The following is a 55852-nucleotide window of genomic DNA, read 5'->3' as shown; positions in this document are numbered from 1 at the left end:
GTAAATTCGCCGAGATCGGTTTCCAGCTTGGTCACATAGCGGGATTCCAGTCGGGGCTTGGTGCCCAGAAAATCAGCCACGATGAATACGAGCTGGTCATAGCTGAGACCCGATAGCTCCAGTTCTATGCCTACGCGGCGTTCCTTCTGATCGCTGGTGTGCATGATGTCCGGCATGAGGCATGCGTTGCGATGGTCCATAGCGCTCCTTGTCCTGGCGGGCAGCCTTTTCTTCACCATACCACATTCGCCGTTACAACCTGCTGGCCTGGTTAGGAAAATTCTCCGCGGGCTTTACACTGGATAAAACACTGTATATATTTCACTTACTGTATATAAAAACAGGGCATGCCCAGAGTGCTGAATCGCCAGGGTGGGCCCGGAAACGCTTGGACGGAGTGACCCCATGAAACTGACAGCAAGGCAATCTCAGGTGCTGGATATCATCCGGCGCTATCTGGATGAGACTGGTTACCCGCCCACCCGTGCGGAAATCGCTGCAGAGCTGGGTTTTCGCTCGGCCAACGCGGCAGAGGAGCACCTTCGAGCCCTCGCCCGTAAAGGGGCCATTGAAATGGTTCCGGGGGCCAGTCGCGGCATTCGACTGCCTGAAGCCGAGGCGGATCTGGGATTGCCCGTCATCGGTCAGGTGGCGGCCGGTAGCCCGATTCTTGCTCAGGAGCACATTGAGGACCACGTTACGCTGCAGCCGAGCTTTTTCTCGCCGTCTGCCGACTATCTCCTGCGGGTGCGTGGGATGAGTATGAAAGATATCGGAATCCTCGACGGCGACTTGCTGGCGGTGCACCGCACCCAGGATGTCCACAACGGGCAGGTGGTGGTAGCGCGGGTTGGCGAAGACGAGGTGACCGTCAAGCGTTACCGCAAGGACGGCACCAAGGTGTACCTGATCGCAGAGAACGAAGAATTCGATCCGATCGAGGTGGATCTTACAGAGGAGCAGTTGTTCATCGAGGGGTTGGGCGTGGGGGTTATCCGTCGCTCGGATCTTCACTAATCAGGTCAGGTTTTTACGGACAGTCTGGGAGCAGCTAGGTTATGGAACAATTGAGCTTCGGTCAGAATACGGCGTTTCACCAGGGCGCGTTGTCCTATCCGGTATCTTCGCCCGTCACACCGAAAAAACGGGCGGTGATTGCGGCGCGGCCACGGGGGGAGACGCGTGCTGCCCCAGGCGCCGGAAACGTAACCGAAATTATTATGCCTCGGGAGCAGGTCGAGAGCTTTCAGCTGTTGCTGCCGATGCTGACCCAGCTGAACCAGGAGAAGCGTTGGCTTGCCTGGATTGATCCGCCCCAGGCGCTGGTGAGCAAGTGGCAGAAGATGCACGGTATCGTGGCAGGTCAGTTGTTGGTTTTGCGCTCTACGCCGGAGTATTCGGCACAGGCCCTCGCCGAGCGAGCGTTGAGTGCCGGTACCTGTCATGCGGTTGTTATGTGGACACAGAAACTCAGCAAGTCGGCATTTCAGGAGTTGCAGCAAGCGTCAGCGATGGGCAATAGCCATGGAGTGGTGTTGCGCCAGCGCTAAGCCGGCAAATCCGCAGGCGGGCCCTGATGGAGAGGGCACCGCAAGCGGTTGATGCCCGGCTCAGTGCAGGGTGTAGGAAGGTGAGATTTCTGTCGCTTCCTGTTCGTCTTCTTCCCAATCGATATCGTGAGCGACACTGCCCACCGCTTCAATGCCGGCAGCAATCATGGCTTTCGCCACGTTCATATCCCGGTCCGCCATCATTTCACGGGCTTCCTCTGAAAACGAGATTTTCACCAGGGGGGCGCTGTCATCATCAATGCGGCGCAACGCGTAATCGCCATTGCTCAATTGGACGATTTCATAAAACGAGGGTGACATACCGTAAACCTTTGTGTTGATGAGATCGGAGTGGGCGCCGCGTTACCATTCGCTGTTGCGCTCTTCCAGATCGTTGGCAAATTGTTTCATTTCGCCCAGAGTTCTGGTCAGGGCGTTCGTGGAGCGGTCCGGTCCGGTCTCTGCAGCTATGGCAATAATGTTGTCCGAGCTGACCGTTTTCCGCTGTGCGGGCGGATTACATTGAGACCGCTCCAGTTGATCCAGGTGGTTCCACCAATTCCCCGGTGACTGTGCCAGCTCGCGCAAATGCACGACATCGCCGGACTCTTCTCCAATCAGGGCTGCCAGCTGCTCAAGGTTGGCAGGCTGACCCTGCCTAACCTGATGAAAACGGGCAATCATGGTCAGCGTCAGTTGCCTGGCCCGAAGCATCAGTTCCACGGCGCCCTGGATCTTGGCTTCCTCGCGCAGTGCCGCCGCCGGTTCTGAGTCTGCGGGCGCTCCGGCACTGTCTTTCAAGCGCAGCAACTGCTCAGCCAGAAACAGCTTTTGAGAGACCAACGAGTACCATTGAGACGCCATGGGGAAGCCCGCACCTGATAAGGGATGTTCAACTTGAAAACGTGACCGCATAGCATAACATTTTCTGGCGTTATTTTGTGCATCGGACTGTCTCGATGGTGTTTCACAAGAATCTACAAACAATCACTTGAAACGGTCGTTTGAATTTGGCACAAAGATGCTGGCCGAATTGTACGGTTGCTAATAGCGCCCGGTGGAAAGCTCAGGCATGAGTCCGGGATGCATGTATTTGCTGGAGGTGTAAGGAATGCGAAATCCTATTGTCGCAGGTATTGCGGTCGCCGTGCTCGGTTTATCCGGCGCAGTGTTTGCCAAGGTGTCGCCGGAAGAAGCTGCCAAACTGGGCGATGAGTTGACACCGGTTGGTGCGGTACGAGCGGCCAACGCCTCTGGAACCATCCCGGAATGGACCGGCGGGCTGAAAGCAGCGCCGGCATCCTGGAAGAAAGGTGACATTGAGACCAACCCATTCCCGGAAGACGAGCCGCTGTTCATCATTACCAAGGCCAATGTCCACCTTTACAAGGACAAGCTGTCTGATGGCCACCTCAAAATGTTGCAAGAGTATGGTCCGGAATTCTTTATTCCCGTTTACGAAACCCGCCGGACCGCAGCTTATCCGGAGCACGTCTACGAGAAGCTGAAAGAGAACGCGCTGACAGCGGAATTGCTCGATAACGGAAACGGTGTGAGTGATGCCATCATGACCAGCCCGTTCCCGATTCCCCAGAACGGGCTGGAAGCGATTTGGAATCATATCCTGCGCTATCGTGGTACCGAGGTTGCTTTCCGCAGCGCTTCAGCCACGCCACAGACCGACGGCTCCTACAACCCGGTTGTGAACGACTACCAGTACTACATCGCGTACAGCAAAAAAGGCGCGAAACTTGAGGAGATCGACAACAAGATCTTCTACCTGAAGACCAATACGGTGGCGCCCGCTGCCCTGGCAGGCACCATTACACTGGTGCACGAGACACTGGATCAGATCCGGTCTCCGCGTCTGGCCTGGCGCTATGACAGCGGTTCCCGCCGTCTGCGTCGCTCACCTAATCTGGCGTATGAGACCGATTTGCCGAACTCGTCTTCCCTTCGCTCGGTAGACCAGAAAGATATGTATAACGGCGCACCCAACCAGTACGACTGGGAATTGAAGGGCAAGCGAGAGCTCTTCGTGCCTTATAACGCCTATCGTCTCCATGATGCGGAAGTGCGCCCGGATGATGTGATTCGCCCCCGCCACATCAATCAGTCGCTGGCTCGCTACGAATTGCACCGGGTTTGGGTGGTTGAGGCCAAGCGCCGTGTCGGTATCAGCCACATCTATGACCGCCGGGTTTTCTACATCGATGAGGACAGCTGGCAGATCCTGGCGTCTGAAGAATACGATGACAAAGGTAACCTGTGGCGGGTGTCCGAAGCTCATAACATCAGCTTCTACAGCGAGCCGGTGTTCTGGACGACGATGGAAATGACCTACGACCTCAAGGCCAAGCGCTACTACATTGATGGCCTGGACAATGGTTACAAGCCTTATGATTTCAGCCCCGGTTTCCGCAGCGCTGAATTCACCGCCTCCGCAGCGCGGCGCGACGCGCGTCGTTGATTCAGGCACAATGAAAAGGCCGGCTTGACCGGCCTTTTTTTATTGGTTGCAATGCCTGTGCTGGCCAGCAAATCGGGAATTACTTCAGGAGTGCGCTTATGTCTTCCCCGAATGACCTGCTCGACACTGTTGATCGCTTGATGTCCGACTTGTCCCGGGCTCTGGGTGAGGAAGACTGGAATCGACTCGGAGAGCTGAACGCCGACATCAAACCGTCAGTGGATCCGATGATGGCGGCAATGGAAAGCGGTGCGCTGGATGTGGCCGCCGTAAAACTTCGCCTTGAGGAGCTCCAGCAGCTGATCGGCGCCATCGATCAGGGCGCGCGGCGGGCGCGTCAGGAGGCGCAGGACGCTCTCAAAGAAGTGAACCGCAATCGCGATGTGGCCAGCGCGTATCAAAATATTTCATCAAGCGGGCCTGAATAGCGTCATAAAATTGACTGTCCATGCGGTTTCCTTCATAAAGACCGCTCACTCACTTCAAGAGATTGGTTGTGGATGTCCGAGAACAATAAAGTGCTGGTGCTGAGTGACGATGAGTCCAGACGCCGGGACATAGTCACGATTCTGGATTTTATCGGAGAAGAACCCGTTGTGCACGGCGACGAAGCCAGTGCCTTGTTGAAATCGGGCAAGTCAGGGGGCCTCTCCGACGTTGGCGTTGCTTTGATTAACGGCGAGGATGCCGATGTCGAAGATGTGATCACATCGCTATGCGCGGGAGCCGACGGGGTTCCGATTCTGTTGATTGGCGACCCGTCACTTAAAGGTCTTCAGGACAGCTACGCAACCCGAATCATCGCACGCATTGAGTGGCCGCTGAATTACACCAAGTTTGTTGATTCGCTGTACAGGGCCCAGATCTATCGTGATCAGTTTCAGGCCCAGTCCCGGGAGCGCGGCCAGCAGCGGAATCTTCAGTTGTTCAGAAGCCTGGTGGGAACCTCGCGGAAGATCCAGCATGTACGCCAGTTGATGCAACAGGTGGCTGACAAAGAGGTGAGTGTGTTGATCACCGGCGAGTCCGGTACCGGTAAGGAAGTGGTTGCCCGCAACCTGCATTACCATTCGGATCGCCGGGACAAGCCCTTTGTACCGGTCAATTGCGGCGCGATTCCGGCTGAGTTGCTGGAAAGCGAGCTGTTCGGCCATGAGAAGGGCGCTTTCACCGGAGCCATTACGGCCCGAGTCGGCCGTTTCGAAATGGCGGAGGGCGGCACCATCTTTCTGGATGAAATTGGCGACATGCCATTGAACATGCAGGTCAAGATCCTGCGGGTGCTGCAGGAGCGGTCCTTTGAGCGGATCGGCAGCAACCGGACACAGGATGCCAATGTCCGGGTCATTGCCGCCACCCACAAGCCGCTTGAAGACATGATCGAAAATGGCGAGTTCCGTGAGGATCTGTACTATCGGCTGAACGTTTTTCCCATTGAAATGCCATCGTTACGCGAGCGGGCAGAGGATATTCCACTGCTGATCAATGAGCTGATCGCGCGCATGGAAAAGGAGAAGCGGGGATCGTTACGGCTGAATTCGGCAGCCATTATGAGTCTGTGTCGTCACAACTGGCCGGGTAATGTTCGTGAGTTGGCCAACCTGGTGGAAAGGTTGGCCATCATGTTCCCGTACGGCGTGATTGGTGTGCAGGAACTGCCGAAGAAGTTCCGCTATGTGGACGACTACGATGAGAACCGTTCCGTGGAGCATGGCAATATGCCGTCGGGCGTGCCTGGCCTCGTGGGGCTGGATGCGCCGGCTTTGTTGCCGGTGAATGGCATTGACCTCAAGGATTATCTGTCCAATCTTGAGAAGCAGCTCATTCAGCAGGCGCTGGATGAAGCCGAAGGTGTGGTCGCCCGCGCTGCGGAAAAGCTGCGTATCCGGCGCACGACGCTGGTCGAGAAGGTTCGCAAGTACGGCTTGCGCGAGGAAGAAAGCGAAGACTCCTGAGTAACGCCCGGTGTTCGCGTGCCGGCGCGGTGGTGTCCGAAAACGGCGTCAAAGGTTTGAAATCTTTGGCGCCGTTTTTCTTATTTACGCGACGTAAAATTGTCATTCGGTTCTGTGCATATTTGCTTATTCATTGAAAAATATAAGAAAAATGTAGTTGGCATGATGCTGGCTTAAGCCTCCGAAAAATAAATTATCCGAATCTTAAGGGCCGGTAATGGTCCGTCGGGGGGCGAGGTTATGAGTCAGGTACATTCTGTTGTCGGGCCGGATCATGGTGACGCCAAGGCCAATGCTGCGGCCGACGCCAACCATAAGGTGACGGCCCTGTTTCCGCAGCAAGGGGGGCAGCAGGGCGACGAGGCGGTGGATTCCGCGCTGGAGCTGTTCAATCGGATGTCCCGTCAGATCACTGACTCCTACCGGACGCTCGAATCCCGGGTTAATCAGCTTTCCGGTGAGCTTACTCAGGAAACCATGCAGCGTCAGCAGGAGCTTGAAGAGAAGGAGCAGCTGGCTGACCGCCTGTCGACCCTGCTTTCGGCACTGCCTGCCGGAGTTGTCGTTCTGGATAGTCAGGGTGTGGTCGCCCAGACCAACCCCGCCGCGATTGCCCTGTTGGGCGAGCCTCTGGACGGTGAGCGCTGGATCGACGTGATTCACCGTTGCTTTGCCCCGCGCAGCGATGATGGCCACGAGGTTTCCCTGAAGGATGGTCGTCGGGTGAGTATCGAAATCCGAACCATGGAAAACCAGCCCGGCCAGTTGATTCTGCTCACCGACATGACCGAAACCCGTCAGCTGCAATCTCAGCTGGCCCATGCCCAGCGGCTCTCAGCCATGGGCAAGATGGTTGCCTCCTTGGCTCATCAGATTCGCACCCCGCTATCCGCGGCCATTCTCTACGGTGGCCACCTGAGTCAGGACGATCTGGATGAAGAGCTGCGTCAGCGATGTGCGTCCCGGCTGATGTCCCGGTTGACCCATCTGGAGCAACAGGTACGGGACATGCTGATTTTTGCCCGTGGTGAAACTCGCCTGGCGGAGGAGCTTTCGGCAGCAACATTGGTGTCCGCGCTGTCGGCGGCACTGGATGGCATGACCCTGAATGCCGGTGTGAAGGTGGCGTTGCAGAACGATGTGGCGGCGAACTGTCGACTGATGTGTAACCGCGATGCGCTGGTGGGTGCGTGCACCAACCTGGTTAATAACAGTCTCGAAGCCGGCGCGACCCTGGTATCGGTACAGGTCGTGGCCGAGCCGGGTGAGCTGGTCATTCGGGTCGCTGATAATGGCCCGGGATTCGACCATTCAGACACGCCTCGTCTCATGGAGGCGTTTTACACCACCAAGTCTCATGGTACCGGTCTTGGTTTGGCCGTGGTGCAGGCGGTGGTAAAGGCGCATCAGGGGCGATTTGCGATTGAATCGCCGGAGCAGGGCGGCGCGGTGGCAACGCTGCGTCTGCCGCAACTCAAGAATAACCATTAATCGGAGGCAATCGTGGCCAAGGCTCAGATTCTTATTGTCGAGGATGACCATGACCTGCGGGAAGCGCTGGTAACCACTCTGGAGCTCGCCAAATACCGGGTTCGCGAAGCTGCCAATGCGCGCGAAGCGCTCGAGCGGCTGGCGGAAGCTCCGGTGGATATGGTAGTCAGTGACGTGAATATGCCGGGTCTGTCTGGCCATGAGTTGTTGGCAGAGGTTCAGCGTCTGTACCCGGGCTTGCCGATGATGCTGATTACGGCGTACGGGCAAATCAGCCATGCGGTGTCGGCCATGCAGGCCGGTGCAATCGACTATCTGGTCAAGCCCTTCGAGCCGCAGGTTCTGGTGGCCGCGGTCAGCAAGGTGGTTGGCGGCAGCCGGCAAAAATCCACCGATGCGCCGGTGGCCGAGGATCCCGTCAGCAAACGGATGTTCCAGCTGGCTGCCAAGGTTGCCGGTAGCGATTCCACGGTCATGATCTCGGGCGAGAGTGGTACGGGTAAGGAAGTGCTGGCCCGCTATATTCATCAGCAGTCGCCGCGGGCGGATCAGCCCTTTGTCGCGATTAACTGCGCGGCGATCCCCGAGAACATGCTGGAAGCCATCCTGTTTGGCCATGAGAAGGGGGCGTTCACCGGCGCCGTGTCTGCATCGCCAGGCAAGTTCGAACAGGCCAATGGCGGCACGATTTTGCTGGATGAAATCTCTGAGATGGAGCTTGGCCTGCAATCCAAGCTCCTCCGGGTGCTTCAGGAGCGTGAGGTCGAACGCGTTGGCGGGCGAAAAACCATCGCACTGGACGTGCGGGTGATCGCAACGACCAACCGGGATCTGGCCGATTACGTGCACGAAGGTAAATTCCGGGAAGACCTGTATTACCGCCTGACCGTGTTCCCCATGCACTGGCAACCGTTGCGGGAGCGACCGCTGGATATCATGGCGCTGGCGACAACCCTTTTGAAGAAGCACTGCCGCAAGATGAAGCTGACGGGTGTCACCTTTGCCGAAGATGCCCGGTTGGCACTGACGCGTCATCGTTGGCCGGGTAATGTTCGTGAGCTGGATAATGCCATCCAGAGGGCGCTGGTGCTGCACCAGGGTAATGTGATTCATGCCAGCGACCTGTGTCTTGAACTGGGCATAAGCGGTCGGGTAGAGGCGGCTGCACCGGTTGCGGCACCGATCCAGCCCGCTCAGCCGGTTGATGCGCACGCCGATTTTTCCATCCGCAACGAGGGCGATATGGCGCCGGCAGAGCAAGTCGATTTAAGTGGACCGGCGTCGCTGGGTGATGATCTGAAGCGTCAGGAGTTCCGTATTATTATTGACACGCTTAGGCAAGAGGGTGGCAGACGTAACCGCGCAGCCGAGCTGCTCGGGATCAGTCCTCGGACGTTGCGCTACAAGTTGGCCCAGATGCGGGATGCCGGCATCGACTTGGACTCGGAACTGGCCACCATCTGAATTTATCAAACGTCTCCTTCGTTATTAGGCACCCTGCGGGTGCCTTTTTTTCGTCTTCTGTTTTATCTCGATGCCGTCAAAACTCCGTCATTCTCCCGCCCCAATTTTTGTTGAAATATCCATAAGACACTGTAAATAAAGACAAAGGTTTATCTGGCCTGTTCTTTGCTAAAAGTTCATGAACAAGTTTCCAGAAAGACACCCGCTCGGTGTTCAGGGCGGGATGGGGAGAGAGTGATGGTTGAGCGTGCCGACATAAACAGTGTTCTTTCAGATATCCGGTCACTGCGTTCGCAAATGATGCAAAACCAGAGGATCGAGCAGGATCAGTCGGTTCGGGGGCGGATTGATGCGCCTCGCCAGGTTGACAAAACGCCGGAAACGCCCAGCTTCAGCGACATGCTGGGCAATGCGGTAAACAACGTCAATGAGCTGCAGCAGACCACCGGCGAGCTCCGTACCGCCTATGAAATGGGTGATCCAAATGTGGATCTGACTCAGGTTATGATAGCGGCCCAGAAATCCTCAGTGTCCTTCGAGGCATTGACGCAGGTTCGGAACCGTGTGGTCCGGGCCTATGAAGACATCATGAACATGCCGATCTGATAACGGAGCCGAAGCATGGCCAGCGTTCCTGCTGAAACAGCAATGACAAATGCGCCCGCAGCTCAGACGGCAGAAACGCCACAGAGCGGCAGCGATCTTTTCCTTGGCTTCAACCGTCTGCATCTGTTTCGCCAGATTGGGCTTATGGTGGGGCTGGCCGCCAGCGTGGCGCTGGGTGTTGCGGTGGTGCTGTGGGCACAAGAGCCCAATTACCAACCTGTGGTCGGTGATCTGTCTGCTTACAATCCCCAGGATGTCACCGCCATTCTTGAAAGTGGTGGCATCGAATACAAGATGGATCCCCGCACCGGCGCGTTGCTGGTGCCCTCCGAGCAGGTCTACAGCGCCCGCCTGAAACTGGCCGCCGAGGGCGTGACCGATCAGCAGACCCTAGGCTATGAATTGCTTGATCAGGAGCGTGGTCTGGGAACATCCCAGTTCATGGAAACGGTGAGCTATCGCCGTGGCCTGGAGGGTGAGCTGGCGCGCACCATAAGCGCCATGCGCGGTGTGCGCAGCGCGCGGGTTCATCTGGCGATTCCGGAGCGATCGGTGTTTGTTCGCGATGCCCGCGAGCCCTCAGCTTCGGTGTTCCTTGATGCGTTTGCCGGACGCCGGCCGGAGCCGGAGCAGATTCAAGCGATCGTCAATCTGGTTGCCGGCAGCATTCCGATGATGAAAAAGGACAGCGTGACCGTCGTTGACCAGAGCGGCAACCTGCTGACAGGCAAGGAGTCCAAGGCTGACACTGATCGGATGAAGGATCAGTACGAGTACACCGAAAAGGTGGAAGACCGGCTGACCCGCCGCGTGGCGTCCATCATTGGTCCGATCATCGGGGAGGGCCGCTACCGGGCCGAAGTGTCCGCCGACCTTGACTTCTCGTCGGTGGAACAGGCTGAAGAACTATTCAACCCTGAACAACAGGCCGTTCGCAGTGAGCGTGAGCTGACCGAACAGCGCGTTTCCGGCGCTGGTCCGACAGGAATCCCGGGCGCGCTGTCGAACCAGCCGCCGGGCAATGCCGCCGTACCGGAGCAGGCCAACGCCGGTGACGATGGCGAGGGTGGGGGCGCCAAACCGGTGGATGTGCGCCGCGAAGCCACTCGCAACTACGAAGTCGACCGAACCGTCAGCTACGTTCGCAAGGAACTGGGCCGCATCAAGCGCGTGACCGTTGCCCTGGCGGTCGACGACATGAAAGTGGTTGATCCGCAAACTGGCGACGTCAGCTACCAACCCTGGCCTGAAGAAGAACTGCAGCGTCTGAATATGCTGGTTCGGGACGCCGTCGGTTTTTCTGCGGCCCGTGGCGACAGTGTTACGGTTATGAACACAGCCTTCGCGCCGGTTGAGGCGATGGAATTCGAAGCGCCGGCGTTCTGGGAGCAGCCCTGGTTCTGGGATCTCATGAAACAGGTATTGGCGGGGCTGGTGATTCTGGTACTGGTTATCGGGTTACTGCGACCCACGCTCAGAAGCCTGTCCGGAAACGGGCAGCGGGAACGCGGTGGTGAGCTGGCCGGTGGCGGCTACGATGGCCTCGACGGGGTGGACGGCACTGATGAGTTGCGGCAAGCCATGAGCCAGGATGAGTTGCTTTTACCCGGTGCCGCAGATGGCTATGACAGGCAACTCAACGCACTCAAAGGCCTGATTGCGGAAGACCCGGCCCGGGTTGCCCAGGTGATGCGGCAGTGGGTGAACGTCGATGACTGATCAAAACCTTCAACAACAAAGTGGGAATATGGCACAGAAACCCCAGCGGAAAATTCCCCGGGTGGAGCAGGCTGCCATATTGCTGATGTCCCTCGGTGAAGCCGACGCGGCCGAAGTGCTCAAGCATATGGGCCCGAAAGAGGTTCAGCGGGTTGGCGTGGCCATGGCGCAAATGCAGGACGTCACAAAAGATGATGTGACTTTCGTGCTCAACCAGTTCGTGGATGCCGTCGGCGGCCAGACCGGATTGGGCGTCGGCAACGACGACTACATCCGGGCCATGCTGACGCAGGCCCTGGGCGAAGACAAGGCCGCCAGCCTGATCGACCGGATTCTGGTGGGCGGCAACACCACGGGTCTCGATACCCTGAAGTGGATGGAACCGCGGGCCGTGGGTGACATCATCCGCTACGAACACCCGCAGATACAGGCCATCGTTATCTCCTACCTCGACCCGGATCAGGCCGCCGAAATTCTGGCGACCCTGGATGAAAAGGTGCGGCTCGATGTCATGATGCGGGTGGCGTCCCTGGAGAGCATCCAGCCCCAGGCTTTGCAGGAGCTCAACAACATCCTGGAGAAACAGTTCTCCGGCGGCTCGGCCACTCAGGTCAGCCGGATTGGTGGTGTGAAGCGCGCCGCCGACATTATGAACTTCATGGACCGCAACATTGAGGGCAGCCTGCTGGATTCCATCAAAGACATGGATCCCGATCTGGCGTCGACCATCGAGGACCTGATGTTCGTGTTCGACAACCTCAAGGACATCGACGATCGCGGCATTCAGGCCCTGCTGCGCGAAGTCTCGTCCGAAGTGCTGGTGGTGGCGCTCAAGGGCGCAGACGACGCCGTTAAGGACAAGATCTTCAGCAATATGTCCAAGCGCGCTGCGGAACTGCTGCAGGATGATCTGGAGTCCAAGGGACCGGTCAAGGTCAGCGAAGTGGAAGGGGCGCAGAAAGAAATCATTACCGTGGCACGACGTATGGCGGAAGCCGGCGAGATCGCGCTCGGTGGTTCCGGTGAAGAAATGCTGTAATGAAAAACTCTGACCTGGACACGCCCATCCCGAAGGAGCAGTTGACGGCCTACGAGCGCTGGGAGCTGCCGCTGCTGGACGAGCGCGGTAATGAAATTGGCCGTGAGGAAGAGCGGCGGGTGAAACCGCTGACGGCGGCGGAAATCAGCGAAATCCGCGAAGCCGCCCGGGAAGACGGCTACAACGAGGGCCGTGACCAGGGTTACCAGGTGGGTCTGGCGGAAGGCCGCGAGCAGGGCCTGGAAGAGGGCAGATCCGCAGGTACCGACGAGGGGCGGGAGCACGGGCTGCAACAGGGACTGGCGGATGCGAAACAGGACGTGGATGCCCGGCTGGAGCGACTGGAGCACCTGATGGGCGAGTTGCTGCTGCCGATTCGTCGCCATGATGACGAGATTGAATCGGCGTTGCTGAACCTCACCGTGACACTGGCGCGTTCGGTTCTGTTGCGGGAACTGAGCCTGGATACCACCCATATTCAGCAGGTGGTGCGCCGGGCCCTCGGGGCACTGCCGCCAACCGCAGATAATGTACGGATCCATATTCATTCCCAGGACGCAGATCTGGTGCGCCAGGTTGCAGCACGCCTGGATACCCCGGCGTCGGTGGTTGCGGATGACCGCCTGACACCGGGTGGCTGTCGGGTCGAAACCCGCCAAAGCCTGGTGGATTTCTCCGTGGAAAAACGCTTCCAGCAAAGCCTGCAGGCCATGCTTGCCGACCAGGCCTCAGGCAATACCGCGTCGGCGGAGCGTCTGGGCGAGTTGGCCGGAGATCTGTCGGATATCCCGAATCCGGCCGCAACACAATCGCCAACGGCTGCCCCGTCCATTGGCACATCTCCCGATGAGGCTGCCGGCAAGGAGAAGGGCGATGACATCCACCCTGATTGAGCGCCTGAATAACCTCCAGCAAACGGCACAAAAAGAGCACGAGCCAGAGCTCTCCGGGCGGTTGACCCGCATGGTGGGGCTGACCCTGGAATGCGTGGGTTGCCCGATGGTGGTCGGTGACCGGTGTGTGATTCAGAGCCAGGGCAGCGGCAACGTGGAAGCCGAGGTGGTTGGTTTCGAGGATGACAAAGTCTATCTCATGCCGATAACGGCTATTGAGGGGCTCAGGCCCGGGGCCAGGGTGGTGCCGTTGTCCGCCGCCAGCCTGGTGCCGGTGGGCCCACAGATGCTTGGCCGGGTGGTGAATGGTGCCGGTGACCCCCTTGACGGCAAGGGCCCCTTGCAGGCCGAGGAACGGGTGTCGCTGAATGGCGAAATCATCAATCCGCTGAACCGCGCCCCTGTGCGGCAGTCCATGGACGTCGGTATCCGGACGATCAACTCCCTGCTGACGGTCGGACAGGGCCAACGGCTGGGCCTGTTTGCCGGCAGCGGTGTCGGCAAGAGCATGCTGCTGGGCATGATGACCCGTTTTACCGACGCCGACATCACCGTGGTGGGCCTGATTGGTGAGCGGGGCCGTGAGGTGAAGGAATTCATTGAGGACATTCTCGGTGACGAAGGGCTGGCGCGGTCTGTTGTGGTGGCGTCGCCAGCGGATGATTCCCCCTTGATGCGCCTGCGCGCAGCCATGCTCACCACCAGGATTGCCGAGTACTACCGGGATCAGGGCAAGCGTGTTTTGCTGCTGATGGATTCGCTGACACGCTACGCCCAGGCACAGCGCGAGATCGCCCTGGCGGTGGGTGAGCCACCGGCCACCAAAGGTTATCCGCCGTCGGTGTTCGCCAAGGTGCCGCAGCTGGTGGAGCGAACCGGAAACGGCCGCCCCGGTGGTGGCTCGATTACCGCGTTCTACACCGTTCTGACCGAGGGCGATGACCAGCAGGACCCGATTGCCGATGCGGCCCGGGCCATTCTTGATGGCCACATTGTGTTGTCGCGCCGGCTCGCGGAAGAGGGGCATTACCCGGCCATTGATGTGGAAGCCTCTATCAGCCGAGTGATGCCTCAGGTAACGGAACTGGAGCATTTCGCCCGAGCCCAGCGTTTCAAGCAGGTTTATTCCAGATACCAGCAAGCCAAGGATCTGATCAGTGTTGGTGCCTACGTCAAGGGCTCTGACCCGGAAACCGATTTCGCCATGGCCCACATCGCCAACATGCGCCAGTTCCTCCAGCAGGGACTGAACGAGAGTGCGCCCCTGCAGGACAGCATCCAGCAGCTGCTGACGGTGGTTCCCGAGCGACGTTCGCCGGATCGCCTGAAAAGTGCTGCGCCCCAGCCCATGGGAAGCCAGCCCGGAAGCTCTGACTGATGGTGGCCCGGTCCCAGCGTTTGAAGGTGGTGCTCACCCTGGAAGAGCGCAAGGAACAGGAAGCGCTCGAGCGCATGACCGAGGCGAAGAAACTGTTGGACCAGCAGCGGGAACAGGTGAATAATCTTAGCCGCTATCAGCAAGAGTATCGGGACCAGATCCGGGGCGGTCAGCAGGGCGTTGTGCCCGTGGCAAGGCTGCAGGCATGGCAGGCATTTATTGCCCAGTTGGATCAGGTCATCGTTCAGCAGCAGGCGCAGCTCGATCAGGCCGAGCGCGGGTTTGACGAGCGCCGGCTAGAGTGGCAGAAGGCCTGGGAGCGACGGCGCGGCATGGAGAAATACATCGAAACCTGTCGTGAGCAAGAACGGCGTGAGCTGGACCTGCGAGAGCAGAAACAGGCAGACGAAGCGGCCGGTCGGGCATATGCCTGGAGAAAGCGCTGAAGGTTTCTGTGATGTAATCCCCTGCGCATGCAATTCAGTTCGCTTGCGCTATTCTTACTCCTGAACAGATTGCACGCAGGTTAGGTGTGTGCGCCAAAAGGAGTTTACGGAGGTTTCGGAATGCCGATTGAGACGCGTCACCTGGAGGATAGCCAGACCTTGGTTATCAGTATTGACGGGCGCTTTGATTTCAGTACCCATCAGGCCTTTCGGGATGCCTACGAGCATTGCGACAACCTGGTCGACCACTATGTCGTCGACCTGTCTGAAACCACCTACCTGGACAGCTCCGCGTTGGGCATGTTGCTGCTGCTGCGAGACTACGCCGGCGGGGACAGCGCCAAGATCTCCATCGAGAACTGCAACAGCGACGTGCGTCGCATCCTCTCCATATCCAATTTCGAGCAGTTGTTCGCCATCCGCTGATGGGTGAACCTCCACGGGGGTAAAGTGGAAGCATCCATCGCCGATCAGCGGCCGCTGAAAATTCTGATCGCAGATGACAGCGATTCCGACCGATTGATTCTGAAAACACTGGTCAAGCGGATCGGTCATCAGGTATTCGAGGCCCGAAACGGCGAGGAAGCCGTCCACCTGTTCGAACAGGCTCATCCCGATATCGTGCTGCTCGATGCCATGATGCCCGTCATGGACGGTATGGAGGCCGCTCGCCGGATCAAGGCGCTGGCGGGCGAGCGAATGGTGCCGCTGATCTTCCTGACCTCGCTTTCCGAGGCGGATGCACTGGCGCGCTGTCTCGATGCCGGCGGGGATGACTTTCTGAGCAAGCCCTACAATCGCGTCATTATTGAGGCCAAGATCAACGCCTTCAACCGCATGCGCCGGATGCACCGCACGCTGTCGGATCAGCGGGATCACATCCGCGACCTGAACGATCAGATGCTCAAGGAACAGAAGATCGCCAAGCGGGTGTTCGACAACGTGGCCCACACCGGTTGTCTGGACGCTGTTAATATCCGCTACCACGTATCGCCACTGAGTATCTTTAATGGCGATGTTCTGTTCGCCTCACCACGCCCGGCCGGCGGCATGCTGATCTTCGTAGGGGATTTCACCGGCCATGGCTTGCCCGCGGCAATTGGTGCCATGCCGCTGGCGGAAATCTTCTACGGCATGGCCGCCAAGGGGTTCAGTGCCAAGGATGTGCTCCGGGAAATCAACCAGAAACTCAAGAATATTCTTCCCGTCGGTATGTTCTGTTGCGGGGCAATGATCGAAGCCGTGTTTCACCAGCACCAGCTGTGGTTCTGGAACGGGGGGCTTCCGGATGCGACGTTGATCAGGGCTAACGGCGACACCGTTGCCATGCCGTCTCGGCACTTGCCGCTCGGGATTCTGCCCCCCGATCAATTCGATGCCGGACTGGAGCAGGTAGCAACCCAGCCTGGCGATACCCTGATGCTGATGACCGATGGCGTGCTGGAATCCAGAAATGCCGCCGGTGAGCTGTTTGGCGATGCCGGAGTTGCTCAGGCACTGGACACCCGTGGCGGCGGAATGCATCCGTTCGATGCGGTGATCGGCAGTTTGCGTGAGTTCATCGGCGCCCATCAGGACGATGATGACATCACGCTTTTCTGTGTGGATATGGTGGATGATGCGGAAATCGCACCCTTGCCGGACCGCACGACCCTGCCCGGGCCCGCCGAGTGGCATTGCGAATATGAAATTCGTGAACGAACACTCGGAGATTTCAATCCGCTTCCGCTCTTGCTGCACATCTGCATGGAAGTACCAGGCCTGCGTTCCCGCAGTGGCGAAATCTACACCGTGCTTGCCGAGCTTTATAACAACGCCCTTGAGCACGGCATACTGGAACTGCCATCGGACTGGAAACACTCACCGGAAGGGTTTGGTAAATACTATCGTGAGCGACAGGTCAGGCTCGGCCGGGTGAAGGGGCACTTCATCCGTTTCAGTCTGTCGCATTCCATGAAACCGTATGGCGGACAACTTCGTGTGGTCTGTGAAGACAGTGGTTCCGGTTTCGACTTTGAGAATCATCCCGTTCTGGCCGCTGGTGATACCCGCTCGGAGCACACCCGGTACGCCGGCCGTGGGCTGTTGTTGATGAGGCAGTTGTCACAATCCCTTCGTTTTCACGGCCGGGGCAATCGGGTAGAGATCGTCTATGATTGGGATTTATCCGATGGCCCTTCGGATCGAATAACAAATGACCGGCACTGACCGGTTCTCCTGCAGAGCATGGCTATGAACGAAACACCACATATCGATCAGGAAGCACTCGCTGAACTTCAGGACGTCATGGACGATGAATTTGGCGTGTTGATTGAAACGTTCCTGAAAGATTCCCGTGAACGCATAGCCGGCTTGCGTCAGGCTCTGAACGGTCAGGATGCCGATGCTCTGGCGCAAATGGCGCACAGCTTCAAAGGCAGTTGCATCAATATCGGCGCCCCCCGGCTCGGAGCGCTGTGCCAGATTGTTGAGAAAGCCGGAAAGGAACAGAGGTTGGATGATGCACCGGCAACGGTGGATGCCATCGAAGCCGAATTCCGCAGTGTATCTGACATTCTGGAAGTTTTTGTCCCCTGACAGCGGAGCGCTGGCACCTCTTTTGCTATTTCCTGGTAAATGCCCGATAACCGGCTGCGATGCGGCAAGGCCTGGGCAATAACCAGTGTAAAACGGCAAGAGGTTGCCATGCCCCAAACGGTTCTTCCTCTGACTCCCTCGCCAGGGGGTCCCAATGACAGCAGTGCTACCAAATCCCGAGCTGGCAAGGCCGCGGACCCGGATGGGCGCTTTGAGTCAGTCTCGCGGGAGGAGCAGAAAAAGCTCGATGCCAGGACGGACAAGCGCCGTGAAGAAACCGAGTCTGCGGAGCGGCCTGCCGAAGAAACATCTCAGTCGGAAACGGCAAGTGCCCCCGGTGCGGACAAGGCGTCCGACTCCGCCGCCGGGAATAAGCCTGAGGCCGACCGCGACGACGCCGGGGTTGCCACTGCAGCGGACCCGGAAACCGCCGAGCCAGTGATGGTGCCGGTAACGTTCGTGGGCCTGCAGTCGCTGGTGGCCTCTGGCAATCAAAAGGGGGTGACTGAGCAAGGGCTGTCTGCTGCGTCAGTTCCCGCGCCGGGAATGTCGGCCGGTCAGGATGTGGCGGCGCGGTCCCTCCGGGCTGCCAGTGCCTCAGGCGCTCAGGGCCTGATTGCCGGGCAGGGCAGTTACGGCCAGGGTGCCCCTGGTGTCACGGCTGGCCTGCAACTCGCGGACGTCGCCACCACGGACGTTGCGCGGCCAACGGATGCTGCCAACCTTGCAGCCAGCCCGCGCTTGAGTGCCACGTTTGAGTTGGCGTCCCAGTTGTCGTCCAATCCTGCCACCAGGCTGACGGCCGAGACGGCGGTTCCCCTGAGGAGCTACGCCACCTCCATCGATCTGCCCGTGGGGCACGCGGAGTGGGGTGACAAGCTGGTCGGCAAGCTGAGCTGGTTGACCGCGCGCAGCATGTCGGTGGCGGAAATCCACCTGACCCCACCGGACATGGGGCCGATGGAGGTCAAAGTCCGGGTCCAGAACGAGCAGGCCAATATCGCCGTTCACGCGGCGAACCCCGTGGTCCGGGATCAGCTCGAACTCCACTCCCATCGCCTGCGGGACATGCTGGCAGAGCAGGGTCTTAATCTGACCAAGTTCGACGTCTCCGATTCGCCGCAGCAGCAGGCCGGGCAACAGGGTGCCGGTACCGATGCGGATGGTGGCGCTGGTGACAGCGGCGGCGAACTGGCCGCGGTTGAAGGTGATGAAGACATGGCGGCCGGTGCGCTCGATCTGAGCTGGAATGGCGAAATCGACGTTTTTGCCTGATCTGAACACCCTGAAAAAATCGTAGCCGGCGGCTTCCGTTAAAGCCGCCGCCGGTTCGCCCAGGCTTCCAGTGATCGATTTTGCCCAACCCTCCTGGCAACGCTAAACTGCGCGTTTTCATTTCGGCATCGGGTGCGGGTTATGTTCTGGCCCAAGCTTTGCATTTAATCTCTGAAAAGCGCGGATACGCGCCTCACACGACGAATTTCTGGCACAACAAACACTATGGCAGATAACAACGCGCCTCCTGTGGCACCGGCGAAACAAGGCAAGCTGAAGCTGATCATCATCCTGGTGGTTGCGCTGCTTCTGGCAATCGGACTCTCGGTAATGGGAACCCTCTGGTTTCTCGGCGCCGGCAACGATGCGCCGGACAGCGAAGAGACGGCTGAGGAGGCGTTTGTTCCCAGCACCTATGTGAAGCTCGACAAGGCGGTGGTGACAACCATACAGGCAGAGGGGCGGCAGCGTTACGCGCAGGCCTACCTTGCGCTTGAGGCACGGGACCAGGAAGCATTGACCGCCGCCCAGCTGCATCTGCCGTTGATTCGCAGTCAGCTGGTGATGGTGCTTGGCAGCAGCCAGTATGAACAGCTGCAAACGCCTGCCGGGCGCTCGGAACTGGCGGACGCGATGTTGGCGACCGTCAATCAGGTGCTGGAGCAGGAAGGCGAGCCCGTGATTGAGCGGGTGCTGTTACAGAATTTTGTTGTGCAATGAGACCCGGCACGGGTAAGGCATTACAGGGGCAGGGCTAACTATGCAGGACTTGTTGTCTCAGGACGAAATCGATGCGCTCCTTCACGGTGTCGACGATGGGGATATTGATACCTATGACGAGGTTGATGATACCGGAGTAAAGTCCTACGACCTCGCCAGCCAGGACCGGATTGTCCGGGGCCGGATGCCGACGCTGGAAATGATCAACGAGCGGTTTGCCCGGTATACCCGGATCAGCCTGTTCAATCTGTTACGCCGAAACGCCGATGTGTCTGCCGGTGGCGTCCAGATCATGAAATTTGGCGAATACATCCATACCCTGTATGTCCCGACCAGCCTGAATCTGTGCAAGGTGCGCCCGCTGCGCGGTACCTCGCTGTTCGTGCTCGATGCCAAGCTGGTGTTCAAGCTGGTGGATAACTTTTTCGGCGGCGAGGGGCGCCACGCCAAGATTGAGGGGCGGGAATTCACCCCCACCGAAACCCGCATTGTCCAGATGGTGCTGAATCAGGTCTTCCACGATATGAAAGAAGCCTGGCATGCCGTGCTGAACGTGGATTTCGAGTACATGAGCTCGGAGGTCAATCCAGCCATGGCGAACATCGTCAGCCCCAGTGAAGTGGTCGTGGTCAGCAGTTTCCACATCGAGCTGGACGGCGGTGGTGGCGAACTCCACTTTGCCTTGCCCTATTCGATGATTGAACCCATCCGGGAAGTGCTGGACGCCGGGGTTCAGAGCGATATTGATGACGCCGACGAGCGTTGGATTCATGCCCTGCGCGAGGATATCAAAGAGGTTGAGGTGCCGGTCAACAGCGCGGTCTGTTCGAAAAAGATGTCTCTGCGGGACGTCGCCAAACTGAAGGAGGGTGACATCATTCCCGTGGAAATTCCCGAGTATTTGACGGTCACCGCCAACGGTATTCCCGTGTACAAGGCGACCATGGGCTCCCGCGACGGAAAGCTGGCGCTGAGAATTCATGACAGGGCACAGCTGCCCAAGGTGAAAAAACAACTGAAGGTGGGACGCAATGGCTGACGACAAGAAAGACGAGCAGCAACTCAGCGAAGATGAAAAGCTGGCCGCCGAGTGGGAGGCGGCCATGGAAGAATCCGGTGATGAGAGCGGTGACAAGGCGTCCACGGAAGATGAGTGGGCGGCGGCCATGGCCGAGGCCGGCGCCGGTGGACAGAAAGGCTCGGTCCAGGCCGCGCCGATCGAAGAGTTTGATCATTCCGGGCAGCCCCCGAAGGGACAGGATATGTCACCGGATCTGGATGTGGTGCTGGATATCCCGGTGACGATTTCGATGGAAGTGGGCAATACCCAGATTCCGATCCGCAATCTGCTTCAGCTGAACCAGGGCTCGGTGATTGAGCTGGATCGTCTGGCCGGCGAGCCGCTGGACGTTCTGGTCAACGGTACGCTGATCGCCCACGGCGAGGTGGTTATGGTCAACGACAAGTTTGGCATTCGTCTGACCGACGTGATCAGCCCGAACGAGCGCATCAAGCGCTTGCAGCGATAAGATGAAACAGTTGCTCGCCGGTTTTGCGGCATCCCTGTTGGCCGCCCCCGTGCTGGCCGAAGAGGCTGGCAAGCCTGTGGTAAAGGCGCCGGTGACCGGCGCTGCTGACACCGTCGGCACACTGGTCAGTCTCGGGCTGGGGTTGCTCGCGGTGGTCGCTATTATCTACGGCTGCGCCTGGATGGTCAGGCGCATGAATGGCATGACCGGGATGAACAATCAGGCCATGAAAGTGGTTTCGGTCATGGCGCTTGGCACGCGCGAGCGAATTGCGCTGGTTGAGGTCGGTGGCCAGCAGATCCTGTTGGGCATCACGCCATCTTCCATCCGGACCCTGCATGTCTTTGACGAACCCGTTGTCGAGGCAGGCAAGCCCGTGCCCGGCGACTTCGCCAGACGGTTGCAGGGCATGATCGGCAAACCCTGGAACACACCGAGTAAGGATTGATTAAGGGCATGACAGCCACGTGGTTTAATCGGCTTGTTCCGGTGTTGGTGGTTCTTCTGGGCATCGTCTGGGCCCCTCTGTCCATGGCGCAGGAGAGCGGCGGTATACCGGGGATTCCCGCCTTCACCGTTGAGCCTGGCGAGGGCGAAGGGGTTCAGGAGTACTCGGTAACCCTGCAGATTCTGGCGCTGATGACGGCGCTGACCTTCCTGCCGGCCATGCTCATGATGATGACCTCGTTCACCCGCATCATCGTGGTGTTCGCCATCCTTCGCCAGGCACTGGGTTTGCAGGCGACGCCGTCGAACCAGATTTTGCTGGGCATGGCGCTGTTTCTGACCATTTTCATTATGAAACCGGTGTTTGAAGAGGCCAACCGGGTGGCGCTCCAGCCTTACCTGCAGGAGGAGGTGACCTCCCTGGAAGCGGTGGAGCGCGCCAGTGAACCCTTCAAGCAGTTCATGTTGGCCCAGACCCGGGAAAGCGACCTGGCGTTGTTTGTGCGTATGGCCGACGAGCAATACGAAACACCGGAGGATGTGTCCTTCTGGGTTCTGATGCCGGCCTTTGTGACCAGTGAGCTGAAGACGGCATTCCAGATCGGGTTTATCCTGTTTATACCCTTTCTGATCATCGATATGGTCGTGGCCAGCGTGCTGATGGCCATGGGTATGATGATGCTGTCACCGATCATCATTTCGCTGCCATTCAAAATCATGCTGTTTGTTCTGGTGGACGGCTGGGCGCTCATTATGGGCACTCTGGCGGCCAGTTACGGAATATAGGGGGCATCGTGACGCCGGAAACCATAATCGACATTCTTCGTGAAGCGCTGTGGATGATTGTCCTGCTGGCGTGCGTGATCATCGGTCCGGGGCTGGTGATCGGGCTGGTGGTCAGTACCTTCCAGGCGGCCACCCAGATCAACGAACAGACCCTCAGTTTTCTGCCCCGTCTGATAGTCACCCTGATCGTGATTATCGCTGCCGGCCCCTGGATGCTGACCAAGCTGCTGGACCATGCCAATTCGCTGATTTCCAGCATTCCCTACCTGATCGGCTGATCGATGATACCGGCTGGCTTCAGCGCAGATCTCATTGGCCAGTGGGTTGGTCAGCATCTGTGGCCGCTGTTCCGGCTGGCCAGCTTCCTGATGGTGATCCCCATCTTCGGCACCCAGCTGGTGCCTGCTCGGGTGCGTCTTGGGCTGGCGTTACTGATGACCATCCTGATCGTTCCGATGATTCCCGACGTGCCCAAGGTAGACGCCCTCAGTGCGGATGCAGTGGTCATTACCCTGCAGCAAATCCTGATTGGTGTGGGCATGGGGTTTGCGCTTACGGCGCTGTGGCAGTTGTTTGTGATTGCCGGTCAGATGATTGCCATGCAGATGGGTCTCGGCTTTGCCTCTATGGTGGACCCGGCCAACGGGGTAAACGTCCCGGTCCTGTCTCAGATCTACACCATCACCATTACGCTGTTGTTTCTCGCCATGAACGGGCACCTGGCGGTGTTTGAGGTGTTCATCGAGAGCTTCCGGACCCTGCCCATCGGTATGGAAGGGTTGGGGCAAACGGGCGTATGGGAACTGGCGCACCGGATCAGCTGGATGTTCGCGGCCGCAATGCTGCTGGCGCTGCCGGCAGTGACGGCGGTGCTGATCGTTAACATCTCCTTTGGCGTGATGACCCGGGCCGCGCCCCAGATGAACATCTTCGCCCTGGGTTTTCCGATCGGCCTGATATTCGGGCTGTTTGCGATCTGGGTGCTGCACGCCAATTTCGTGCCGCATTTCGATCAGTACACCCGGGAGACGTTTGAGTTCATGCGCCAGCTGCAGGGGCGGCCCTGAGCATGCTGGCCTTGTGTGCAATCCACCGGGTAGCTGTGACCGATGGCTGAAGAGAACGACAACAGTCAGGAAAAAACGGAAGAGGCCACACCCCGACGACTCGAGAAGGCCAGAGAGGAGGGGCAGACAGCCCGTTCCCGGGAGCTGGCCACCATGGCGGTACTGATGACCGGAGCCGCCGGATTGCTGGTGTTCGGTACCAGCCTGGGGGCATCCCTGGAGGCCATCATGCGCGACAGCTTTGTGCTGGAGCGTTCCGCCATCTTCGATACCCGTCACATGAGTGTGCAGCTTATCGCGTCTGCGAAAGAGGCGGCGTGGGCCCTGGCTCCGATTCTGATTCTGTTACTGATTGCGGCCATTGCCGGTTCGATCGGCATTGGCGGGTTGCTGTTCAGTGGCAAGGCGATCGCGCCCAAACTGAGCCGGATGAATCCGATCAAGGGGCTCGGGAAGATGTTTTCGGCCCGGTCTCTGGTGGAACTGGTCAAGGCCATCGCCAAGGTGGGGCTGGTATTGACGGTGGCCATCCTGATTCTGGATCTGCGTACCGAGGATTTGCTGAGTATTTCTGAGGAGCCGGCTGTTCCGGCCATGGAGCATGTGCTCTGGACGGTCGGCTGGAGTTTCTTCCTGTTGTCCTGCGCCACAATCATGATTGCGATGATCGATGTGCCATTTCAGATCTACGATCATCAGAAAAAACTGCGGATGACCAAGCAAGAGGTCAAGGACGAGTACAAGGACACCGAGGGCAAGCCGGAAGTTAAAGGCAGGATTCGCCAATTGCAGCGGGAGATGGCCCAGCGCCGCATGATGCAGGATGTGCCCACCGCCGACGTGGTCATCACCAACCCAACGCATTACGCGGTGGCCCTGAAGTACGACGAGGGCAGGATGTCGGCACCGGTGGTTGTCGCCAAGGGCGCGGATCAAGTTGCCTTCAAGATCATGGAGATTGCCCGCGAGCACAAGGTAGAGGTGCTCCGGACACCGCCGCTGACCCGGGCGGTGTATCACAACACGGATCTGGGCGGAGAAATCCCCGATGGCCTGTATATGGCCATTGCCCAGGTGCTTGCCTATGTCTTCCAGTTACGGCAGTTCCGCAAAGGTCGCGGGGACCGGCCCGGTCTGCCGGATTTCCCCATTCCTTCTGATTTGCGCCGGGATTCCTGACCCGTCCGCGTCAGCGGGCTTCCACCACCCGGATCAACGGTTCACCACGACTCCGGGGTATCGGCAGCGTGTCGTACCAGTCGCGCGGGTCGTGGAGGACGGTCTCGGCAAAACCGCAGGACACAAAGTGTTTGCCGGCTTCGATATCGGAATTGAAATGAAAGGACACCTGGCTTCGGGTGATGCCGCCGAGAGCGTGGCCAAGTGCATTCAGTGTGCTTCTGAGCGCCGGGTGGCGCGGTTGGTAATAGCTTTCTGACAGGTACACGGAGCCTGGCCGTTGCGCCAGTGCGGCCGCAAGCCGCCGCCAGAAGCCACTGATGACGTCGAGAGAAAAGTAGCTGGTCAGCCCCTCGGTCACCACGATCACAGGTTTCTGGTTGTCGAACACCCGTGGCAGAACTGCTTCGAGGGTATGCTCGCCGTGCTCGGCGAGAATGTCGATGGGAGTCACCTGGTGATGGTCGCCAAGGCGACCGGCGGTCATCAGGCGCAGAGCCTTCCTGGCGGCCATCTCGGGCAGGTCGGCTTCCACCATGTGCAGGTGGGGGTGGCGCTGCCGCAGCCGGATCCCGCGAGGGGACATGCCACAGGCAATTTCGAGCACCTGGGTAACGCCATGCTGTTCAACGGCCTGGTCGATCAACTGATCGATGATCAGGTGGCGTTGCAGCAGAAAGGTTTGCAGGTTGCCCCCGATAGCCGCCTTACTGACGGCTTCGAAGGGCGCCAAAGCACGGTAGAGCCAGCGACCCTGGCGTGTCGCCAGGGCGTCGTCCGACAGGCCGTACCGGTGCCATACGGCGCCGGTATACAGCGCCGTAAAGCTGATGCCGGAACTGTCAGCTGGGGTTTTGCTCATAGATGGCCTTGCCCCAGGCTTCGCTGCGACCCGGCAGCACCAGGTTCAGGATGATGGCAGCCACGGCGCACAGGGCAATGCCTTCCAGGTGGCCCAGAACCATGCCGCCGATGCCGAACACCAGGGTGACAGCGACAATCACCAGATTGCGTGCCTGTGACAGGTCGACCTGGTGGCGGATCAGGGTATTCAGGCCAACTACGGCGATGGAGCCGAACAGCAGGCACAGGATGCCACCCATGACGGGTGCCGGGATGGTTTGCAGGGCGGCGCCAAACTTGCCGACGAACGCCAGAACAATGGCGGTCACAGCCGCCCACCACATCACCTTGGGGTTGAAGTTCTTGGTGAGCATGACTGCACCGGTCACTTCGGAGTAGGTGGTGTTGGGTGGCCCGCCGAGCATGGACGCGGCACTCGTCGCCAGGCCATCGCCGAGCAGGGTGCGATGCAGGCCGGGCTTTTCCAGGTAGTTCCTGCGGGTAACATTGCCGATCGCCAGGACGTCGCCGATGTGCTCAATGGCCGGTGCTATGGCGACCGGGATCATAAACAGCACCGCGCCCCAGCTGAATTCCGGGGCCACGAAGTTCGGCACTGCCAGCCAGGGGGCCTGCTGCACCGGGGTGGTATCCACAATGCCGGCAAAGGCCGACAGGATATAGCCCACGATGACGCCAAACATAATCGGAATCAGGCGGAAAATGCCCTTTGCCCAGACCGACATGATGACGGTCACGGCCAGGGAGATCATGGCAATCCAGATAGCGGTGTCGTAGGGCACCAGTTCGGCGGAACCGTCACCGGTGCGGCCAGAGGCCATGTGCACGGCGACCGGCGCCAGGCCCAGGCCAATGGTCATGATGACCGGGCCAATAACCACGGGTGGCAACAGGGAGCGTACAAAGCCGGTGCCGCGCAGGCGAACCAGAGCGCTGAGCAGGATGTAAAGAATGCCCGCCGCCATCAGGCCGCCGAGCGTCTCCTCCATGCCGAACTTGCCCTTCGAGGCAATGATCGGTGCGATGAAGGCAAAAGAGGATGCCAGGAAAATCGGAATCTGGCCGCCAGTGACAATATGAAAAATCAGTGTGCCCAGGCCTGCGGTAAACAGGGCGACGTTCGGATCCATACCGGTGATCAGTGGCATGAGCACCAGTGCGCCGAAGGCCACCAGAAGCATCTGGGAGCCGGCAATTGCCTGTTTCCACATCGGGTCGTTACTGTGGTCTTGCATGGGTCAAACGTCCTTTTGCTTGGTTCCGAAGATTTTGTCGCCGGCGTCGCCGAGTCCGGGCAGGATGTAGCCCTTCTCGTTCAGGCGCTCATCCACTGAGGCGGTGTAGATCGAGACGTCCGGGTGTGCTTCCAATACTTTTTGGACGCCTTCGGGGGCGGCCACCAGTACCAGGGCGCGAATTTCCGTGCTTCCGGCTTTTTTGAGCAGGTCGATGGTGGAAATCATCGAGCCGCCCGTGGCCAGCATCGGGTCAACAATCAGGGCCATACGCTGGTCCAGTTCGCCCACCAGTTTTTCCAGGTAGGTACTGGCTTCCAGGGTTTCTTCGTCGCGGATCTGGCCAACCACGCTCACGCGGGCAACCGGGATCAGGCTCAGTACGCCGTCCAGCATGCCCAGACCGGCACGCAGGATCGGAACGATGGTGATCTTCTTGCCCTGAATCTGTTCGACCTTCACCGGTCCGGCCCAGCCATCAATGGTCTGTTCCTGCAGGCCGAAGTCCTTGGTGGCTTCGTAGGTGAGCAGGGCACCAACTTCCTGTGCCAGTTCACGAAAGTTCTTGGTGCTGATGTCCGCCCGGCGCATCAGGCCCAGCTTGTGTTGGATCAGGGGGTGTTTCACCTCGTGGATTGGCATGGGATCACCTATCTGTGGGTTTTCTTTGATGGTTAAGCAGCGCTATGGAACCGCGCAAGGATACCGTATCTGGCGGTTTGAGTCAGGCGGCCGCAGGGCGAAGCCGGAGGAATTGGGGTAAGGATTGGTACGGATCTTGCGAATTACCGTCCAAATGACGAATTAGCGTCAGATTTCCGCCCCTTGTTTACCCCGGGGCCTGTTACCGGAGTCGCTTCAAGCATGGACAGAGTATTAGTCCTGAATAACGTCAAATCCCTGACGCGGGCCAATCTCGGTGTTCCCGTGATGCTCATGGGGTTGCTGGGCATGATGATCCTGCCCATGCCGGCTTTCCTGCTCGACGTTTTCTTCACCTTCAATATCACGCTGTCCATCGTGATTTTGCTGGTGTGCGTGTATGCCATGCGACCGATGGATTTTGCGTCCTTCCCGACCGTGCTGCTGGTGGCAACGCTGCTGCGTCTGGCGCTGAACGTGGCCTCTACCCGGATCGTCCTGCTTGAAGGCCACGATGGCGGTGATGCCGCGGGCAAGGTGATTGAGTCCTTTGGCGAAGTGCTCATCGGCGGCAACTACGCCGTCGGTCTGGTGGTGTTCGCCATTCTGATGATCATCAACTTCCTGGTGGTGACCAAGGGTGCCGGCCGGGTTTCCGAGGTAAGCGCGCGCTTCACTCTGGATGCGATGCCCGGCAAGCAGATGGCCATTGATGCCGACCTGAACGCCGGATTGATTAACCAGGAAGACGCCAAGCTGCGTCGGTCCGAGATTGCCCAGGAAGCGGATTTTTACGGTTCCATGGATGGTGCGTCGAAATTTGTTAAGGGTGATGCCATTGCCGGCCTTTTGATTCTGGCCATCAATATTATCGGTGGTGTTGCCATCGGCATGATGCAGCATGGCCTGACCTTCGGACTTGCCATGGAGCGCTACGCGCTGCTGACCATTGGTGATGGTCTGGTTGCGCAGATTCCGTCGCTGCTGCTGTCTACGTCCGCGGCGATCATGGTGACGCGGGTCACTTCGAGTCAGGACATGGGCGGGCAAATCATCAGCCAGATGTTCAGTGCGCCCAAGGCGCTTGGTATTGCGGCCGCCATCCTGATCATTCTCGGGTTGATTCCGGGCATGCCTCACGTTGCCTTTCTGGGGCTCGGCAGTCTGGCCGCCGGTGCAGCCTGGTTTATCTGGAAGCGGGATCAGCAAACCGTGGAAGAGGGCGCGGTGTTTCCGGCCCAGGGCGGTGCCGGGGTGCATCGTGCCGGCGGACAGGAACTGCAAGCCGATGGCGCTGCCGATCAGGGGCATCAGTTACCGGCGCCCGGTGAGACCCGCGAGCTTGGGTGGGACGACGTCGCCACCGTGGATATCGTCGGGCTGGAAGTCGGCTATCGCCTGATTCCGCTGGTGGATAAGTCCCAGGGTGGGCAGTTGCTCAGCCGGATCAAAGGGGTCCGCAAGAAGTTGTCACAGGATCTTGGCTTCCTGATGCCGTCTGTCCACATCCGGGACAACCTGGACCTGATGCCCAACGTGTACCGCATCACCCTGATGGGGGTCACCATCGCCGAGGCAGAGATTCACCCCGAGCGGGAACTGGCCATCGACCCGGGGCAGGTGTTCGGCAAAATTGAAGGTATCGAAGGCAAGGACCCGGCTTTCGGTCTGGATGCCTGCTGGATCGAAACCGACAAAAAAGATCAGGCCCAGACCCTGGGGTACACCGTCGTGGATGCCAGCACGGTGGTCGCAACCCATCTGAACCAGGTGCTTCAGAAGCACGCTCATGAGCTGCTTGGGCATGAGGAAACCCAGAAATGGCTGGATCAGCTGGAGAAGATGTCACCCCGGCTGGCCGAAGAGCTGGTGCCCACGACGATTTCCATCAGCCTGTTGCTCAGGGTCTTGCAGAGCCTGCTGAAGGAAGAAGTGCCGATTCGGGATATGCGATCCATCGCCGAGGCAATTGTGAACATCCATCCCCGTAGCCAGGATCCCAAGCTGCTGACCATGGTGGCGCGCCAGGCGCTGCGTCGGATGATCGTCCAGAGTATCTGCGGTAACGAGTCGGAGATTCCGGTTATTACCCTCGACCCAGAGTTGGAACAGATGTTGCTGAAGTCGGTTCAGCAGAGTCAACAATCCGGCGGTCAGGACGACATCGGGATGGTGCTGGAGCCGAACATGGTGGAAAAACTGCAGCGCTCGTTGCAGGACAGTGTTCAGCGGCAGGAAATGTTGGGTAAGCCCGCCATCCTGCTGGTTTCAGGGCCGCTCCGGCCGGTGCTGGCGAAATTCGCCAGCTACGGGGTAGAGCGGTTGCACGTGCTCTCGTATCAGGAAGTACCCGAAAACAAACAGATCACCATCGTGGCGTCCGTTGGTCAGTGACGACGGAAAGACAAGCGGCTAGCGCAGATGCAGCGTGGCCGGTGGAGGAAGAGGTAGAATGAAGGTAAAGCGGTTTTTCGCTCAAAGTATGGCTGAGGCGCTCCGGCAAGTCAGTGAACAAATGGGGCCGGATGCTGTCATTCTTTCCAATCGTCGAGTGGATGGAGGTGTCGAAATTGTGACGGCACTGGATTACGACGAAAACATGGCGCGCCAGCGATTGGGCGAAGAGGCCGGGTCTGCCACCTCCGGTGCCCGCCTGGCAGAACTGCAGGCCGACCAGCATCGCCGGCTTGAAGACGAGCTGAATCGTTCCCGAGAGCGAATCCGGGGGGTGCGGGAAAAACGCGCCGCTGCTGGCAGTAGTCAGTGGGATGCCGCGTTTGACGAGAGTGCCCCGTCACCTCAGCCTGAGTCCGGTGGCGAGCGCAGCGCGGCTGTGACATCAGACTACTCCAGCGAGTTGGCGCAAATGAGGGCGGAAATCAGCTCTCTGCGCGACATGATGAGTGGCAATCAGGCGCAGCAAATGGCCAGGCCCGGCGTCAATCCCGTTCAGCAGCGCCTTGCCGAGCGCCTGCAGGAATTCGGGCTCAGCAATGATTTGTCCGCGTCCCTTGCGCGTCGCCACACGGGTGGACGTCTGGATGAGGGGTGGAAGCAGTCACTCAAAATGCTGGCCACCGGGGTACGTACCTCGCGCAAGGAATGGCTGGATGAGGGGGGCGTGTACGCCCTGGTGGGGCCAACCGGATCCGGCAAAACCACTACCATCGGAAAGCTCGCTGCGCGCTATGTACTCAAACACGGCGCCGACTCCCTGGCCTTGGTCACGACCGACCGTTACCGTGTTGCCGCGCACGAGCAGCTGTTTGTGTTCGGCCGCATCCTGAATGTGCCGGTTCGGGTGGTGGATGAGACCCATTCACTGGACGATATCCTGGATGAGCTGTCAGACAAGCATCTTGTACTGATCGACACTGCCGGCCTGACCAGCGCTGACAAAGGCTACCAGGAGCAGTTGGCCGAGCTGGCTCGCAGCCATCATAATATCCGCACCCATCTGGTGGTTTCCGCAACCAGTCAGCCGCGTATCATGAAATCCGTCTGGCATTGCTATAAGATGGCAAATCTGGCGGGCTGCGTGATGACCAAGATCGATGAAGCCCTGACGCTCGGTGAGTCTCTCGGTTTTGCCATGGAAACCAGTCTTCCGGTGGCCTATTACACCGACGGCCAGAAGATACCCGAGCACTTGCATCACGCCGAGGCGATTCCACTGGTTCGCCTGGCCGTGGAGCGTTTGAAAAATATGCAGCAACAACAGGCCGTTGCTGAGGGTGCCTGAAGAACAGGGACCCGCTGACGTGGCCGACACTGGCGGGCAGTCGTCTGAACGATAAGAACAGCCTTGGATTAACTGGCGAGAGAATATAACGAGCATGAGCAGAGCGAAACCGGTTCAGGTAATTGCAGTGTCCGGCGGAAAAGGCGGGGTTGGCAAGAGCAATGTGTCCGTCAACCTGGGTATTGCTCTCGCGCAGAAAGGGCGCCGGGTAGTCATCCTCGATGCCGATCTGGGGCTGGCCAATATTGACGTTCTGTTGGGCATCACCGCCAACCGGAACCTCGCCGATGTGCTCTCGGGTGAGTGTGACCTCAGAGACGTGCTGGTCGAAGGTCCGGGCGGTATCAAGGTGGTGCCGGCCTCGTCCGGAACCCAGCGCATGACACAGCTCAGCGCCATGGAACATGCCGGTCTGATCAATGCCTTCAGTGAACTGGGCGACGAAATTGATGTGCTGATTGTGGATACCGCCGCCGGTATATCCGAATCGGTTGTCAGCTTCCTGCGCGCCTCGCAGGAATTGCTCTTCGTGGTTTGCGACGAGCCCACCTCCATTACCGATGCCTACGCGCTGATCAAACTGATGAACCGTGATTACGGTACCAACCGGTTCCGTATTCTTGCCAATCAGGTCCGGAATGAAGAAGAAGGCCGCCACCTGTACGAGAAACTCAGCCGTGTGACCGAGCGCTTCCTTGATGTGGCGCTGGAATACGTGGGCATGGTGCCGTTCGACGAGGCCGTGAAAAAGGCCGTTCAGCGCCAGCGTGCGGTTCTGGATGCCTACCCCAAATCCAAGGCCGCCCTGGCGATCAAGGCGCTGGCCGACAAAGTGGACAACTGGCCACTGCCGTCCTCGCCCCGGGGACACCTCGAATTCTTCGTGGAACGGCTCGTCCAAGTCTGATTTGATCCAATCGAAACAACAGCGGATACATGACATTGGCGAAGAACCTGGGAATCTACCAGCAGGCCGGCACGGCGCCGGGAGCAGCGCAACTGGTTGAAGATCATGCGCCGCTGGTCAAGAAAATCGCTCTTCACCTGATGGCGCGGCTACCCGCCTCTGTGCAACTGGAAGACCTCATACAGGCCGGCATGATCGGCCTGCTGGAGGCCGCCCAGCGCTATACCTCTGCCAAGGGTGCAACCTTTGAAACCTTCGCCGGTATCCGAATTCGCGGCGCCATGGTGGATGAAATCCGCAAGGGCGACTGGGTGCCGCGCTCCGTTCATCGCAATGCCCGTCGAATTTCCGAGGCCATCAAAGCAGTCGAAGGCCGGCTTGGCCGGGAAGCCCAGGACACGGAAGTGGCCGAGGAGCTGGGCATGGATCTTGACGAATACCATTCCGCGCTGGCCGACAGCAACAGCGGCCGGCTTTTTAGCCTGGATGAGCTAAATGAATCCGGCGAGCTGCCGATAGAAGAAACAGAGCACAGTGACAACCCGCTGGAAGGGATCTCCTCCGATGCCTTCCGTCAGGGTCTCGCGCAGGCCATTGCGGAGTTGCCCGAGCGGGAGAAGCTGGTACTGAGTCTTTACTATCAGGAAGAGTTGAACCTGAAGGAAATCGGAGCGGTTCTGGGGGTTAGCGAAAGCCGGGTCAGCCAGATTCACAGTCAGGCGGCGCTCAGGTTGCGAAGCCGTCTGTCGGATTGGCGTGTCTAATCACTTCCTGTCGTCATTCTTCCTTGTGTATCAGCGCCATCCGGCTCTGTAGCGTTTTGGTAACCGGCGCTTTACACGCATCGTAAAGCACACACAATAGACCGATGTCTTAGTCATCCGCCCGATTGTTGACGGGCAGTAAACCGAGTTCCGGGTTTAGTAACTGGAGGTCCCATTGGACAAGAACATGAAGATTCTCATCGTGGATGACTTTTCCACCATGAGGCGGATTATCAAGAACCTGTTGCGTGATCTGGGTTTTACCAACACGGATGAGGCCGATGATGGTAATACCGCGCTGCCGATGCTGAAAAGCGGTAAATACGATTTCCTGGTGACCGACTGGAACATGCCGGGCATGACTGGCATTGATCTGCTCAAGGAGGTCCGTGCCGACGAAAACCTCAAGGCCCTGCCGGTCCTGATGGTTACCGCCGAAGCCAAGCGGGACCAGATTGTGGCCGCGGCTCAGGCGGGTGTGAACGGCTACGTTGTTAAGCCCTTTACCGCTGCCGTGCTGAAAGAAAAAATCGAAAAGATATTCGAACGCATCCAGTAAAACAGAGGTCGGATGGCTCTCATGAGCGATACCAACAAGAACCATCGGAGCCTCGAGCCGGACGCTGCTGAACAGCTCAAGTGGCAAGCATCGGAGCTGTCCCGACACCTCGAGGCCGGGGATTACGCCCAGGCGATGTCGGTGATCAACGAACTGAGCGAGGTCAGGGATCAGAGCCTCTACCGCGAAGTGGGCCGGCTGACCCGGTCGCTCCACGAGGCCATTCGCAATTTCCAGATCGATCCCCGCAGTCCCCAGCAGCGCGAAGCCCTATCCAAGATGAGCGATGCGTCCGACCGCCTGGCTTACGTGGTGCAGATGACCAGCGAAGCGGCCAACCGGACCATGGACCTGGTGGAAGAATCCATGCCCCTGGCCGGCGCTGCCAGTGAAGAGGCATCGGCGCTGCGCCAGGAGTGGCAGCGGCTGGGCCGCCGGGAAATGAAACCGGATGAGTTCAGAGCGCTGTACGGCCGGATGGATCGCTTCCTGGATGGCCTCACCAGGGATGCGGGTGCGGTATACAGCAACCTGTCGGACATCCTTCTGGCGCAGGGCTTCCAGGATCTTACCGGGCAGGTGATCGAGAAAGTAACTGCGTTGGTGAAAGAAGTTGAAGATCAGATGCTCAGTCTGGTTGTCATGGCAAGCCACGTTGATCAGTTGACCGGAACGGTGCATCAGATCGATGCGGTGGAGGTGTCTCCGGAGGAAGGCGTTGGCCCCCAGATCAGGGCCAATGAGCGGGCAGATGTGGTTTCGGGGCAGGACGACGTTGATGACTTGTTGTCCAGTCTTGGTTTCTGAACAGGTGGGGTAATCCATGGCATTCGATGCTGACGAAGAGATTCTGCAGGATTTTCTGATCGAGGCAGGGGAAATTCTCGAGAAGTTGTCCGAACAGTTGGTGGATCTCGAGCAAAATCCAGACGACAGTGATCTGCTCAACGCAATTTTCAGGGGCTTCCACACCGTTAAAGGTGGGGCCGGGTTCCTTCAGCTTGACGCTCTGGTTAACTGCTGCCACTCGGCAGAGAACGTGTTCGATATCCTCAGGAATCACAAGCGTCGGGTCGATTCGGACCTGATGGACGTGGTGCTTGAGGCGCTGGACAACGTCAACGCGATGTTTGAGCAGGTGCGTAACCACGAGGAGCCGACGCCGGCCCCGGACGCCCTGATTGCCGCCCTGGACGCCTTTGCCGAGCCCGCCAATCACACCGCCGTGACCCCGCCGACCAGTGACGCGCCTGCCGATGGTGGCGACATCACCGATGATGAGTTCGAGCAACTGCTGGATGCGTTGCAAGGGCATGACGCGCCGCAGGGCGCGGCCGCGCCGGCGCCAGAAGCTGCCGGTGCTGCTGACAGCTCCGGTGACGAAGAGATTACGGATGACGAATTCGAGGCGCTGCTGGATCAGCTGCACGGGAAAGGGCAGTTCAGCGGCGCGCCGGAGGCGGGCTCTGAAGCAGCCAATGGCGGAGGGGCCGATTTGGTTGATGCCGGCTCGACTGGCGGTGATGACCTGATTACCGACGATGAGTTCGAAAAGCTCCTCGACGAGCTGCACGGTAAGGGTGGCAGCCCCACAAGCGCGGCCGAAGCCCCCGACACCGGAAGCCGCGACCCGGCACCGCCCCCCCGCGCCGAGACCAAAGCGGCCACGCCCGACGCCACACCGGCAGCCAAGACTGCCCCGGCGAAGGACACACCCCCGGCGGGAGAAACCACGGTTCGCGTCGACACCAAGCGCCTCGATGACATCATGAACATGGTGGGCGAGCTGGTGCTGGTGCGCAATCGCCTGGATCGTCTCGGCAGTGCCAGTGAAGACGAACAGCTCCAAAAAGCCGTGTCGAATCTCGACGTGGTAACGACCGACCTTCAGTCTGCGGTCATGCAGACACGGATGCAGCCCATCAAGAAAGTCTTTGGTCGTTTCCCTCGGGTTGTACGGGATCTTGCCCGCAACCTGAACAAGGAAGTGAATCTGGTGATGCACGGTGAGGAAACGGATCTCGACAAGAACCTGGTCGAGGCGCTTTCCGATCCACTGGTGCACCTGGTCCGGAACTCGGTCGATCACGGGATCGAGGCGCCGGATGTGCGGGAAAGAGCCGGCAAACCACCGATGGGAACGGTGACTCTGTCTGCCGAGCAGGAAGGTGATCATATCCTGCTGGCGATTGAAGACGATGGCGCCGGCATGGACCCGGAAAAGCTTCGGCAAAAGGCCGTGGAGAAGGGCGTTTATGACCAGGATGCGGCCGATCGCCTGACCGAGGCCGAGTGTTTCAACCTGATTTTCTCCGCCGGCTTCTCCACCAAGGAACAGATTTCCGATGTGTCGGGCCGCGGCGTTGGCATGGACGTTGTAAAGACCAAGATTGGCCAGCTGAATGGCCAGATCAACGTCAAATCCGAGCTGGGCAAGGGCTCGCGCATCACCATCAAGGTGCCGCTGACCCTCGCTATCATGCCGACACTGATGATTATGCTGGGCGAGCAGTCATTTGCCCTGCCGCTGGTGAACGTGGTGGAGATCTTCCATCTGGATCTGACCAAAACCAACATCGTCGATGGCCGCGAGTGTATCGTGGTCCGCGATCGGGTATTCCCGCTGTTCCACATCAAGCGGTGGCTGGTACGTAACGGCGACGGTGACACAACGACCGGAACCGCCCATGTCGTGATCGTGGCCATGGGAACCAGGCAGGTCGGGTTTGTGGTGGATCAGCTTGTTGGTCAGGAAGAGGTGGTCATCAAGCCTCTGGGCCGGGCCCTGCAGGGCACACCGGGTATGGCGGGCGCCACCATTACCGGTGATGGTCGTATCGCTCTGATTATCGACGTGCCCAGTCTGCTGCAACATTACAGTTAAGTGCTGCCTTGCTGGGGCGTATTTTTGTGTAGGAGAAGTAGATGGCAGTCTCTGTCCTGGTTGTGGACGATTCGCATTTTTTCCGAAAGCGTCTGACCGAAATTCTGTCCGGCTCCGGCCAGATTGAGGTGGTTGGCGTGGCTTCGAACGGCCGCGAGGGCGTCGAGATGGCGGAAAAACTGCGGCCGGATGTCATCACCATGGACTATGAGATGCCGGTGATGGATGGCATTTCGGCAGTGCGTGAAATCATGCGCAAGCAGCCCACGCCGGTGCTGATGTTTTCTTCTCTGACCTATGAAGGCGCGCGGGTGACACTGGATGCGCTGGAAGCCGGCGCGGTGGATTTTCTGCCCAAGAACTTCGAGGACATTGCCCGGGACACCAGTCAGCTCCAGAAAATCCTGCTTGACCGCATCCTCGATATTGCCCGCAGTCGCCCCTCTGCGCGTCCCGCGGTTGCGCCAGCTCCTGCGCCCCAGCCAGCGCCCAAAGCGCCACCGGCTGCGAAGCCGGAACTTCGGCCGGTCGAGTCAGGCCGGCCGGCTCCCGCCGCACCGGCGGCGTCGGCGCGGCGTTCCTCCCGGGTGGCGGCCAAAGCGTACAGCGTGGTGGCGATTGGTACGTCAACCGGTGGCCCGGTGGCTCTGCAGCGGGTGCTGACCTCGCTGCCTGCCAGTTTCCCGGCACCGATCGTGCTGGTGCAGCACATGCCCGCCAGTTTTACCCCGGCCTTTGCCGAGCGGCTGAACAAGCTTTGCCGGATTGAGGTGCGCCAGGCCGAGGATGGCGACTTGTTGCGCCCCGGCCTTGCGCTGCTGGCCCCCGGCGGTAAACAGATGATGATTGAAAGCCGGGGCAGCCAGGCTCGTGTGCGCATTCTGCCCGGCGACGCACGGCTGAATTACAAGCCGTCCGTGGATGTCACCTTCGGTTCTCTGGCCCGCAGTTTTCCGGGCAAAACCCTGGGCATCATCCTCACCGGTATGGGCGCAGACGGCAAAGAGGGTGCCCGGATGATGAAGCAGTCGGGCTCGGACATCTGGTCGCAGGACGAGAAAACCTCGGTGATTTACGGCATGCCGATGGCTGTTGCGAAGGCGGGCCTGACCGATCAGGTGCTGGGGCTGAATGACATCGGTCCGCGCCTGGTCGAGGGTGTTGGCTGATGGATATCCTGAGCCTGCTCGGCATTATTCTGGCTTTCGCCGCCATTCTTGGGGGCAATCTGCTGGAAGGCGGCACCCTTGCCACGCTGTTCAATGGGCCAGCGGGCCTGATTGTGGTGGGTGGCACTCTGGCCGCGACTATCCTGCAAACCTCCTGGCCGATACTGAAACGAGCGCTCAGGCAAGTCAGCTGGGTGTTTGTGCCACCGTTTATCAGCATGGAAGACGGGATTGGCAAGGTGATCGACTGGAGCGTGAAATCGCGCAAACAGGGCCTGCTGGGCCTCGAGGGGCTGGCGGAGCGTGAGCCCGAGCCTTTTGCCCGAAAAGGCCTGCAGCTGCTGGTGGACGGAACCGAAGCGGAATCCATTCGCAGCATCATGGAAGTGGAACTGGAGTCCCGGGAGCAGCGTGACCTGGAGTCCGCAAAGGTGTACGAGGCCATGGGTGGCTATTCACCTACCATTGGCATCATCGGAGCCGTCATGGGGCTGATTCAGGTGATGACCAATCTGGAAGACCCTCAGAGTCTGGGGAGCGGAATCGCCACCGCGTTCGTGGCCACCATCTACGGCGTGGCGCTTGCCAACCTGCTGTTTTTCCCGATTGCCAACAAGCTTCGGGCCATTGTCCGCGAACGGAGCCGCTACGAGGACATGATGATTGATGGCGTGATTGCCATTGCCGAGGGGGAAAACCCGAAATCCATCGAAATGCGATTGCGCGGCTTTATGCCGTCGTCCTGACAGGCCTGGCCATGCGTCGTCGTCGACCCACTCCGGAAGAACCCCACAACAAGGAACGCTGGCTGATCTCCTACGCGGATTTCATCACCCTGTTGTTCGCTTTTTTTGTCGTGATGTATTCGGTGTCCTCGGTGAATGAGGGCAAATACAAAGTGTTGTCCGAAACTCTCACCGGCGTCTTCAATGCCCCTCAGCGCTCGATCGAGCCAGTGCCGGTTGGGGAGCAGCCGCGAAATACCGGCGACTCGGTCTCTGACCAGGCTGTCCGCCCGGTCGTGGCTGAGCCGTCTGCCCAGCCCGCCACCGATGCCGAGGCCAGGACGCGTGCGCTTCGCGCCGTGGCGGATGAGCTGGCTGGCGCGTTTGATGAGCTGATTCAGCAGGGCGTGGTTACGCTGGAAACCAGTGAGCGCTGGCTGGCACTGAACTTGCCCAACAGCCTGCTGTTCGGCAGTGGTGATGCCGAACCGCATTACGATGCGTTCGACGTGATTGCCAGGGTGGCTGGCGTGTTGCGGGATCGGGACAATGCCATCAAGGTGGAAGGCTTTACCGACAACCAGCCGATCAAGACCGCGCGCTTCCCGTCCAACTGGGAGTTGTCGACCGCACGGGCTGCGGCGGTCGCGCGCATGCTGGTGAAGGAGGGTGTCGAACCGTCACGCCTGGTGGCAGCCGGCTATGGTCAGCACCAGCCGGTGGCACGCAACGACACCGACAAAGGCCGTCGCAAGAATCGCCGGGTGGTCTTGCTGATCTCGCGCGATGCCAGCGTGCGCGGCGCCATGCGCTGATTGTGCCTGGGCGGTTTACGAATTAGCTGTTTGGCACACTTCCTGTATTTAACTCCCCCCAGACTGAACGAACGGCAAGGCTTTGCCGTTTCATCGCCTGATTGCCGGGAATGCGTCCTCAAGTCGGGCGACCATTGGCCGATAACCGCCTTGCAGCATGGATGAATGCCGCTGCATTGAGCTTAATTCTGGAGAGTCGGACGTGCGAATTTGGGCTGTAGCCAATCAGAAGGGAGGCGTGGGGAAGACCACGTCCGTGGTGTCACTGGGTGGTTTGCTGGCCCAGCGAGGCAAGCGTGTCCTGGTGGTGGACCTTGATCCACACGGATCGCTCACCAGCTGGTTTGGCCACGACCCGGACACCATCCCCCAGAGCGTGTTTAACCTGTTTCAGCATCAGGGCAAGGTTCCCGATGGCCTGCCGGCGCAACTGATCACCGAGACTTCCTGCCCCGGACTGGCTCTGATGCCGGCCAGTACCGCACTGGCAACACTTGAGCGTCGGATGGTCGGGGTCGAAGGCATGGGGCTGATCATGTCCCGGGCACTGACCCAGCTGTGGGACGACTTCGACTATGTGATTCTCGACAACACGCCGTCCCTTGGCGTGTTGATGGTGAATGCCCTGGCCGCCGCCCAGCACCTGATCATTCCCGTGCAAACCGAGTTTCTGGCGATCAAGGGGCTCGAGCGTATGCTGCACACGCTGCAGATGATCATGCGGTCGCAGAAGAACGAGCTTCCCTACACCGTGGTGCCTACGCTGTTTGACCGGCGAACCCAGGCGTCGATGAAAAGCCTGAACCTGCTTCGCAAAGCCTACGGAGAACATCTGTGGCGGTTTGCCGTGCCGGTAGACACCAAGTTCCGGGATGCCAGCCAGGCCGGTATGGTGCCTTCGCTGTTGGACGGGGCAACCCATGGTGTTCGGGCCTACACCCGCCTGCTGGAGGATCTGCTGGAGCAAACCGAGCTGGTGAGGGAGCGTCAGCATGGCTGACGAAAAGTTGACGCAACTTGCGGATCCGGCCAGTGCGCTGGCCAGTTATCTGGACGACTTGCTTCACACCGCAACCGACACGGCGTTGCGTGAGGAAACCTCGCAAACGGCAGTGCAGCCGGTTCGGGAAGCGCCGAAACTCCGCGTTGTCGAAACTCCGCCGCCTGAACCAGAGTCCAGGGTTGCTGAGAGTCTCGACGAGCCAGTTGCCGAGGTGGCCGAACCTGTCATCACCGAGGCGCCGGTGCCGTCTGCGCGTCGCCGTCAGGTCGATGATCACGACAGCGCCAGCCAGCCCCCGGCGGCGCCGCCGTCGCGCCCGGACTGGTCCGAAGCTCCGTTTGAGTGTCTGATCTTTACCGTCGCTGGCCTGCAGCTGGCGGTGCCGCTGGTACTGTTGGGCGCGATACACCGCATTGAAAGCGAAATTCGCCCGATCCCGGGCAGTCCTCGCTGGTACATGGGTATCCGGCCGGATCGTGATCACAACCTGAGGGTGGTGGACAGTGCGGAATGGATTATGGCCGGGCGGGTGCCCGAAAACGCCCGTGACAACTACCGCTTTGTTATCCGTCTGGATAACAGTGAATGGGGGCTGGCGTGCGATGACGTTGCCCAATCGTTCACCCTCAGTCCCGACGAAGTGCGCTGGCGCAGCGCCCGCAGCAAGCGCCCGTGGCTGGCCGGCACTGTGATCAACCACATGTGTGCATTGATTGACGTACGGGCGATGGCGGACCTCCTGGTGCGGGCAGAACGCGAGCGTCACCTCGATTTGAGTTGAACAAACGATGTTTACCGAATGAAACCGTGTCCTGCTGGCACGATTTGTGCCCCTACTTATAGTATTGGGCACTGATGATGACTTTTTGACGATCAGGTTGCCCGCGGGGGCAGCCCAAGAGGAGAAGTAGCGCTATGGCAGCCCCAAGCGGACAGCAAAACCAGGCTCAAGATGATCAGGTACTGCAGTATGTGACCTTCCGGCTGGACGACGAGACCTATGGCCTGAACGTCATGCAGATTCAGGAGGTACTAAGGTACTCGGAAATTGCGCCGGTGCCCGGAGCCCCCGATTACGTGCTGGGCATCATCAACCTGCGGGGCAATGTGGTCACCGTTATTGATACCCGTCGGCGCTTTGGCCTGGCGGATGCCGAAGTGACGGATGCCACGCGCATCGTGGTGATGGAGTCTGATAACCAGGTGATGGGTATTCTGGTGGATTCCGTGGCTGAGGTGGTTTACCTGAAGTCGAGCGAGATTGAAACCGCACCCAACGTGGGTAATGAGGAGAGTGCCCGATTTATCCAGGGGGTGTGCAACAAGGATGGCGAACTGATCATCCTCGTTGATTTTGACAAGATGCTGTCTGAAAACGAATGGGCTGAAGTCGCAGCGCTCTGAGTCGGGTTCTCTCAGAACAAGACGATGGACGCCTTTCGTGCATAACCATGGGAGACGTCCACAATGTTTGCAGAAATTCCTTCTTACCTGCCCTGGGCTTTGACTGCCGGCGCCATGCTGTTTGTCCTGATCCAGGGTATGGTAACCCGCCGTCAGATCCGCAAGCTGCAGGCGGCTGTCAAAGACCGCTGCGATACCCTGGGGCGTGAATTGCACGCAACCACCAGTGGCAGCCTGGGGGTAGGGCAGCGGCTGGTGGTCTGCGAGCGCCAGATTCACGAAATGCGGACCACACTGGAAGAGATGCGTCAGAACGACCCGTTGCGGATTTCCTACGACGAGGCGTCACGGCTGGTGGATCTGGGTGCTGATATCGAAGACCTGATGAACACCTGTGGCATCTCCCGTCCGGAAGCGGAGCTGGTGTCCGCACTCAGGAAACGGCAGGCCGCGTAATCCGGTTTCCGGGGCTGACTGCTAGCCCCGGAAGGATGGCGCTCCCGATGCGGGCTGCACGTCATCGGGCGTGCGCCCTCGAATGTGAAACGCAAACGCCAGTATCTCGGCAATCACCCGGTACAGGTTTTCCGGGATCTCCTCGTTCAGTGACAGCTGGGCCAGTATGCCGGCCAGCTCCGCATTCTCATACAGTGGTACGTCGTGGTCCCTCGCGATCCGCACGATTTCCTCTGCCAGTTCGTTCCTGCCTGTTGCGGTGATGACCGGGGCACTGTCGCCATCGTACTTGAGTGCCACGGCAGCGGGTGCGGCGTTGGTCGAAGAGTCGTTCATGCGCGTGTGTCCACCAGTCGATGCTCCAGTCGGGTTGTTGATGCCTGCGGCCTACCCTGGCGACAGTCCAGGTCGGTTACCTCAAGGCCGAGGCCGGACAGGCTTTTCCTGAGCAAGGGCAATTGTTCGTTAACCTGTTTCAGGGTGTCCTGCTGGTTGGCCCAGACCGTGGCACTGACCGACTGCTCGCGCAGGGCAACGTCAAAATGCAGCGGTCCCGCTTCATCCAGATCAATGGCCAGAGACAGCCGCCATTCGCCCGCTGCGGCTTTGGTCTCTTTGGCGTTATGCCGCTCTTGTTTGGAATAATGCTCAAGGCGCAACTGGGCGATCCTGGGTTCGTTCTGGGGGGTGAGCCAGGGCAGGTCCAGCAGCAGGACGGACGCCGGCGAACCGGCATCTCCCCCGGCGCGGGCACTCAGGGTTTGACTGTGCAGCTGATTTACGGTGATCCGGTTCAGCATGCCGGCAAGTAGCCGAAGCATCTGGCCGGCCGTTACCGGTTCAGAAGTGCCTGCGTTGCCGGCAGAACTGTAGGCGCTGCCGGCGATCGGAAACTGCAGCGGCGCCTGAATCAGGTCCTGGCTGGTCGCTGGTGTCAGTCGGTTGAACTGGCTCAATGCCTCGGGTGTTTTCGCCGGCTGTGCAAGCAGTGCCGTGATGACCCGGCCGATGGCCAGCTTCAGGTCTGGCAGCGCCGCCTGCTCTGTCCGGGACGACTGGCTCAGCCTGGCTTCGGTGAACAGACCGCTCTCGCTGATCCATTGTCTGATGGATTGCGGTGTCCGGGGCTCGTTACCCTGGCCGGGGGGCAGCGATGCACTGTTGGGCAGGCGGGCGATAAGCTCCGATAACGCCTGGCGCGCGGGCTCGGGCAAAGGCGTGGGGAGCCCGGCCGATGGTGGTTGGCCGGGAACCGGATCGGGTTTGAGTCCCTGTGTCAGGCTGCCCAGAAGCCGCGCCAGGCCGGTGTCCAGGCTGTGCTGCCAGGGCAGCCGCTGCACCAGGGCCCGCGCGACTTCCGCCTCCTGGCTCTTGAATAGCTCGGATGTCGCCAGTTTGCCGATCAGTTGCAGTTCGTTGCCGGCCCTCATCACCTTGACCCATTCGCCGGCCTCGACGGGCGTCTTGCCGATGGCAGCCTCGACCAATAGCGGTTTGCCTTTCACATCCAGCAATAGTTGCGTGGCGCTGCTGCCTTCGCGGTTCAGTACCTTGGCCACTTTCGCCAGTGTGGCTTCGCGGTTGGCCAGTTGCAGGGCGTCCAGCATCTGGCGAGCCGACACTGTCTCGGTCGGTTTGGCGGCCGCTGGTGGGGGCGTCGCCGGTTGCGCACCAGTGGTCTGCCCTGATGGCGTGTTCGGATGTTGGCCGGAGGGTACTTTCATTGTTGTCGAATTGTATTGGGCATGGGTAATACGCATGCGGTTTCGTTATAATACGCGGCGCTGGCAGATCTTGCCGTGAATAAGGGCTGCACCCCGTGGTGTCAGTCCAGGATGAATCCGATGCCACCTGTCCGCGCATCGTCTAGGTTACGGGGCCCTGATGTCTGAGCCGTTACTACAGGCTGTCAATCTGCAGTGTGAGAGAGATGAGCGGACGCTGTTCCGTGATCTGTCCTTTTCCATACTGCCCGGGAGCGTGACCCGTGTCGAGGGTGACAACGGCGCCGGCAAAACCACGTTACTGAGAATCCTCGCCGGACTGAACGATGCCTGGTCGGGCGACCTGCTCTGGCGGGGGCAGCCGCGCAACCACTGTCGTGAAGATTACCACCGCAATATGCTGTATCTCGGGCACCGGCCCGGTATCAAAGGCCTGCTGTCGCCGCTTGAGAACCTCAGGGCGTTGACGGCAGGGCGTCGCCCGCTGGCCGACACTGTTCTACGCGAAGCCCTCGCGGGTACCGGGCTGCATGGTTTCGAGGACGTTCCCTGTCGCAAGCTGTCTGCCGGGCAGCAGCGGCGCGTGGCCCTGGCCAGACTGCTGATTGCCGATGAACCTCTGTGGTTATTGGATGAGGTATTTACCGCGATCGACGCCGATGGTGTCAAAGCGGTTGAAGCGCTTTTGCTTCAGCGGGCGCAGGAAGGCGGCGCGGTTGTGGTTACCACCCACCATAATCTGGCGTTGCCGGGTCTGCAGTCGATTCGTCTGGGAGGAGCCGCCTGATGAACGCCGAGGCTCGCCCTGCCGTGCGGCCCCACCGCAATCTGGTTGGCGGCCTGTCTGCGATGAAAGCGGTATTCGCCCGGGATCTGCGTGTGGCGTTCCGGCAGCGCCAGGATCTCCTCAATCCACTGCTATTCTTTGTGATGGTGGTCACTCTGTTTCCGTTGGGGGTCAGCCCGGAAGTGTCCTTCCTTCGGGAGGCGGGCGCCGGTATTCTCTGGGTGGCCGCGCTGTTGTCGGTACTGCTGTCGCTCGATCACCTGTTCCGGCACGATTTCGACGACGGCACCCTGGAGCAACTGGTGTTGCAGCCCCAGCCCCTGTTTCTGCTGGTACTGGCCAAAACACTGGCGCACTGGGTGCTTACCGGATTGCCGCTGGTGCTGCTGGCTCCGGTGCTGGGCGTGATGGTGCACCTGGAAGGGAACTCCATTTGGGTTTTGTGTCTAACGCTGCTGGTTGGCACCCCGGTACTGAGCCTGATTGGTTCGATCGGAGCGGCGTTGACGCTTGGCTTGCGGTCGGCCGGGGTGCTCTTGTCCTTGCTGATTATTCCGCTGTACATTCCAGTACTTATATTTGGCACGGGCACAGTGGCGGCGGCAGCCGAGGGCGCTGCCGTGGGTGGCTATCTTGCGCTGCTGGGCGCGTTTTTGATGCTCGCGCTCACATTGGCGCCATTTGCCGCATCAGCGGCACTGAAAATCAGCCTGTCGAACGCATAGGTAACGTTTAATGAGCAACAGGGTATCCAACTGATGTGGCAGTTTTTCCATAAGCTGGGCTCGCCCAAATGGTTCTTTGGCATCGCTAATCGCCTGATGCCGTGGCTGTTGGCGGGCGCTCTGATCCTCCTTCTGGCTGGACTGGTGTGGGGGCTGCTGTTTGCGCCCAAAGACTACCTGCAGGGCAACAGTTACCGGATCATCTTCATCCATGTGCCGTCGGCGTTTCTGGCCCAGTCCGTGTACATCATGATGGCAGTTGCCGCCGTGGTAACGCTGGTCTGGCGTATGAAACTGGCCGATGTGTTCGTCAAGGCCGTCGCCCCGGTGGGCCTCCTGCTCACGTTTCTTGCCCTGTTCACCGGCGCGGTGTGGGGCAAACCTACCTGGGGAACCTGGTGGATCTGGGACGCACGGCTGACCTCCATGCTGATCTTGCTATTCCTCTACGGGGGGGTGATTGCGCTGGGCCGGGCGATCAGCGACGAAAAATCGGCGGCACGTTCGGTGGCCGTGCTGGTTCTGGTTGGGGTGGTAAATATCCCTATCATCAAGTACTCCGTGGAATGGTGGAATACGCTTCACCAGCCGGCCACGTTCAAGCTCACTGAGAAACCGTCAATGCCGGCGGAGATGTGGGTGCCACTGCTGCTGTCGGTGCTGGGGCTGTACCTGCTGTTTGGCTGGTTGGCCTGCCTGCGCATGAAAACCGAGATTCTGGCCCGGGAGCAGCGAACGCGCTGGGTGAAAGATTACATTCAGGCGGGGAGGGCATGACGATGGCGTTTGATTCACTGACTGCCCTGATTCAGATGGAAGGCCATGGCCCCTACGTGTGGACCTGCTACGGTGTGTTTCTGCTGGTGATGGTGGCCCTCGTGGGCCTGTCGTTGCGTCGACACAAGACCGTGATCCAATCCTGTCGCCGGGCCTATGAATCCGAAAGCAATGAAGATACGTCCGGCCAGCGGCCTGCTGCGACCTTCTCGCGCGTCAATATTTCCCAAGAGTGATAAACAGGTAATCAATGCATCCGATCCGTAAAAAAAGGCTGACCATCGTACTGTTCCTGCTGGCGGGTCTTTCCGTCGCAGTTGGTCTCACCACTTACGCCCTGCGTCAGAACATCAACCTGTTCTACGATCCGTCCCAGATTGCTGCCGGTGAGGCTCCAACCGACGTCCGGATACGGGCCGGTGGCATGGTTGAAGAAGGGTCTGTCGAGCGCGATACCGAGAGTCTCAAGGTGTCCTTCCGGGTGACCGATTTCAACGCTTCGGTGCCGGTTGAATACGATGGCATCCTGCCGGATCTGTTTGCCGAAGGGCAGGGTGTGGTTGCCATGGGCCGTCTGAATCCAAATGGCCGGTTTGTGGCTGACCAGGTGCTGGCGAAGCACGACGAAAACTACATGCCACCGGAAGTGGCCGAGGCACTCAAGAAAGCTGGCAAGTCCGCGACCAACACCGGGCCGGCCACCAGCGGCGAAACCTATTGATCTGACTGACCCTGACACAGGGTAAAGGACGCAAAAGAATGTATCCGGAATTCGGACAGCTCGCGTTAATTCTGTCACTGCTGCTGGCAGTCCTCCTGTCGGTTGTTCCACTGGTCGGTGCTGTTACCGGCCGGGATAACCTGCAGGCTTTTGCCCGTCCGCTGGCGACAGGGATGTTTGTTTTCGTGGCGGTGGCCTTTGCGGTGCTCACCTATGCCTTCCTGATCGACGATTTTTCTGTGGCCTATGTGGCCAACAACAGCAACAGCCTGTTGCCCTGGTATTTCAAGTTCAGCGCCGTCTGGGGCGGCCACGAGGGGTCATTGCTGCTGTGGATTCTGATGCTGGCGGGCTGGACGCTGGCGGTGGCGGTGTTCAGCCGACGTTTGCCTGCGGTCATGATCTCCCAGGTGTTGTCCGTGCTCGGCATGATTACGGTGGGGTTCCTGCTGTTTATCATCATCACCTCCAATCCGTTTGATCGCATCCTGCCCAATGTTCCCGCCGATGGTTCTGACCTGAACCCGCTGCTGCAGGACATTGGCCTGATCATTCATCCACCCATGCTTTACATGGGGTACGTCGGTTTCTCGGTGGCTTTTGCCTTCGCCATCGCGGCGCTGATCAACGGCAGGCTGGACGCCGCCTGGGCGCGCTGGTCACGCCCGTGGACAACCGTGGCCTGGGCTTTTCTGTCGATTGGCATTGCCCTGGGCAGCTGGTGGGCATACTACGAGCTTGGCTGGGGCGGCTGGTGGTTCTGGGACCCGGTTGAGAACGCCTCGCTGTTGCCCTGGCTTTCTGGCACCGCGCTTATGCATTCGCTGGCGGTCACCGAAAAGCGGGGCGTATTCAAGAGCTGGACCGTTTTGCTGGCCATTGTCACCTTCTCACTGAGCCTGCTGGGAACCTTCCTGGTGCGCTCGGGGGTTCTCACCTCCGTGCACGCTTTTGCCTCCGATCCTGAGCGAGGCGTGTTCCTGCTGGGATTGCTGGCCATCACCGTGATTGCCAGCCTTACGTTGTATGCCTTCAGGGCGCCGGTGGTTCATGTCCGGGCCCGCTACGGCACGCTGTCGCGGGAAGTTTTCCTGCTGCTCAACAACGTGTTGCTGGTATCGGCGACCCTTCTGGTGGCGGTGGGCACCCTGTATCCGCTGGTGCTGGATTATCTGGAACTGGGCAAGCTGTCCATCGGCGAGCCGTTCTTCAATCTGACCTTCAGTCCGATGGCGGTGGCAGCCGGCCTGCTGCTGGGTGCGGGCATTTTCTCTCGCTGGAAGCGCACCGATGGCGGCTGGCTGGGGCGCAAACTGCTCTGGCCCCTGAGCATCAGTCTGCTGGTGACCGCAGCTACCTTGATGTTGTACGGAAGCTTCAAGCCCTGGGCGTTTGCCGGCGTGTTCGCCTCAGCCTGGGTAGCGGTAGCCACGTTCTGGGACCTGTGGGAGAAATCCTCATCCCGCAAGGGCCGGATTCATGGTCTGAAACGTCAGTCTCGCAGCTACTACGGCATGATTCTCGGGCACCTCGGTCTGGCCATCACCATGGCCGGCGCCTCGATCGTATCGAACTACGGGATTGCGCGGGATGTCCGCATGGTGCCGGGCGACGTGGCCACGGTCGGCGACTACCAGTTTGTGTTCCGGGACGTGGGCGAGCGCCGTGGCGCTAATTTCACGGCCCAGTATGTCAAGTTCGATGTCATGCTCGATGGCCGGCAGGTATCGACCCTGTACCCTGAGAAGCGCCAGTATTCGGTCGGCATGAGCGTGATGACCGAAGCGGACATTGATGCGGGCCTGTTCCGGGATATCTTCGTGGCCATCGGTGAACGCATTTCCGATCAGGCCTGGGCCATCCGGCTCCAGTACAAGCCGCTGGTGCGCTGGTTGTGGCTTGGTTCCCTGTTCATGGCTGCGGGCGGTTTCCTGGCCATTTCGGACCGCAGATACCGGCTGCGTCAGCAGGTGGCCGAGCCTTCGAAGCCGGGCACGCCGTCATCCGATTCTGAGAAGCCTGCAGGAGTGTATTCATGAGGCGGTTTTTGCTGTTTCTGCCCTTGCTGATCGCCCTGGTGCTGGGTGTGGTCCTGTTCGCCGGTATCGGCAAAGACCCCACCAAGCTCGAATCGGCATTGATTGGCAAACCGGTGCCCGAGTTTGCCCTGCAGGACCTGCACGATGCCAATCGGCAGGTCGATCAGTCGCTTTTTCGCGGCAAGGTTCAGCTGCTGAACGTGTGGGGCACCTGGTGTCCGGCTTGTCGGGATGAGCACGACGACCTGATCTGGCTGGCGCGCGAGAAGGGTGTTTCCATCGTTGGCCTGAACTACAAAGACAGCCGCGACGACGCGCTGACCTGGCTCAATCGCCTCGGCGACCCCTACAGCGCCAGTATCTACGACCCCAAGGGCACCCTGGGGTTTGACCTGGGCGTGTATGGCGCGCCAGAAACGTTCGTGATTGATGCGTCCGGGGTGGTTCGTTACCGGCATGTGGGCGTGGTCGACAAGACGGTCTGGAACGACGTGTTGCTTCCGGTGATTAACGAGGCGAGGGGGAACGGTTGATGCGAGGGATTCTGCTGTCGTTTGTCGTGATGCTGCTATCCAGCATTACAGTAGCGAACGCGTCTGAGGTCTACCAGTTCGAGTCCCACCAGGAGGAGCAGCGGTTTCAGGATCTGACGTCCGAGCTGCGCTGCCCCAAGTGTCAGAATCAGAACATTGCGGATTCCAATTCGCCGATCTCGAAGGACATGCGCGCTGAGGTCTACCGGATGATGGAAGCCGGCGCGTCCGACGCGGAAATTGTCGATGCCCTGGTGGCCAGGTTCGGCGAATTCGTTCGTTACAAGCCGCAGGTCGAGCAGCGCACGATCCTGCTCTGGGCAACACCGGCCATTGCCGTTCTGGGCGGGCTTCTGGTGGTTGCTGGCGTGGTGATTCGTTCCCGTCGGCGTGGAACAGAAGCGCCCGCACTGACGGCGGAAGAAAAAGCCCGGGCCGATAAGATTCTGGCGGAGCTGGACCGGAACAGGAACGCCTGAGCCTGGTCTTGTTTGTTGTACCCACTACTGACTCTGTGACGATATCTCCATGACTCAAACCTTTTGGATTGCTGCATCGATCCTTATCATTCTCGCGCTCGCCTTCATTCTGTATCCGGTGTTTTTTCACCGTCCCCAGGCCAAGCAGACCGGAGATCTCAAGCGCGAGAACCTGATGGCCTATCAGGGCCGGTTGCAGGAACTGGACGCGGAATACGAGGCCGGTAACCTCGATGATGACGGCTACCGTCAACTGCGGGAAGAGTTGGCGGGCACCATGCTTGAAGACATCCCCGAGGAGGCGCCAGCGCGCCCCGTTGTGACCGGTCGCAAAAGCGCGCTGGCTATTGGCTTGCTGGCGATTGCGTTGGTGCCAGCCGCGTCGGTCCTGCTGTACCAGAAGTGGGGCGCGATGGACAAAGTGGAACAGTTCCATGCCATGCAGCAGCTCGGCAACGATGAAGGTAACCGGCAGGAACAGATGGCAGGGTTGATTGAACAATTGCGTGCCAAGCTGGAAGCCAATCCGGACAACCCGGATGGCTGGGCCATGCTGGGGCAGAGCTACATGAGGCTTGAGCGCTACGAAGAGGCTGCCTGGGCGTTCCAGAATCTGGCCGTCAACGTCGGCGACGACGGGTCTCGGGCGGTTGCCCTCGGGCTGGCGGCGCAGGCGCTGTTTTTTGACAGTCAGGGTGTGATGACAGAGTCGGTTACGGATGCCATCGACGCGGCACGTGCGTTGAATCCCGATGAGGTGAACGCGCTCGGGTTGCTCGGCATTCATGCCTTCAGCCAGCAGGAATACCGCCAGGCCATCCGCCACTGGGAGCGCATTGTCACGGTTGCACCGGACCATCCGCAGCTGCCCTCCATCCAGGGTGGTATTCGCGAAGCCTACAACCGTCTCGGAGAGGAACCCCCGAAAGCCCCGGTGGCTCAGGCGGTCGAGGGGCCGGCAGTGACGGTGCGGGTGTCCCTTGCCGATGCCTTAGCGCGGGAAGTGCCTGAAGATACCACGCTGTTTGTCTTTGCCCGGCGCGTTGACGGTGCCGGTGGTCCACCACTGGCAATTAAGCGGTTAACCGCTGGCGCGTTGCCGGCTGAAATCCGTCTGGATGATAGCAGCGCCATGTCACCGGAAGCGACGATATCGAGTGCCGAACGGGTCATGGTCGTTGCTCGCCTCAGCCGTTCAGGCAGCGCAATGCCTCAGGCCGGAGACTGGCAAGGTCGGCTGGATGCGCCAGTTGAGGTGGTGGATGGAGACAGCCAGCCGGTCGAGCTGGTTATCGATCAGCAGCTGACCAACTGAGTCGTTGCTGCAGAAACTGGGCCGGCATGAGTGGCCGGCCCGTATCAACCGACTAGAAGGACAGGTTGGTGGGGTACAGTGGTGGCAATTCGCCCGCCTCAGCGCCTTGCTTTGTTTTGCGCTGGCGAAGTTGTTTCAGTGCCGCAACCAGCGTAGTGCCGTCCCAATTCTCGGCGGATGGCTCCGGGCCAAAAAGGCGCTTCTGCAAGCGCCCTATTTCGGCTTTCAGGCTCGCATCTTCACTCCAAATCACAGCCTCACTCACCGATCTGAAGGTATGACCGGGAAACCGCTGGTTCATCCATCGGGTGAGCAGGGCCGGGGTCTGCGGCGACCCTTCGTGTGCGGCTTCGGTCAACTCGTCGAAGGCTGCTTTTTCCGAGAGGTCGGCGTTGGCGTGGTCCGTGGACACCGGCTGCCCGGGTTGGCTCCTCGAGCGCCACCAGAGGGCCAGTGTTGCGAGCCAGAGCAAGGTGAGCAACAAGCTGAGCCACGGCCAGAAGCCAGCGGAGCCGGATGATGGGCCGGGATTTGCTGTTTGCTCGTTGGGTTCCGGCGTTACCGTTTCCGAGGCCATTCCACTGTTTTGCATCTGATCGGAAGTGCTGCTCGAACCCGACACTTGCAAAGTTCTGGCGGGAATTACGGCCACACGTTGGGTGTCGGAGGTGGTGTCCCACCACGGAATCCGGATTTCTGGCAGGGTCAGCGCGCCGGCTTTTACGGGAACCAGCGCAGCGCTCTGTTTTAACGACGAAACCAGACCCTCGGGCGTAACGTCGGTGCTGCGCTCGGGCTGCTCGGGGTAGCGTCTGAGGCCCTCGGGCGTGGTGCCCGGTAGTGGTGGCAGGGCCTCGGAGGGCAGTCCCGTTGCCTTGAGCGTCAGTTCATGGGTCAGGTTGTCGCCGATATTTATGGTTCCGGCCTGAGACAGGCCGGTTTCGTTCAGAGCCAGGGCGCTGGCGGGCAGCCAGACGTCCCCGGTGAATTCTGGCGGTACGTCCTTCACCGGGATGCCGTACAGCTCCTCGCTGTCGCGCAGGAACAGAAGCTTGCCGGCGGCGTCCCGCGCCTGGCCCTCAAACTCGATAGGTGCAAGGGTAAATTCTCCCGGGCGCTGCGGGAAAATGGCATAGCGGCGCTCGACCACCCGATACTGAAGGCCATCCCGGTAACGCGCGTATTCCCGCTGCTTGCCCAGGGGTTCTATGATCGCATTGGGGTGATTTGGCTCGGACAGGTCCCCACGGATCAGTCGACCACTGAAAAACAGGCGCACGGTGAGCGTGAGTTGCTCCTGCACATACAGGTCGGCCTTATCCGCAGACAACTCGATGAAGCTGACTCGTCCGGAGGTGTCCTGATCGGGCGGACTGCCGCTCACGACCTCGACCGTCACGGGCTGTGATGTGGAATCCCTGAACGTGAGGGGAGGGATGGTCAGTGAGCCAGTGCGCTTGGGGGCGACCTGAAAAGTCCAGGTAATTTCGCCCACCATGTCTCCGTTAATGGTCTGGATGTTATAGCGTTGATTACGCCCCAGGATGTCAAAATCCGGCTCGAGTTTGTCAATATCCGGAGCCGGCAGGTTCGATAGATCAAAGTCGAACAGATTGCTCAGGTTGATGTCCAGCTTCATGGAGCCGGTAACGGTCAGTGTCAGCACCTCGCCTTCGTACAGCCGGGTTCGGTCGGGTTCTACCCGCAGTTCGTTGGCTTGCGCGGGGAGGCTCAGGCAGAGCCCGGCAAAAAACAGAAGCAAGGGTAAACAAAGCTTCTTTACCATGGTGTATCGCCCTCGTCTGATGGGGTCTGACGTTCCTGATACTGCTGCAGAAATTTGCGTTTCAGAAGTCCGCCCGGGTCATCGGGAATTCGCCGCAGCCACTGTTCCTGGCCTTGCGAAAGCGGGGTTTCTGATATCGGGGCTGGTGCCTCGACCCGTTTATCGGGCTGGTTTTGCCCGTCACCCGAATCCGCCCCGGCTGTCGCCGGCTGGGGCTGCTCCTGTTCGGCCTCGCTGCCCGGCTGCTGGCCCTGATTCTGTGCGCTTTCAGGCGCGCCGGATTCCTGCGGCTGATCGCCGGAGCCTTCGCCCTGTGATGGCTCCTGTGACGATTCCGAGTCCGAGGGTGGTTGCTGGTCGCCACCCTGTGACGATCCGCCAGCGCGATTATCCTGGTTCTGTTCGCCATCTTGCTGCCCGGAGCCGCTCTGTTGCTGCTGTTGCTGGTCAAGCAGCTGTTGCACCAGGTCCCGGTTGAACTGAGCGTCCTGCAGGTCGGGGGATTTGGCCAGGGCTTGGTCGTAAGCCTGGATGGCTTGCTCCAGCTTGCCGGCGCGGGCCAGGGCATTACCCCGGTTGTAGTCTGCCCGGGCGCTGTCTGACTGGGCAAAAGCACGCGCGGCCTGATCGTAGTTTTCGGCCCGGTACAGCGCCGATCCTCGCCATTCCGGCGATGTCAGCTGGTCTGCCGCAGTTTTTGGATTGTCCCTGATCAGTTCTGGTGCCCGCTGGTCTTCCCGTTGCCAGAGGGCGTCCCAGTCCATGGCCTGGGCCGGCTGCGGGGTCAACGGTAGGGTCGTCAGCAACAGGGCGGCGAACGCGCCCCGACGCCAGCCGATCAAAAACAGCGGCAGGACCAGCCACATCAGCCAATAGCCATCGTCCTGCCACTGCTGGATAGACTGTCCGCTGTCCTTATCCTGCCATTCATCCTGGTCAGAAGCCGCCAGCGCCAGGGCATCAATGTCGGTGTTATCGAGGGTTAGGGTATGGCTGAGTCCACCGGTTTGTCGGGCCAGTTCGCCCAGGCCTTCCCGGTTGGCCCGAGTCACTACAATGTTGCCGTTATCCCGGATGAACCCGCGCTTGGCGAGGGGGATGGGGCCGCCCTCGACGGTGCCGACAACCAGTGTGCTGAGGGGAATGTCGCCAGAGTCCAGCGTTTCCTCAATGATGGGGTAGTAGCGCTCATGGACATCGTCGGAAATTAACAGGATGCGTCCCTCGCCGGGGGCCCCGTTATCCAGCAGCTGGCGCGCCTGAGTGATGGCAAGATCGGTCCGGTTGCCGGGAGCCGGCATGATTACCGGGTCCAGTACATCGAGCATGGACTCGATGGTTTTCCCGTCGTCGGTCAGGGGCGCCACCACGTGGGTGTCGGCTGCGTAGACGATCAGGCCGTTCAGGCTACCCTGACGGGCCGCAAGAATGTCGCGGATCTTGCGCTTAGCCAGAGTCAGGCGGTTGGGCTCAACGTCGGTGGCCAGCATGGACAGGGACAGGTCCAGAACAATCACCAGGCTGTCACCTTGCTGTTTGAGTGGGGTCGGGGCCTGGCGCCAGGCCGGACCTGCCAGCGCAATGGCCAGAACCACGACTGCGGCCATCACCGGCAGCAGGGGGGAGCGAGACGTTTTCCCGGACGAGCCCCGGTGTCGTATCACCGGCGCCAGCAAACGTTCAGGAATGACCCGGCCCCAGCCGCTGTCGCCCAGGCTCAGACGGCGAAAAACCAGCGCCATCACCGGCAGCAAAAGAAGCAGCAGTAACCAGGCTGGGCGCAGAAAATGGAACTCAGTCATGTGCCCCTCCCTCGGTTGCCGGTTGCCGGGCCAGGCGCCGGGACCTTAGTAGTCTGGCAATAAAGATACCCAGCCCCAGCAGTGCTGAAACACCCGCGGGCCAGAAGTACAGATCGGTGATGGGGCGGTAGAACTTACCTTCCAGTTCGATGGGTTCGAGCTGGTTTATGCTCTCGTAAATCAGTTCCAGTTCCGGCAGGCTGCGGGCCCTGAAATACTGCCCGCCGGTTTGCTCCGCCATGCGGGTCAGCAGCGCTTCGTCGAGGTCCCGGGATGGGTTGACCCGGCGGGAACCGAGCAGCCCCCGCTGGATCATGGATTCGGCTCCGATGCCAATGGTGTACAACCGAACGCTGGCCGCCTCGGCGATTTCGGTGGCTTTGTCCGGCGTGATTTCGCCGGCGGTGTTGGCGCCGTCGGTCAGCAAAATTACCACTCGCTGGTCCTGCGGTCGATCGCGCAACCGCTTTACCGCAAGGCCGACGGCATCACCAATGGCGGTGGCCCGCCCGGCCATGCCCAGGCCGGCCTCACTCATCAGGGTGCGCAGGGTTTGCAGGTCAAAGGTCAGCGGTGCCTGTACGTAAGGCTGGGTGCCGAACAGGATCAGCCCCAACCGGTCACCCTGTCGGTTGGCAACAAAATCGTTCAATACCAGTTTGACCGCCTGCAGGCGATTGATGCTGCGCCCCTGCAGGATCATGTCCTGTTCGTCCATGCTGGGGGAAATGTCCACCACCAGCATAAGATCACGGCCGGAAACCGGTTGCTGTATCTGCTCGCCGACATGCTGGGGCCGGGCCAGTGCCGTCACCAGCAGGAGCCACGCCAACAGCAACAGTGCCCTCTGCCAAAGTGGGGTTGCGGTACCGCTCTGGCTTACTCCCGGCAGGTCAGACAGCCAGTGGCCGACAGGCAGCACCGGAGCGTCCACCGATTGTGCCGAGGGCCTGCGCCATTGCAGTAGTAATGGCACCAAAGCCAGAACCAGCAGCCAGGGATAGGCAAAGCCGATCATGACTGCCTCCTGAGCCAGCGTCGGGCGAACTCAAGTGCCTGGTGAGGGTCGGCCGTGACGTCGGGCTGCCAGGCGCTGTGAACCAGGGCTTCAACCACGGGGCGGGCGGCGATGCGCTCACCCGGGGCTTTTTCCAGCAGAAACGCGATCCATGCCTCTCCCGACAGGGCCTCCGGGTGCCGTTCGGGGTATCGCTGTCGGGCGGCCCGCTTCAGAAGGCTGTTAAGTTGGGCGAACCAGGCTGCGTCCGGCGCCTGGCGCTGTTCCAGATCGGCCAGCTCGGACTTGGCCTGCCGGTGCCAGCGCGTCTTCTGGCGGCGGGTATGGGTGAGCCAGACCAGAGTAATGACCGCCACCAGCAGAATCATGGCGAGCGCCCACCAGCC

The 55852-nt window shown here is 59.8% G+C and carries 60 protein-coding genes (2 of these 60 only partly in view); 48 read left to right on the top strand and 12 right to left on the bottom strand.

The genetic code is table 11. The features are described 5' to 3' along the window. A protein-coding gene (locus LPB19_RS14725) for an amidoligase family protein (protein ID WP_206643641.1) crosses the window boundary here: on the bottom strand, window positions 1-200 show its 5' portion. 802 nt of this gene lie to the left of the window's left edge; 200 of the gene's 1002 nt are visible here — the first part of the coding sequence; its start codon is at window positions 198-200; its stop codon lies off the left edge, out of view. Between the two features lie 205 nt (window positions 201-405). Here LPB19_RS14725 and lexA point away from each other — a divergent pair, with 205 nt between their 5' ends. Both lexA and LPB19_RS14715 read left to right on the top strand, forming a co-directional pair. Then, window positions 406-1017: a transcriptional repressor LexA gene (lexA, locus tag LPB19_RS14720; RefSeq protein WP_206643640.1), complete on the top strand. Its 612-nt coding sequence runs from the start codon at window positions 406-408 to the stop codon at window positions 1015-1017. Window positions 1018-1058: 41 nt separating this feature from the next. Next, window positions 1059-1550 carry a cell division inhibitor SulA gene (locus LPB19_RS14715; protein WP_206643639.1) on the top strand — a complete coding sequence of 164 codons (492 nt, stop codon included), beginning with the start codon at window positions 1059-1061 and terminating at the stop codon, window positions 1548-1550. 60 nt (window positions 1551-1610) lie between these two features. Here LPB19_RS14715 and LPB19_RS14710 read toward each other — a convergent pair whose 3' ends face one another. Both LPB19_RS14710 and LPB19_RS14705 read right to left on the bottom strand, forming a co-directional pair. Then, a complete protein-coding gene (locus tag LPB19_RS14710) occupies window positions 1611-1871 on the bottom strand; it encodes a hypothetical protein (protein WP_206643638.1) in 261 nt (86 codons plus the stop codon). 42 nt (window positions 1872-1913) lie between these two features. After that, window positions 1914-2414: a DUF6586 family protein gene (locus LPB19_RS14705; RefSeq protein ID WP_206643637.1), complete on the bottom strand. Its 501-nt coding sequence runs from the start codon at window positions 2412-2414 to the stop codon at window positions 1914-1916. A 247-nt stretch (window positions 2415-2661) separates the two neighbouring features. Here LPB19_RS14705 and LPB19_RS14700 point away from each other — a divergent pair, with 247 nt between their 5' ends. From LPB19_RS14700 to flhB, 23 genes are all read left to right on the top strand, one after another. After that, entirely contained in the window at window positions 2662-4020 is a 1359-nt protein-coding gene (locus LPB19_RS14700; RefSeq protein WP_206643636.1) for a DUF1329 domain-containing protein, read from the top strand. Window positions 4021-4118: 98 nt separating this feature from the next. Beyond that, a complete protein-coding gene (locus LPB19_RS14695) occupies window positions 4119-4448 on the top strand; it encodes an SOS cell division inhibitor (RefSeq protein ID WP_206643635.1) in 330 nt (109 codons plus the stop codon). Between the two features lie 72 nt (window positions 4449-4520). Beyond that, a complete protein-coding gene (locus LPB19_RS14690; RefSeq protein ID WP_206643634.1) occupies window positions 4521-5975 on the top strand; it encodes a sigma-54 dependent transcriptional regulator in 1455 nt (484 codons plus the stop codon). A gap of 240 nt (window positions 5976-6215) precedes the next feature. Next, complete coding sequence (locus LPB19_RS14685; protein WP_206643633.1) at window positions 6216-7466, top strand: sensor histidine kinase; 1251 nt, start codon at window positions 6216-6218, stop codon at window positions 7464-7466. 12 nt (window positions 7467-7478) lie between these two features. Next, complete coding sequence (locus LPB19_RS14680; RefSeq protein ID WP_206643632.1) at window positions 7479-8930, top strand: sigma-54-dependent transcriptional regulator; 1452 nt, start codon at window positions 7479-7481, stop codon at window positions 8928-8930. A gap of 237 nt (window positions 8931-9167) precedes the next feature. After that, complete coding sequence (fliE, locus tag LPB19_RS14675; protein ID WP_206643631.1) at window positions 9168-9536, top strand: flagellar hook-basal body complex protein FliE; 369 nt, start codon at window positions 9168-9170, stop codon at window positions 9534-9536. A gap of 15 nt (window positions 9537-9551) precedes the next feature. Next, window positions 9552-11255, top strand: a complete 1704-nt coding sequence (gene fliF / locus LPB19_RS14670; protein ID WP_206643630.1) for a flagellar basal-body MS-ring/collar protein FliF — start codon at window positions 9552-9554, stop codon at window positions 11253-11255. Between the two features lie 28 nt (window positions 11256-11283). Next, window positions 11284-12294, top strand: a complete 1011-nt coding sequence (fliG, locus tag LPB19_RS14665; protein WP_228289129.1) for a flagellar motor switch protein FliG — start codon at window positions 11284-11286, stop codon at window positions 12292-12294. After that, on the top strand, window positions 12294-13187 hold the full coding sequence (locus LPB19_RS14660) for a flagellar assembly protein FliH (RefSeq protein WP_206643628.1): 894 nt from the start codon (window positions 12294-12296) through the stop codon (window positions 13185-13187). Before fliG ends, LPB19_RS14660 begins: the two co-directional genes overlap by 1 nt. Next, window positions 13168-14565: a flagellar protein export ATPase FliI gene (gene fliI, locus LPB19_RS14655; RefSeq protein WP_206643627.1), complete on the top strand. Its 1398-nt coding sequence runs from the start codon at window positions 13168-13170 to the stop codon at window positions 14563-14565. Before LPB19_RS14660 ends, fliI begins: the two co-directional genes overlap by 20 nt. A 2-nt stretch (window positions 14566-14567) precedes the next feature. Next, a complete protein-coding gene (gene fliJ, locus LPB19_RS14650) occupies window positions 14568-15011 on the top strand; it encodes a flagellar export protein FliJ (protein WP_206645808.1) in 444 nt (147 codons plus the stop codon). Window positions 15012-15131: 120 nt separating this feature from the next. Beyond that, on the top strand, window positions 15132-15437 hold the full coding sequence (locus LPB19_RS14645; protein WP_206643626.1) for an STAS domain-containing protein: 306 nt from the start codon (window positions 15132-15134) through the stop codon (window positions 15435-15437). Between the two features lie 24 nt (window positions 15438-15461). Continuing rightward, the gene (locus tag LPB19_RS14640; RefSeq protein WP_206643625.1) at window positions 15462-17219 is read left to right on the top strand and encodes an ATP-binding SpoIIE family protein phosphatase; all 1758 of its coding nucleotides are present in this window, start codon (window positions 15462-15464) and stop codon (window positions 17217-17219) included. A gap of 24 nt (window positions 17220-17243) precedes the next feature. Then, window positions 17244-17588, top strand: a complete 345-nt coding sequence (locus LPB19_RS14635; protein ID WP_206643624.1) for an Hpt domain-containing protein — start codon at window positions 17244-17246, stop codon at window positions 17586-17588. Window positions 17589-17696: 108 nt separating this feature from the next. Further along, window positions 17697-18863, top strand: coding sequence for a flagellar hook-length control protein FliK (locus LPB19_RS14630; protein WP_206643623.1), 1167 nt, complete (start codon window positions 17697-17699; stop codon window positions 18861-18863). Between the two features lie 225 nt (window positions 18864-19088). Next, entirely contained in the window at window positions 19089-19583 is a 495-nt protein-coding gene (locus LPB19_RS14625) for a flagellar basal body-associated FliL family protein (RefSeq protein WP_206643622.1), read from the top strand. A gap of 40 nt (window positions 19584-19623) precedes the next feature. Further along, complete coding sequence (gene fliM, locus LPB19_RS14620) at window positions 19624-20622, top strand: flagellar motor switch protein FliM (RefSeq protein WP_206643621.1); 999 nt, start codon at window positions 19624-19626, stop codon at window positions 20620-20622. Then, window positions 20615-21112, top strand: coding sequence for a flagellar motor switch protein FliN (gene fliN, locus LPB19_RS14615; RefSeq protein WP_206643620.1), 498 nt, complete (start codon window positions 20615-20617; stop codon window positions 21110-21112). Before fliM ends, fliN begins: the two co-directional genes overlap by 8 nt. Before the next feature lies 1 nt (window position 21113). Further along, the gene (gene fliO / locus LPB19_RS14610) at window positions 21114-21560 is read left to right on the top strand and encodes a flagellar biosynthetic protein FliO (RefSeq protein ID WP_206643619.1); all 447 of its coding nucleotides are present in this window, start codon (window positions 21114-21116) and stop codon (window positions 21558-21560) included. A gap of 8 nt (window positions 21561-21568) precedes the next feature. After that, window positions 21569-22345 carry a flagellar type III secretion system pore protein FliP gene (gene fliP, locus LPB19_RS14605; RefSeq protein ID WP_206643618.1) on the top strand — a complete coding sequence of 259 codons (777 nt, stop codon included), beginning with the start codon at window positions 21569-21571 and terminating at the stop codon, window positions 22343-22345. Between the two features lie 8 nt (window positions 22346-22353). After that, entirely contained in the window at window positions 22354-22623 is a 270-nt protein-coding gene (fliQ, locus tag LPB19_RS14600) for a flagellar biosynthesis protein FliQ (RefSeq protein ID WP_206643617.1), read from the top strand. Between the two features lie 3 nt (window positions 22624-22626). After that, window positions 22627-23412 carry a flagellar biosynthetic protein FliR gene (gene fliR / locus LPB19_RS14595; RefSeq protein ID WP_206643616.1) on the top strand — a complete coding sequence of 262 codons (786 nt, stop codon included), beginning with the start codon at window positions 22627-22629 and terminating at the stop codon, window positions 23410-23412. A 42-nt stretch (window positions 23413-23454) separates the two neighbouring features. Next, the gene (flhB, locus tag LPB19_RS14590) at window positions 23455-24591 is read left to right on the top strand and encodes a flagellar biosynthesis protein FlhB (RefSeq protein ID WP_206643615.1); all 1137 of its coding nucleotides are present in this window, start codon (window positions 23455-23457) and stop codon (window positions 24589-24591) included. 10 nt (window positions 24592-24601) lie between these two features. Here the strand turns inward: flhB and LPB19_RS14585 are convergent, their stop codons facing one another. The 3 genes from LPB19_RS14585 to upp are packed head-to-tail and all read right to left on the bottom strand — an operon-like array spanning window position 24602 to window position 27332. Further along, window positions 24602-25453 (bottom strand): class I SAM-dependent methyltransferase, encoded by an 852-nt coding sequence (locus tag LPB19_RS14585; protein WP_206643614.1) that lies wholly within the window; start codon window positions 25451-25453, stop codon window positions 24602-24604. Then, a complete protein-coding gene (locus tag LPB19_RS14580; RefSeq protein WP_206643613.1) occupies window positions 25434-26690 on the bottom strand; it encodes a uracil-xanthine permease family protein in 1257 nt (418 codons plus the stop codon). Before LPB19_RS14580 ends, LPB19_RS14585 begins: the two co-directional genes overlap by 20 nt. Window positions 26691-26693: 3 nt before the next feature. Next, a complete protein-coding gene (gene upp, locus LPB19_RS14575; protein ID WP_206643612.1) occupies window positions 26694-27332 on the bottom strand; it encodes a uracil phosphoribosyltransferase in 639 nt (212 codons plus the stop codon). A 222-nt stretch (window positions 27333-27554) separates the two neighbouring features. On the opposite strand from upp, the gene flhA reads away from it, so the two are divergent. From flhA to LPB19_RS14505, 14 genes are all read left to right on the top strand, one after another. Then, complete coding sequence (gene flhA, locus LPB19_RS14570; RefSeq protein ID WP_206643611.1) at window positions 27555-29726, top strand: flagellar biosynthesis protein FlhA; 2172 nt, start codon at window positions 27555-27557, stop codon at window positions 29724-29726. A 58-nt stretch (window positions 29727-29784) separates the two neighbouring features. Beyond that, window positions 29785-31074 (top strand): flagellar biosynthesis protein FlhF, encoded by a 1290-nt coding sequence (gene flhF / locus LPB19_RS14565; RefSeq protein ID WP_206643610.1) that lies wholly within the window; start codon window positions 29785-29787, stop codon window positions 31072-31074. A gap of 94 nt (window positions 31075-31168) precedes the next feature. After that, window positions 31169-31981, top strand: coding sequence for a MinD/ParA family protein (locus tag LPB19_RS14560; protein WP_206643609.1), 813 nt, complete (start codon window positions 31169-31171; stop codon window positions 31979-31981). A 29-nt stretch (window positions 31982-32010) separates the two neighbouring features. Next, window positions 32011-32745 carry an RNA polymerase sigma factor FliA gene (locus tag LPB19_RS14555; protein ID WP_206643608.1) on the top strand — a complete coding sequence of 245 codons (735 nt, stop codon included), beginning with the start codon at window positions 32011-32013 and terminating at the stop codon, window positions 32743-32745. A 175-nt stretch (window positions 32746-32920) separates the two neighbouring features. Continuing rightward, entirely contained in the window at window positions 32921-33304 is a 384-nt protein-coding gene (gene cheY / locus LPB19_RS14550; protein WP_206643607.1) for a chemotaxis response regulator CheY, read from the top strand. Window positions 33305-33325: 21 nt separating this feature from the next. Next, on the top strand, window positions 33326-34111 hold the full coding sequence (locus LPB19_RS14545) for a protein phosphatase CheZ (protein ID WP_206643606.1): 786 nt from the start codon (window positions 33326-33328) through the stop codon (window positions 34109-34111). 16 nt (window positions 34112-34127) lie between these two features. After that, window positions 34128-36188: a chemotaxis protein CheA gene (locus tag LPB19_RS14540; RefSeq protein WP_206643605.1), complete on the top strand. Its 2061-nt coding sequence runs from the start codon at window positions 34128-34130 to the stop codon at window positions 36186-36188. 41 nt (window positions 36189-36229) lie between these two features. Beyond that, a complete protein-coding gene (locus LPB19_RS14535; RefSeq protein ID WP_206643604.1) occupies window positions 36230-37357 on the top strand; it encodes a protein-glutamate methylesterase/protein-glutamine glutaminase in 1128 nt (375 codons plus the stop codon). Then, on the top strand, window positions 37357-38103 hold the full coding sequence (locus LPB19_RS14530) for a flagellar motor protein (protein ID WP_206643603.1): 747 nt from the start codon (window positions 37357-37359) through the stop codon (window positions 38101-38103). The genes LPB19_RS14535 and LPB19_RS14530 overlap by 1 nt, the downstream gene beginning before the upstream one ends. Before the next feature lie 11 nt (window positions 38104-38114). Further along, window positions 38115-38897 carry a flagellar motor protein MotD gene (motD, locus tag LPB19_RS14525; protein WP_206643602.1) on the top strand — a complete coding sequence of 261 codons (783 nt, stop codon included), beginning with the start codon at window positions 38115-38117 and terminating at the stop codon, window positions 38895-38897. A gap of 202 nt (window positions 38898-39099) precedes the next feature. Continuing rightward, window positions 39100-39897, top strand: coding sequence for a ParA family protein (locus LPB19_RS14520; protein WP_206643601.1), 798 nt, complete (start codon window positions 39100-39102; stop codon window positions 39895-39897). After that, window positions 39890-40681 (top strand): chemotaxis protein CheW, encoded by a 792-nt coding sequence (locus LPB19_RS14515; RefSeq protein WP_206643600.1) that lies wholly within the window; start codon window positions 39890-39892, stop codon window positions 40679-40681. Before LPB19_RS14520 ends, LPB19_RS14515 begins: the two co-directional genes overlap by 8 nt. A 134-nt stretch (window positions 40682-40815) precedes the next feature. Continuing rightward, window positions 40816-41304 (top strand): chemotaxis protein CheW, encoded by a 489-nt coding sequence (locus tag LPB19_RS14510; RefSeq protein WP_206643599.1) that lies wholly within the window; start codon window positions 40816-40818, stop codon window positions 41302-41304. 63 nt (window positions 41305-41367) lie between these two features. Then, window positions 41368-41760 carry a DUF2802 domain-containing protein gene (locus LPB19_RS14505; protein WP_206643598.1) on the top strand — a complete coding sequence of 131 codons (393 nt, stop codon included), beginning with the start codon at window positions 41368-41370 and terminating at the stop codon, window positions 41758-41760. A 21-nt stretch (window positions 41761-41781) separates the two neighbouring features. Here LPB19_RS14505 and LPB19_RS14500 read toward each other — a convergent pair whose 3' ends face one another. After that, window positions 41782-42096, bottom strand: a complete 315-nt coding sequence (locus LPB19_RS14500; protein WP_206643597.1) for an EscU/YscU/HrcU family type III secretion system export apparatus switch protein — start codon at window positions 42094-42096, stop codon at window positions 41782-41784. Then, the gene (gene fliK, locus LPB19_RS14495) at window positions 42093-43520 is read right to left on the bottom strand and encodes a flagellar hook-length control protein FliK (protein ID WP_206643596.1); all 1428 of its coding nucleotides are present in this window, start codon (window positions 43518-43520) and stop codon (window positions 42093-42095) included. Before fliK ends, LPB19_RS14500 begins: the two co-directional genes overlap by 4 nt. A 124-nt stretch (window positions 43521-43644) precedes the next feature. Here fliK and ccmA point away from each other — a divergent pair, with 124 nt between their 5' ends. The 9 genes from ccmA to ccmI are packed head-to-tail and all read left to right on the top strand — an operon-like array spanning window position 43645 to window position 50860. Further along, window positions 43645-44271 (top strand): cytochrome c biogenesis heme-transporting ATPase CcmA, encoded by a 627-nt coding sequence (gene ccmA, locus LPB19_RS14490; RefSeq protein ID WP_206643595.1) that lies wholly within the window; start codon window positions 43645-43647, stop codon window positions 44269-44271. After that, window positions 44271-44996 (top strand): heme exporter protein CcmB, encoded by a 726-nt coding sequence (gene ccmB / locus LPB19_RS14485; protein WP_206643594.1) that lies wholly within the window; start codon window positions 44271-44273, stop codon window positions 44994-44996. The genes ccmA and ccmB overlap by 1 nt, the downstream gene beginning before the upstream one ends. Before the next feature lie 33 nt (window positions 44997-45029). Next, window positions 45030-45773 carry a heme ABC transporter permease CcmC gene (ccmC, locus tag LPB19_RS14480; RefSeq protein WP_206643593.1) on the top strand — a complete coding sequence of 248 codons (744 nt, stop codon included), beginning with the start codon at window positions 45030-45032 and terminating at the stop codon, window positions 45771-45773. Continuing rightward, window positions 45770-46009 carry a heme exporter protein CcmD gene (gene ccmD, locus LPB19_RS14475; protein ID WP_228289128.1) on the top strand — a complete coding sequence of 80 codons (240 nt, stop codon included), beginning with the start codon at window positions 45770-45772 and terminating at the stop codon, window positions 46007-46009. Before ccmC ends, ccmD begins: the two co-directional genes overlap by 4 nt. A gap of 14 nt (window positions 46010-46023) precedes the next feature. Next, window positions 46024-46494, top strand: a complete 471-nt coding sequence (gene ccmE / locus LPB19_RS14470; protein WP_206643592.1) for a cytochrome c maturation protein CcmE — start codon at window positions 46024-46026, stop codon at window positions 46492-46494. A gap of 38 nt (window positions 46495-46532) precedes the next feature. After that, entirely contained in the window at window positions 46533-48533 is a 2001-nt protein-coding gene (locus LPB19_RS14465; RefSeq protein ID WP_206643591.1) for a heme lyase CcmF/NrfE family subunit, read from the top strand. Next, on the top strand, window positions 48530-49066 hold the full coding sequence (locus LPB19_RS14460; RefSeq protein ID WP_206643590.1) for a DsbE family thiol:disulfide interchange protein: 537 nt from the start codon (window positions 48530-48532) through the stop codon (window positions 49064-49066). The genes LPB19_RS14465 and LPB19_RS14460 overlap by 4 nt, the downstream gene beginning before the upstream one ends. Beyond that, entirely contained in the window at window positions 49066-49545 is a 480-nt protein-coding gene (locus LPB19_RS14455; RefSeq protein WP_206643589.1) for a cytochrome c-type biogenesis protein, read from the top strand. The genes LPB19_RS14460 and LPB19_RS14455 overlap by 1 nt, the downstream gene beginning before the upstream one ends. Window positions 49546-49594: 49 nt before the next feature. Next, window positions 49595-50860, top strand: coding sequence for a c-type cytochrome biogenesis protein CcmI (ccmI, locus tag LPB19_RS14450; protein ID WP_206643588.1), 1266 nt, complete (start codon window positions 49595-49597; stop codon window positions 50858-50860). Window positions 50861-50912: 52 nt separating this feature from the next. On the opposite strand, the gene LPB19_RS14445 is transcribed toward ccmI, so the two are convergent. The 4 genes in view from LPB19_RS14445 to LPB19_RS14430 are tightly spaced (each overlapping or abutting the next) and all read right to left on the bottom strand, a layout consistent with a single transcriptional unit that may run on beyond the window. Further along, a complete protein-coding gene (locus LPB19_RS14445) occupies window positions 50913-52646 on the bottom strand; it encodes a BatD family protein (protein ID WP_206643587.1) in 1734 nt (577 codons plus the stop codon). Beyond that, window positions 52640-54448: a VWA domain-containing protein gene (locus LPB19_RS14440; RefSeq protein WP_206643586.1), complete on the bottom strand. Its 1809-nt coding sequence runs from the start codon at window positions 54446-54448 to the stop codon at window positions 52640-52642. Before LPB19_RS14440 ends, LPB19_RS14445 begins: the two co-directional genes overlap by 7 nt. Further along, the gene (locus tag LPB19_RS14435) at window positions 54441-55466 is read right to left on the bottom strand and encodes a VWA domain-containing protein (RefSeq protein ID WP_206643585.1); all 1026 of its coding nucleotides are present in this window, start codon (window positions 55464-55466) and stop codon (window positions 54441-54443) included. Before LPB19_RS14435 ends, LPB19_RS14440 begins: the two co-directional genes overlap by 8 nt. Beyond that, a protein-coding gene (locus tag LPB19_RS14430) for a DUF4381 domain-containing protein (protein WP_206643584.1) crosses the window boundary here: on the bottom strand, window positions 55463-55852 show its 3' portion. 78 nt of this gene lie beyond the right edge of the window; the window shows 390 of its 468 coding nt (coding positions 79-468); its start codon lies off the right edge, out of view; its stop codon occupies window positions 55463-55465. The genes LPB19_RS14435 and LPB19_RS14430 overlap by 4 nt, the downstream gene beginning before the upstream one ends.

It is taken from the genome of Marinobacter salinisoli, assembly GCF_017301335.1.
Classification (GTDB): Bacteria; Pseudomonadota; Gammaproteobacteria; order Pseudomonadales; family Oleiphilaceae; genus Marinobacter; species Marinobacter salinisoli.
Note: the sequence above shows the minus strand (reverse complement) of the source record. Positions and strands in the feature narration are given on the sequence as shown.

Coding starts and splice junctions, on each gene's coding strand:
- lexA (WP_206643640.1), top strand. CDS start 406: ATGAAACTGACAGCAAGGCAATCTCAGGTGCTGGATATCATCCGGCGC.
- LPB19_RS14715 (WP_206643639.1), top strand. CDS start 1,059: ATGGAACAATTGAGCTTCGGTCAGAATACGGCGTTTCACCAGGGCGCG.
- LPB19_RS14710 (WP_206643638.1), bottom strand. CDS start 1,871: ATGTCACCCTCGTTTTATGAAATCGTCCAATTGAGCAATGGCGATTAC.
- LPB19_RS14705 (WP_206643637.1), bottom strand. CDS start 2,414: ATGGCGTCTCAATGGTACTCGTTGGTCTCTCAAAAGCTGTTTCTGGCT.
- LPB19_RS14700 (WP_206643636.1), top strand. CDS start 2,662: ATGCGAAATCCTATTGTCGCAGGTATTGCGGTCGCCGTGCTCGGTTTA.
- LPB19_RS14695 (WP_206643635.1), top strand. CDS start 4,119: ATGTCTTCCCCGAATGACCTGCTCGACACTGTTGATCGCTTGATGTCC.
- LPB19_RS14690 (WP_206643634.1), top strand. CDS start 4,521: ATGTCCGAGAACAATAAAGTGCTGGTGCTGAGTGACGATGAGTCCAGA.
- LPB19_RS14685 (WP_206643633.1), top strand. CDS start 6,216: ATGAGTCAGGTACATTCTGTTGTCGGGCCGGATCATGGTGACGCCAAG.
- fliE (WP_206643631.1), top strand. CDS start 9,168: ATGGTTGAGCGTGCCGACATAAACAGTGTTCTTTCAGATATCCGGTCA.
- fliF (WP_206643630.1), top strand. CDS start 9,552: ATGGCCAGCGTTCCTGCTGAAACAGCAATGACAAATGCGCCCGCAGCT.
- fliG (WP_228289129.1), top strand. CDS start 11,284: ATGGCACAGAAACCCCAGCGGAAAATTCCCCGGGTGGAGCAGGCTGCC.
- LPB19_RS14660 (WP_206643628.1), top strand. CDS start 12,294: ATGAAAAACTCTGACCTGGACACGCCCATCCCGAAGGAGCAGTTGACG.
- fliI (WP_206643627.1), top strand. CDS start 13,168: ATGACATCCACCCTGATTGAGCGCCTGAATAACCTCCAGCAAACGGCA.
- LPB19_RS14645 (WP_206643626.1), top strand. CDS start 15,132: ATGCCGATTGAGACGCGTCACCTGGAGGATAGCCAGACCTTGGTTATC.
- LPB19_RS14635 (WP_206643624.1), top strand. CDS start 17,244: ATGAACGAAACACCACATATCGATCAGGAAGCACTCGCTGAACTTCAG.
- LPB19_RS14630 (WP_206643623.1), top strand. CDS start 17,697: ATGCCCCAAACGGTTCTTCCTCTGACTCCCTCGCCAGGGGGTCCCAAT.
- LPB19_RS14625 (WP_206643622.1), top strand. CDS start 19,089: ATGGCAGATAACAACGCGCCTCCTGTGGCACCGGCGAAACAAGGCAAG.
- fliM (WP_206643621.1), top strand. CDS start 19,624: ATGCAGGACTTGTTGTCTCAGGACGAAATCGATGCGCTCCTTCACGGT.
- fliN (WP_206643620.1), top strand. CDS start 20,615: ATGGCTGACGACAAGAAAGACGAGCAGCAACTCAGCGAAGATGAAAAG.
- fliO (WP_206643619.1), top strand. CDS start 21,114: ATGAAACAGTTGCTCGCCGGTTTTGCGGCATCCCTGTTGGCCGCCCCC.
- fliP (WP_206643618.1), top strand. CDS start 21,569: ATGACAGCCACGTGGTTTAATCGGCTTGTTCCGGTGTTGGTGGTTCTT.
- fliR (WP_206643616.1), top strand. CDS start 22,627: ATGATACCGGCTGGCTTCAGCGCAGATCTCATTGGCCAGTGGGTTGGT.
- flhB (WP_206643615.1), top strand. CDS start 23,455: ATGGCTGAAGAGAACGACAACAGTCAGGAAAAAACGGAAGAGGCCACA.
- LPB19_RS14585 (WP_206643614.1), bottom strand. CDS start 25,453: ATGAGCAAAACCCCAGCTGACAGTTCCGGCATCAGCTTTACGGCGCTG.
- LPB19_RS14580 (WP_206643613.1), bottom strand. CDS start 26,690: ATGCAAGACCACAGTAACGACCCGATGTGGAAACAGGCAATTGCCGGC.
- upp (WP_206643612.1), bottom strand. CDS start 27,332: ATGCCAATCCACGAGGTGAAACACCCCCTGATCCAACACAAGCTGGGC.
- flhA (WP_206643611.1), top strand. CDS start 27,555: ATGGACAGAGTATTAGTCCTGAATAACGTCAAATCCCTGACGCGGGCC.
- flhF (WP_206643610.1), top strand. CDS start 29,785: ATGAAGGTAAAGCGGTTTTTCGCTCAAAGTATGGCTGAGGCGCTCCGG.
- LPB19_RS14560 (WP_206643609.1), top strand. CDS start 31,169: ATGAGCAGAGCGAAACCGGTTCAGGTAATTGCAGTGTCCGGCGGAAAA.
- LPB19_RS14555 (WP_206643608.1), top strand. CDS start 32,011: ATGACATTGGCGAAGAACCTGGGAATCTACCAGCAGGCCGGCACGGCG.
- LPB19_RS14545 (WP_206643606.1), top strand. CDS start 33,326: ATGAGCGATACCAACAAGAACCATCGGAGCCTCGAGCCGGACGCTGCT.
- LPB19_RS14540 (WP_206643605.1), top strand. CDS start 34,128: ATGGCATTCGATGCTGACGAAGAGATTCTGCAGGATTTTCTGATCGAG.
- LPB19_RS14535 (WP_206643604.1), top strand. CDS start 36,230: ATGGCAGTCTCTGTCCTGGTTGTGGACGATTCGCATTTTTTCCGAAAG.
- LPB19_RS14530 (WP_206643603.1), top strand. CDS start 37,357: ATGGATATCCTGAGCCTGCTCGGCATTATTCTGGCTTTCGCCGCCATT.
- motD (WP_206643602.1), top strand. CDS start 38,115: ATGCGTCGTCGTCGACCCACTCCGGAAGAACCCCACAACAAGGAACGC.
- LPB19_RS14515 (WP_206643600.1), top strand. CDS start 39,890: ATGGCTGACGAAAAGTTGACGCAACTTGCGGATCCGGCCAGTGCGCTG.
- LPB19_RS14510 (WP_206643599.1), top strand. CDS start 40,816: ATGGCAGCCCCAAGCGGACAGCAAAACCAGGCTCAAGATGATCAGGTA.
- LPB19_RS14505 (WP_206643598.1), top strand. CDS start 41,368: ATGTTTGCAGAAATTCCTTCTTACCTGCCCTGGGCTTTGACTGCCGGC.
- LPB19_RS14500 (WP_206643597.1), bottom strand. CDS start 42,096: ATGAACGACTCTTCGACCAACGCCGCACCCGCTGCCGTGGCACTCAAG.
- fliK (WP_206643596.1), bottom strand. CDS start 43,520: ATGCGTATTACCCATGCCCAATACAATTCGACAACAATGAAAGTACCC.
- ccmA (WP_206643595.1), top strand. CDS start 43,645: ATGTCTGAGCCGTTACTACAGGCTGTCAATCTGCAGTGTGAGAGAGAT.
- ccmB (WP_206643594.1), top strand. CDS start 44,271: ATGAACGCCGAGGCTCGCCCTGCCGTGCGGCCCCACCGCAATCTGGTT.
- ccmC (WP_206643593.1), top strand. CDS start 45,030: ATGTGGCAGTTTTTCCATAAGCTGGGCTCGCCCAAATGGTTCTTTGGC.
- ccmD (WP_228289128.1), top strand. CDS start 45,770: ATGACGATGGCGTTTGATTCACTGACTGCCCTGATTCAGATGGAAGGC.
- ccmE (WP_206643592.1), top strand. CDS start 46,024: ATGCATCCGATCCGTAAAAAAAGGCTGACCATCGTACTGTTCCTGCTG.
- LPB19_RS14465 (WP_206643591.1), top strand. CDS start 46,533: ATGTATCCGGAATTCGGACAGCTCGCGTTAATTCTGTCACTGCTGCTG.
- LPB19_RS14460 (WP_206643590.1), top strand. CDS start 48,530: ATGAGGCGGTTTTTGCTGTTTCTGCCCTTGCTGATCGCCCTGGTGCTG.
- LPB19_RS14455 (WP_206643589.1), top strand. CDS start 49,066: ATGCGAGGGATTCTGCTGTCGTTTGTCGTGATGCTGCTATCCAGCATT.
- ccmI (WP_206643588.1), top strand. CDS start 49,595: ATGACTCAAACCTTTTGGATTGCTGCATCGATCCTTATCATTCTCGCG.
- LPB19_RS14445 (WP_206643587.1), bottom strand. CDS start 52,646: ATGGTAAAGAAGCTTTGTTTACCCTTGCTTCTGTTTTTTGCCGGGCTC.
- LPB19_RS14440 (WP_206643586.1), bottom strand. CDS start 54,448: ATGACTGAGTTCCATTTTCTGCGCCCAGCCTGGTTACTGCTGCTTCTT.
- LPB19_RS14435 (WP_206643585.1), bottom strand. CDS start 55,466: ATGATCGGCTTTGCCTATCCCTGGCTGCTGGTTCTGGCTTTGGTGCCA.